Annotated in this window: 52 protein-coding genes and 1 tRNA gene (2 of these 53 running past the window's edge); 25 read left to right on the top strand and 28 right to left on the bottom strand. The window is 52.8% G+C overall.

What is annotated here, in order from left to right:
* Window positions 1-1,008: the 5' portion of a ferrochelatase gene (gene hemH, locus QOY30_RS11690; protein WP_283744799.1), read on the bottom strand. Its footprint begins 81 nt before the window's first position; only the first 1,008 of its 1,089 coding nucleotides appear in the window; its start codon is at window positions 1,006-1,008; its stop codon lies off the left edge, out of view.
* A 7-nt stretch (window positions 1,009-1,015) separates the two neighbouring features.
* The gene (gene hrcA, locus QOY30_RS11685) at window positions 1,016-2,035 is read right to left on the bottom strand and encodes a heat-inducible transcriptional repressor HrcA (protein WP_283744798.1); all 1,020 of its coding nucleotides are present in this window, start codon (window positions 2,033-2,035) and stop codon (window positions 1,016-1,018) included.
* A 61-nt stretch (window positions 2,036-2,096) separates the two neighbouring features.
* Between hrcA and QOY30_RS11680 the strand changes: the two genes are divergently transcribed.
* Genes QOY30_RS11680 through QOY30_RS11660 form a run of 5 tightly spaced genes read left to right on the top strand, consistent with a single transcriptional unit; the run spans window position 2,097 to window position 6,407 of the window.
* Window positions 2,097-2,969, top strand: a complete 873-nt coding sequence (locus QOY30_RS11680; protein WP_283744797.1) for an NAD kinase — start codon at window positions 2,097-2,099, stop codon at window positions 2,967-2,969.
* A complete protein-coding gene (recN, locus tag QOY30_RS11675; RefSeq protein ID WP_283744796.1) occupies window positions 2,970-4,631 on the top strand; it encodes a DNA repair protein RecN in 1,662 nt (553 codons plus the stop codon).
* A 49-nt stretch (window positions 4,632-4,680) separates the two neighbouring features.
* A complete protein-coding gene (locus QOY30_RS11670) occupies window positions 4,681-5,049 on the top strand; it encodes an outer membrane protein assembly factor BamE (RefSeq protein ID WP_283744795.1) in 369 nt (122 codons plus the stop codon).
* The gene (gene dapB, locus QOY30_RS11665; protein ID WP_283744794.1) at window positions 5,042-5,830 is read left to right on the top strand and encodes a 4-hydroxy-tetrahydrodipicolinate reductase; all 789 of its coding nucleotides are present in this window, start codon (window positions 5,042-5,044) and stop codon (window positions 5,828-5,830) included. The genes QOY30_RS11670 and dapB overlap by 8 nt, the downstream gene beginning before the upstream one ends.
* A gap of 10 nt (window positions 5,831-5,840) precedes the next feature.
* A complete protein-coding gene (locus QOY30_RS11660; protein WP_283744793.1) occupies window positions 5,841-6,407 on the top strand; it encodes a hypothetical protein in 567 nt (188 codons plus the stop codon).
* Window positions 6,408-6,421: 14 nt separating this feature from the next.
* Here the strand turns inward: QOY30_RS11660 and QOY30_RS11655 are convergent, their stop codons facing one another.
* Window positions 6,422-6,790 carry a manganese efflux pump MntP gene (locus QOY30_RS11655; RefSeq protein WP_283744792.1) on the bottom strand — a complete coding sequence of 123 codons (369 nt, stop codon included), beginning with the start codon at window positions 6,788-6,790 and terminating at the stop codon, window positions 6,422-6,424.
* 216 nt (window positions 6,791-7,006) lie between these two features.
* On the opposite strand from QOY30_RS11655, the gene carA reads away from it, so the two are divergent.
* The 3 genes from carA to greA all read left to right on the top strand — a co-directional run bounded on the left by carA (window position 7,007) and on the right by greA (window position 11,996).
* A complete protein-coding gene (carA, locus tag QOY30_RS11650) occupies window positions 7,007-8,188 on the top strand; it encodes a glutamine-hydrolyzing carbamoyl-phosphate synthase small subunit (RefSeq protein ID WP_283744791.1) in 1,182 nt (393 codons plus the stop codon).
* 82 nt (window positions 8,189-8,270) lie between these two features.
* Window positions 8,271-11,492 carry a carbamoyl-phosphate synthase large subunit gene (gene carB, locus QOY30_RS11645; protein ID WP_283744790.1) on the top strand — a complete coding sequence of 1,074 codons (3,222 nt, stop codon included), beginning with the start codon at window positions 8,271-8,273 and terminating at the stop codon, window positions 11,490-11,492.
* A 27-nt stretch (window positions 11,493-11,519) separates the two neighbouring features.
* A complete protein-coding gene (gene greA / locus QOY30_RS11640) occupies window positions 11,520-11,996 on the top strand; it encodes a transcription elongation factor GreA (protein ID WP_283744789.1) in 477 nt (158 codons plus the stop codon).
* 32 nt (window positions 11,997-12,028) lie between these two features.
* Here greA and QOY30_RS11635 read toward each other — a convergent pair whose 3' ends face one another.
* Window positions 12,029-12,376: a YhbY family RNA-binding protein gene (locus tag QOY30_RS11635; RefSeq protein ID WP_283744788.1), complete on the bottom strand. Its 348-nt coding sequence runs from the start codon at window positions 12,374-12,376 to the stop codon at window positions 12,029-12,031.
* Between the two features lie 40 nt (window positions 12,377-12,416).
* On the opposite strand from QOY30_RS11635, the gene rlmE reads away from it, so the two are divergent.
* The 4 genes from rlmE (at window position 12,417) to glmM (ending at window position 17,362) form a co-directional block, all read left to right on the top strand.
* The gene (gene rlmE / locus QOY30_RS11630; protein WP_283744787.1) at window positions 12,417-13,037 is read left to right on the top strand and encodes a 23S rRNA (uridine(2552)-2'-O)-methyltransferase RlmE; all 621 of its coding nucleotides are present in this window, start codon (window positions 12,417-12,419) and stop codon (window positions 13,035-13,037) included.
* Window positions 13,038-13,091: 54 nt separating this feature from the next.
* Window positions 13,092-14,993, top strand: a complete 1,902-nt coding sequence (gene ftsH, locus QOY30_RS11625) for an ATP-dependent zinc metalloprotease FtsH (RefSeq protein ID WP_283744786.1) — start codon at window positions 13,092-13,094, stop codon at window positions 14,991-14,993.
* Window positions 14,994-15,183: 190 nt separating this feature from the next.
* Complete coding sequence (folP, locus tag QOY30_RS11620) at window positions 15,184-16,005, top strand: dihydropteroate synthase (RefSeq protein ID WP_283744785.1); 822 nt, start codon at window positions 15,184-15,186, stop codon at window positions 16,003-16,005.
* Between the two features lies 1 nt (window position 16,006).
* Window positions 16,007-17,362, top strand: coding sequence for a phosphoglucosamine mutase (glmM, locus tag QOY30_RS11615; RefSeq protein WP_283744784.1), 1,356 nt, complete (start codon window positions 16,007-16,009; stop codon window positions 17,360-17,362).
* A gap of 538 nt (window positions 17,363-17,900) precedes the next feature.
* Here the strand turns inward: glmM and QOY30_RS11610 are convergent.
* Together QOY30_RS11610 and QOY30_RS11605 are read right to left on the bottom strand one after the other, a co-directional pair.
* Window positions 17,901-18,536, bottom strand: coding sequence for a DUF2971 domain-containing protein (locus QOY30_RS11610; protein ID WP_283744783.1), 636 nt, complete (start codon window positions 18,534-18,536; stop codon window positions 17,901-17,903).
* 126 nt (window positions 18,537-18,662) lie between these two features.
* Complete coding sequence (locus QOY30_RS11605) at window positions 18,663-19,787, bottom strand: TIR domain-containing protein (protein WP_283744782.1); 1,125 nt, start codon at window positions 19,785-19,787, stop codon at window positions 18,663-18,665.
* Between the two features lie 193 nt (window positions 19,788-19,980).
* Here QOY30_RS11605 and QOY30_RS11600 point away from each other — a divergent pair, with 193 nt between their 5' ends.
* The 4 genes from QOY30_RS11600 (at window position 19,981) to QOY30_RS11585 (ending at window position 23,316) form a co-directional block, all read left to right on the top strand.
* Entirely contained in the window at window positions 19,981-20,790 is an 810-nt protein-coding gene (locus tag QOY30_RS11600) for a hypothetical protein (RefSeq protein ID WP_283744781.1), read from the top strand.
* A 388-nt stretch (window positions 20,791-21,178) separates the two neighbouring features.
* Window positions 21,179-22,462, top strand: a complete 1,284-nt coding sequence (locus QOY30_RS11595) for an AAA family ATPase (RefSeq protein WP_283744780.1) — start codon at window positions 21,179-21,181, stop codon at window positions 22,460-22,462.
* Window positions 22,459-23,040 (top strand): HNH endonuclease signature motif containing protein, encoded by a 582-nt coding sequence (locus tag QOY30_RS11590; RefSeq protein ID WP_283744779.1) that lies wholly within the window; start codon window positions 22,459-22,461, stop codon window positions 23,038-23,040. The genes QOY30_RS11595 and QOY30_RS11590 overlap by 4 nt, the downstream gene beginning before the upstream one ends.
* 24 nt (window positions 23,041-23,064) lie before the next feature.
* Entirely contained in the window at window positions 23,065-23,316 is a 252-nt protein-coding gene (locus tag QOY30_RS11585) for a hypothetical protein (protein ID WP_283744778.1), read from the top strand.
* 722 nt (window positions 23,317-24,038) lie between these two features.
* Here the strand turns inward: QOY30_RS11585 and pstB are convergent.
* From pstB to pstS, 4 genes are all read right to left on the bottom strand, one after another.
* A complete protein-coding gene (gene pstB / locus QOY30_RS11580; RefSeq protein WP_502958712.1) occupies window positions 24,039-24,815 on the bottom strand; it encodes a phosphate ABC transporter ATP-binding protein PstB in 777 nt (258 codons plus the stop codon).
* 11 nt (window positions 24,816-24,826) lie between these two features.
* Window positions 24,827-25,672, bottom strand: a complete 846-nt coding sequence (pstA, locus tag QOY30_RS11575; protein WP_283744776.1) for a phosphate ABC transporter permease PstA — start codon at window positions 25,670-25,672, stop codon at window positions 24,827-24,829.
* Window position 25,673: 1 nt separating this feature from the next.
* Window positions 25,674-26,636, bottom strand: a complete 963-nt coding sequence (pstC, locus tag QOY30_RS11570) for a phosphate ABC transporter permease subunit PstC (protein ID WP_283744775.1) — start codon at window positions 26,634-26,636, stop codon at window positions 25,674-25,676.
* 74 nt (window positions 26,637-26,710) lie between these two features.
* Window positions 26,711-27,757, bottom strand: coding sequence for a phosphate ABC transporter substrate-binding protein PstS (gene pstS / locus QOY30_RS11565; RefSeq protein ID WP_283744774.1), 1,047 nt, complete (start codon window positions 27,755-27,757; stop codon window positions 26,711-26,713).
* 228 nt (window positions 27,758-27,985) lie between these two features.
* On the opposite strand from pstS, the gene tpiA reads away from it, so the two are divergent.
* The 4 genes from tpiA (at window position 27,986) to QOY30_RS11545 (ending at window position 30,963) form a co-directional block, all read left to right on the top strand.
* A complete protein-coding gene (tpiA, locus tag QOY30_RS11560) occupies window positions 27,986-28,738 on the top strand; it encodes a triose-phosphate isomerase (protein ID WP_283744773.1) in 753 nt (250 codons plus the stop codon).
* A 30-nt stretch (window positions 28,739-28,768) separates the two neighbouring features.
* Window positions 28,769-29,116 (top strand): preprotein translocase subunit SecG, encoded by a 348-nt coding sequence (gene secG, locus QOY30_RS11555; protein WP_283744772.1) that lies wholly within the window; start codon window positions 28,769-28,771, stop codon window positions 29,114-29,116.
* 19 nt (window positions 29,117-29,135) lie between these two features.
* Window positions 29,136-29,222: transfer RNA gene (locus QOY30_RS11550), tRNA-Leu, on the top strand.
* A gap of 532 nt (window positions 29,223-29,754) precedes the next feature.
* Window positions 29,755-30,963, top strand: a complete 1,209-nt coding sequence (locus tag QOY30_RS11545) for a tyrosine-type recombinase/integrase (protein ID WP_283744771.1) — start codon at window positions 29,755-29,757, stop codon at window positions 30,961-30,963.
* Window positions 30,964-31,528: 565 nt separating this feature from the next.
* Here the strand turns inward: QOY30_RS11545 and QOY30_RS11540 are convergent.
* The 7 genes from QOY30_RS11540 to QOY30_RS11510 all read right to left on the bottom strand — a co-directional run bounded on the left by QOY30_RS11540 (window position 31,529) and on the right by QOY30_RS11510 (window position 39,004).
* Complete coding sequence (locus QOY30_RS11540) at window positions 31,529-31,849, bottom strand: hypothetical protein (protein WP_283744770.1); 321 nt, start codon at window positions 31,847-31,849, stop codon at window positions 31,529-31,531.
* Window positions 31,850-31,859: 10 nt separating this feature from the next.
* Window positions 31,860-33,116: a magnesium transporter MgtE N-terminal domain-containing protein gene (locus tag QOY30_RS11535; protein WP_283744769.1), complete on the bottom strand. Its 1,257-nt coding sequence runs from the start codon at window positions 33,114-33,116 to the stop codon at window positions 31,860-31,862.
* Window positions 33,117-33,315: 199 nt separating this feature from the next.
* Window positions 33,316-34,584 carry an NRAMP family divalent metal transporter gene (locus QOY30_RS11530; RefSeq protein ID WP_283744768.1) on the bottom strand — a complete coding sequence of 423 codons (1,269 nt, stop codon included), beginning with the start codon at window positions 34,582-34,584 and terminating at the stop codon, window positions 33,316-33,318.
* A 318-nt stretch (window positions 34,585-34,902) separates the two neighbouring features.
* Complete coding sequence (locus QOY30_RS11525) at window positions 34,903-35,394, bottom strand: hypothetical protein (protein ID WP_283744767.1); 492 nt, start codon at window positions 35,392-35,394, stop codon at window positions 34,903-34,905.
* Window positions 35,395-35,441: 47 nt separating this feature from the next.
* Window positions 35,442-37,073, bottom strand: coding sequence for a carbohydrate porin (locus QOY30_RS11520; RefSeq protein WP_283744766.1), 1,632 nt, complete (start codon window positions 37,071-37,073; stop codon window positions 35,442-35,444).
* Window positions 37,074-37,083: 10 nt separating this feature from the next.
* Window positions 37,084-38,745, bottom strand: a complete 1,662-nt coding sequence (locus tag QOY30_RS11515) for an NRAMP family divalent metal transporter (RefSeq protein WP_283744765.1) — start codon at window positions 38,743-38,745, stop codon at window positions 37,084-37,086.
* 64 nt (window positions 38,746-38,809) lie between these two features.
* A complete protein-coding gene (locus QOY30_RS11510) occupies window positions 38,810-39,004 on the bottom strand; it encodes a hypothetical protein (protein WP_283744764.1) in 195 nt (64 codons plus the stop codon).
* A gap of 449 nt (window positions 39,005-39,453) precedes the next feature.
* Here QOY30_RS11510 and QOY30_RS11505 point away from each other — a divergent pair, with 449 nt between their 5' ends.
* Both QOY30_RS11505 and dmeF read left to right on the top strand, forming a co-directional pair.
* Window positions 39,454-39,723 (top strand): metal-sensing transcriptional repressor, encoded by a 270-nt coding sequence (locus QOY30_RS11505; RefSeq protein WP_283744763.1) that lies wholly within the window; start codon window positions 39,454-39,456, stop codon window positions 39,721-39,723.
* Window positions 39,724-39,777: 54 nt separating this feature from the next.
* On the top strand, window positions 39,778-41,040 hold the full coding sequence (gene dmeF, locus QOY30_RS11500; protein ID WP_283744762.1) for a CDF family Co(II)/Ni(II) efflux transporter DmeF: 1,263 nt from the start codon (window positions 39,778-39,780) through the stop codon (window positions 41,038-41,040).
* Between the two features lie 56 nt (window positions 41,041-41,096).
* On the opposite strand, the gene QOY30_RS11495 is transcribed toward dmeF, so the two are convergent.
* From QOY30_RS11495 to QOY30_RS11470, 7 genes are all read right to left on the bottom strand, one after another.
* A complete protein-coding gene (locus QOY30_RS11495; protein WP_283744761.1) occupies window positions 41,097-41,381 on the bottom strand; it encodes a hypothetical protein in 285 nt (94 codons plus the stop codon).
* A 59-nt stretch (window positions 41,382-41,440) separates the two neighbouring features.
* Complete coding sequence (locus QOY30_RS18135; protein WP_502958690.1) at window positions 41,441-41,698, bottom strand: sensor histidine kinase; 258 nt, start codon at window positions 41,696-41,698, stop codon at window positions 41,441-41,443.
* A gap of 22 nt (window positions 41,699-41,720) precedes the next feature.
* Entirely contained in the window at window positions 41,721-42,377 is a 657-nt protein-coding gene (locus QOY30_RS11490; RefSeq protein ID WP_283744760.1) for an energy transducer TonB, read from the bottom strand.
* Window positions 42,367-42,771, bottom strand: a complete 405-nt coding sequence (locus QOY30_RS11485; protein ID WP_283744759.1) for an ExbD/TolR family protein — start codon at window positions 42,769-42,771, stop codon at window positions 42,367-42,369. Before QOY30_RS11485 ends, QOY30_RS11490 begins: the two co-directional genes overlap by 11 nt.
* A complete protein-coding gene (locus tag QOY30_RS11480; protein WP_283744758.1) occupies window positions 42,768-43,412 on the bottom strand; it encodes a MotA/TolQ/ExbB proton channel family protein in 645 nt (214 codons plus the stop codon). Before QOY30_RS11480 ends, QOY30_RS11485 begins: the two co-directional genes overlap by 4 nt.
* A gap of 54 nt (window positions 43,413-43,466) precedes the next feature.
* The gene (locus QOY30_RS11475; RefSeq protein WP_283744757.1) at window positions 43,467-45,866 is read right to left on the bottom strand and encodes a TonB-dependent receptor; all 2,400 of its coding nucleotides are present in this window, start codon (window positions 45,864-45,866) and stop codon (window positions 43,467-43,469) included.
* A 63-nt stretch (window positions 45,867-45,929) separates the two neighbouring features.
* A complete protein-coding gene (locus QOY30_RS11470; RefSeq protein WP_283744756.1) occupies window positions 45,930-46,250 on the bottom strand; it encodes a hypothetical protein in 321 nt (106 codons plus the stop codon).
* 486 nt (window positions 46,251-46,736) lie between these two features.
* On the opposite strand from QOY30_RS11470, the gene QOY30_RS11465 reads away from it, so the two are divergent.
* Both QOY30_RS11465 and QOY30_RS11460 read left to right on the top strand, forming a co-directional pair.
* Window positions 46,737-47,570 carry a hypothetical protein gene (locus QOY30_RS11465; RefSeq protein WP_283744755.1) on the top strand — a complete coding sequence of 278 codons (834 nt, stop codon included), beginning with the start codon at window positions 46,737-46,739 and terminating at the stop codon, window positions 47,568-47,570.
* Between the two features lie 728 nt (window positions 47,571-48,298).
* On the top strand, window positions 48,299-50,386 hold the full coding sequence (locus tag QOY30_RS11460) for a TonB-dependent receptor (RefSeq protein ID WP_283744754.1): 2,088 nt from the start codon (window positions 48,299-48,301) through the stop codon (window positions 50,384-50,386).
* A gap of 838 nt (window positions 50,387-51,224) precedes the next feature.
* Here the strand turns inward: QOY30_RS11460 and QOY30_RS11455 are convergent.
* The 4 genes from QOY30_RS11455 to QOY30_RS11440 form a co-directional block, all read right to left on the bottom strand.
* Window positions 51,225-51,476, bottom strand: a complete 252-nt coding sequence (locus tag QOY30_RS11455; protein WP_283744753.1) for a hypothetical protein — start codon at window positions 51,474-51,476, stop codon at window positions 51,225-51,227.
* 87 nt (window positions 51,477-51,563) lie between these two features.
* Complete coding sequence (locus tag QOY30_RS11450; RefSeq protein WP_283744752.1) at window positions 51,564-51,878, bottom strand: hypothetical protein; 315 nt, start codon at window positions 51,876-51,878, stop codon at window positions 51,564-51,566.
* Between the two features lie 9 nt (window positions 51,879-51,887).
* Entirely contained in the window at window positions 51,888-53,144 is a 1,257-nt protein-coding gene (locus tag QOY30_RS11445) for an RHS repeat-associated core domain-containing protein (protein WP_283744751.1), read from the bottom strand.
* Window positions 53,141-56,425, bottom strand: a complete 3,285-nt coding sequence (locus tag QOY30_RS11440) for a DUF6531 domain-containing protein (RefSeq protein WP_283744750.1) — start codon at window positions 56,423-56,425, stop codon at window positions 53,141-53,143. Before QOY30_RS11440 ends, QOY30_RS11445 begins: the two co-directional genes overlap by 4 nt.
* Before the next feature lie 1,106 nt (window positions 56,426-57,531).
* Between QOY30_RS11440 and QOY30_RS11435 the strand changes: the two genes are divergently transcribed.
* Window positions 57,532-57,671, top strand: partial view of an NADH-quinone oxidoreductase subunit A gene (locus QOY30_RS11435; protein ID WP_283744749.1) — the 5' portion only. The gene runs 217 nt beyond the window's last position; the window shows 140 of its 357 coding nt (coding positions 1-140); the start codon lies at window positions 57,532-57,534; its stop codon lies beyond the right edge, outside the window.

Here is a 57,671-nt window from a genome sequence, read left to right as displayed (position 1 = left end):
CAGGTTTTCCATCACCAAGTCGGTCAGTGCGTGTATCCAGTCGTTGCGCTCGTTGAGGCAAGGGATGTAGTGGTATTCGCCCCCGCCCGCATGCTGGAAATCTTCCTTGCCTTCCATGGCGATCTCTTCAAGCGTCTCCAGGCAGTCGGCCACGAAACCGGGGCACACCACATCCACCCGCATGGTCTGCAGGGCGCCCCATTCCTTCAGCGTCGCCGTGGTGTAGGGCTTTAGCCATTCCGCCTTGCCGAAACGGGACTGGAAGCTGATGGCGTACTGATCCGGCTTTAAACCCAGTTCCTGCGCGAGCAGGCGGCCGGTTTTCCGGCACTCGCAGTGGTAAGGGTCGCCTTTGTCCAGCGTGAATTGAGGCAGTCCGTGGAAGCTCATCAGCAGTTTCTCCGGTGTGCCGTTTTTCGCCCAATAGTCTTGTATGTTGTTTGCCAATGTCCTGATGTAGCCGACGTTGTCGTGGAAATGCTTGATGGTGCGCAGGGCGGGGGTATTGCGCATATGCTGCAATTCATCGAATACGATGTCGTTGGCGGTTGCGGTGGTGCTGGCGGCGTATTGCGGATACATCGGCACGACGAGGATGCGCTGGCAGTTCTGCTCTTTCAATTTGCGCAGCACTGAGGGTATCGAAGGGTTGCCGTAGCGCATCGCGAACTCCACCACGAGCGGTGCCTTTGTGCGCTGGCTCAGATAGCCCTGCAGCAGCACAGTTTGCTTTTCGGTATGGACGCGCAGCGGCGAGCCTTCCTTCATCCAGACAGCGGCATATTTGGCCGCAGACTTTCTGGGGCGGGTGTTGAGGATGATGCCGTTGAGGATGAGCCACCAGATCGCTTTGGGGATTTCCACCACGCGCGGGTCGCTGAGAAATTCCTTGAGATAGGTACGGACAGCCTGCGGTGTGGGCGCATCGGGCGTGCCGAGATTGACCAGCAGGATGCCGGTTTTTTGGGGTGTATCGTGGGTATAGCTTGGTTCAGTCAGATAGGCCATCGTGGGTTCAATGTTGTGAGAGCGCGTTGCTCAATAGTTTGGCGGTGATGTCAACGATGGGAATCACGCGCTCATAGTTCATGCGCTTGGGTCCCACCACGGCGAGCGTGCCGATGATCTGTCCATCGGCCGTATAGGGCGCGCTGATCACGCTGCATTCATCCAGCCCGATCAGCCCTGATTCGTTGCCCACAAAAATATGTACGCCCGGAGCGTGGCGGCCTGCATCCAGCAGTTGCAGCAACTCGGTCTTCTGCTCGAACACGTTGAACAGATTACGAAGCTGGTTCATGTTTGTGGCCAGGTCGTTGATATGCAGCAGGTTGCGCTCGCCACTGATGACGTAATCCTCGCTTTTGCGTGAGATTGCCTCGTCGCTGGCAGCCATTGCCGCACTCATCAGGGCGGTCATGTCGTGCTGCAGCTGGCGCAGTTCATTTTGTACGCGCTGGTGGATGTCGCCGAATGGGAGGTTGGCATAGTGCTGGCTCAGGAAGTTGCCTGCCTCGGTCAGCTGGGTCTGGCCGTAATCCTTGTGCGTCACCAGCACGCGATTCTCGACCTCGCCGTCCGGCATCACAATGATCAGCAGCACGCGCTTCTCCGACAAACGCAGGAATTCGATCTGGCGCACGGTGATGCTGGCACGCCTGGGCGTGGCAACCACTCCGGCGAACTGGGTGAGTTCGGACAACAGATTGGATGCCTGGGTCAGCAGCCGGGTAGGGTTGGCTGGCTGCAACTGGCTTTCCAGTTGCAAGACGCGCGCTTCGGAGAGTGGCTGTACCACCATGAGCGTATCGATGAACAAACGGTAGCCCAGCGCGGTTGGGACGCGCCCGGCAGACGTGTGAGGACTGGAGACCAATCCCATCGTTTCCAGGTCGACCATCACGTTGCGGATGGTGGCGGGGCTGACTTCCAGGCCGGAAAACTGTTGCAGGGCACGCGAACCCACGGGCTGGCCGTCGCTGATATAGCGTTCCACCAGGGTCTTGAGCAGGACTTGTGCACGGTCGTTTAACATGGCTTGTATTCTATCATTGCCGCTTTGTCATTGAATCCCGCCTATGGTTTAATCCGCCATCATGAAATCCCACTTCCAAACTGTTGCACTGATCGGCAAATACAAATCGCCAGAGATCGCCGAGCCTTTGCTCAAGCTGGCCGACTTCCTGACGAACATGGGGCTGAAGGTGGTCGTGGACAATCTCACCGCCGAACACATCCTGGCTCATCCCTATGGCGTGACAGCGTTGGCACAGATGCGCGGCAAAGTCGATCTGGCCATCGTGCTGGGAGGCGACGGTACCCTGCTCGACGTGGCAAGGACGCTGGCGCCATTCGGTATCCCTCTGGTCGGCGTCAATCAGGGGCGTTTGGGATTCCTGACCGACATCTCCATCGACACCATGCAGCGGACCATATCCGGCATGCTGCGCGGGGAATTCGTGACCGAGAAGCGCATGTTGTTGAGCGCTACTGTACTGAGGGAAGGGAAACACGTATTCGATTCCCTGGCTTTCAACGATGTGGTGATGCATCGTGGTAACAGCAGCAGCATGCTTGAATTCGAAGTGCGGATCGACGGCGAATATCTTTACAATCAGCGCGCGGATGGATTGATCGTCACCACCCCTACCGGTTCCACCGCCTACGCGCTGTCCGCCGGCGGTCCCATCCTGCACCCGGCGCTCGATCTTATCGCGCTGGTGCCGGTCGCGCCGCATACATTGAGCAACCGGCCTATCGTATTGAAGAGCGAATCCGTACTGGAGATCGCCATGCATCGCGCCATCGATGCGCGCGTGCGCTTCGACGGACATACCCATTTCGATCTGAACGGACAGGACCGGGTGGTGATTTCGCGTTACAGCGCCCCGGTCTGCCTGCTGCACCCGGTAGGCCACAGTTACTACCGGACCCTGCGAGAAAAACTGCTCTGGAACCAGACCCTGTAAATGCTCAAGAACCTCATCATTCGCGACTTTGTCATCGTTGACACCCTCGAGCTCGACTTCTCGGCCGGCTTCACTGCGCTGACCGGTGAAACCGGGGCGGGCAAGTCCATACTCATAGACGCCTTATCCCTGGCGCTGGGCGAACGCGGCGATGCGGGCATGGTGCGCGCCGGTTGCGAGAAGGCAGACATCACCGCCGAGTTCGACATCTCCGGTATGCCGCAACTGCAGGCCTGGTTGCGCGAACAGGAGATGGAGGGCGACGAGGGTGTGTGTCTGCTGCGCCGCACGCTGGAAGCCAGCGGTCGTTCGCGCGGCTTCATCAACGGCCGCAGCGCCACGGTACAACAGTTGCGCGAAGCGGGCGAACACCTGATCGACATCCACGGCCAGCATGCCCATCAGTCGCTGCTGCGCACCGATGCACAGCGCGATCTGCTGGATAGCCAGGCAGGGCTGAACAGGGAAGTGGAAACGGTTGCGTCGAGTTTCAAGGCATGGCAGATGTTGCACCGCCGCCGCGTGCAGTTGGAACTGAACGCCGGAACGGTGGCGGCCGAACGCGAGCTGTTGTCGTTCCAGCGCCGCGAGTTGGAGTCGCTTAATTTTGTCGGCGCCGAGTGGGATAGCTTGCAAGCCGATCATGCACGCCTGTCGCATGCCGCCAACCTGCTGGAAACGGCCCAGTTCGGAGTGGAGGTGTTGGCCGATGCCGATACCGCCTGCCTTGCCCAGTTGAACGCGCTGACGGCGCGCCTGCGCAACGGGCTGGAGTTCGATGCCGGACTGCAGGATACCCTGACCATGCTGGACAGCGCACAGAATGAATTGCAGGAGGCCGTTTACGCCTTGCGCCATTACCAGCAAAAACTGGATGCCGATCCGCAGCGCCTGCGCGAACAGGAACGGCGCATGGCGGACGTGGTCGAGGCTGCACGCAAATATCGCGTGGCGCCTGAGCAGTTGCCGCAAACATTGGCAGACATCGTCGCGCGCCTGGATGAACTGGGCGGCAATGCCGATCTGGCGGAATTGGTGCAACAGGATGAAGCCGCCCGCAACTCCTATCTGGAAGCGGCAAGAAAATTGAGCGAAGCGCGCATCACGGCGGCACAAGCCATGTCCGCGGAAATCACGGCTGCCATGCAGACGCTGGCGATGCAGGGAGGGCAGTTTTCCGTGGCCTTGTTGCCGTTGAACGAGGGCAATGAGCACGGGCTGGAAATAGTGGAGTTCCAGGTTGCCGCCAACACGGGCTCGCCATTACGCAGCCTGGCCAAAGTCGCTTCAGGCGGCGAGCTGTCGCGCATCAGCCTGGCGATCCAGGTTGCGGCCAGCCGCGCCGCCGCTGTTCCAACGCTGATCTTCGACGAAGTGGACAGCGGCATCGGCGGGCGCGTGGCGGAGATCGTCGGCAGCCTTCTCAAGCAGCTGGGCAAGCGACATCAGGTGATGTGCGTTACACATCTGCCGCAAGTGGCTGCGCAGGCCGATGCGCAATGGCAGGTCAGCAAAGCTGCGCATGCGGGCAAGACTTTGAGCAGTATCCGCGTCCTGAACGATGACGAGCGCATCGAGGAGATCGCGCGCATGCTGGGCGGGGTGAAGATCACCGAGACGACGCGCAAGCATGCTGCAGAGCTTCTGGGTGCTCCTGCTTGAGGTATCATGCTGCCTCTTTTGTGAACGTCAGACAGAAATAGAACCCCAAATGCGCATTTTTATCGTCCTCATTTCCGCCCTGCTCGCCTCGTGCAGCAACTTTTCCAGCTATTTCCCCACGTTTGCCCTATACAAGCTCGAGATACGTCAGGGCAATCTCGTCACTCAGGATATGCGCGCCAAGATCAAGCTCGGCATGACACAGTCGCAAGTCAAGGCGGCGCTGGGGGCGCCGCTGATCAGCGATCCCTATCATGCCAACCGCTGGGATTATTTTTATAGTCTGGAGCAGATGGGCAAGCTTATGGGGAGCCAGCGGCTCACCCTGTATTTCGATAAAGACCTGCTGAGCCGTATCGACGATGCCACTCCGTTGATACCCGCAGAACCTGCCAAACAGGAGCAGAGCCATGGATAAGATCAGAGTCGCCATCGCCGGCAGCGGCGGACGCATGGGCAAGGTGCTGCTGGAATGCGTGGCACAGGCCGACGATCTGATATTGCATGCCGCGCTGGAGCACGGCAGCAGTCCGTCCCTCGGCAATGTCGTTGCCGAGGGAGTGAAAATCAGTGCCGATATCGAATCGGCTCTGAAGGGCGCGGATGTGCTGATCGACTTCACCCGGCCCGAAGGCACTCTGCACCATCTGGAGATCTGCCGCAGGCTCGGTGTGAACATGGTGATCGGGACGACCGGTCTCAATGCGCAACAGAAGGCGCAACTGGGAGAGGGAGCGCAGGATATCGGCATCATGTTCGCACCCAACATGAGCGTGGGCGTGAACCTGGTGTTCAAGTTGCTGGAAACTGCATCGCGCGTGCTGGACAAGGGTTACGACATCGAGATCATCGAAGCGCATCACCGCCACAAGGTGGATGCACCTTCAGGCACAGCCTTGGGTATGGGGGAGGTCATCGCCAGGACTCTGGGACGCGATCTGGAAAAGTGCGCGGTATATGGTCGCGAAGGCATCACCGGCGAGCGCGATCCCTCCACCATCGGTTTTGCCACCGTGCGCGGTGGCGATATCGTTGGCGACCACACCGTGCTTTATGCGGGCATAGGAGAGCGTATCGAGATTACACACAAGGCCAGCAGCCGAGCCACTTTCGCTTTGGGAGCGCTACGTGCGGCGCGTTTCCTTAAAGCGAACAAGGCGGGGCTGTATGACATGCAGGATGTGCTGGACTTAAAATAAGGGTATTAAAATGGAACAGAATAATCAGAAAAGTGCAGGTTTGGACTGGATCGGGCGCTATGTGGCAGTCATCCTGCTGTCACTTGTTCTGGCGACCGCTATCGGCAACATGGACTTGTTCGTCAAAACCACGATAGGCGGCAAGCTCAATGCCTCGCATATCGTACAGTTCCTGGGTTATGGCGCGGCACTGGTTGCGTTCTGGGTGCTCGGTCAGCGTGCCACCATGGCTTTGCAGCAATATGCCGGAAAATGGTCGTTCCTGCAGCACTTGATACTTCCGGCTGTAAGTTTGATCGTTGTTTCAGTGGCCTACTCGGTTTTGCTGTTGCTGCTGAAGCCGGTGATGGATGCTGCACTGCACAATATCTACAACTGGGTATTCATTATGGGCATCCTGGCCTGTGCTGGCTGGCTGGTTATGGCGGTGTTGAACCAGTCGGCTTCGCTGACTGCATTGTTCACAGATCGCAAGTCTGTCGGTCAAGGTCGCCTTTGCGCCAGCTGTGGCGCGAACTGCGGGGCAGCGGACAAGTTTTGCAAGCAATGCGGCAAGGAACTTGGCGACAATGCTTGATCAGCCGGTGCTGTTCAATAAACAAGCAGTTTGATCCCGATCAAAATCAGTACCACCCCACCGAAAATCTCGGCTTTACTTTCAAGCCAGGTCCCGCTGCTTTTGCCAATTACGACACCCATCCAGCTGAATATAAAAGTGGTCACGCCGATAATCAGGCATGCCCGCAAACCAAAGGCGATCCAGTGGGCGTAGGCCTCGACCCAGCCAAGCACGCCTTTACCGCCCAGATAGCCGATGAAGGGCATCAGGGCCTGAAAGCTGCCGAAGAACAAACCTGCCTTCAAACCCAGTCCGCGGGTATTTCCTTTGGAACCGAGACCGATGGAAACGGCAAAGGCATCCATGCTGAGCGCGACTGCCAAAACGATGACTTCAAACATATGACTTAATTTTCATGCAGTTGGCTGGGATGGATTCGGGTGCGACAGAGGCGCTGACGCCGCAAATTATAAGGTGCCGACCGTACTCGGCAGTCGCAAGGTCCATGCTTCCGTTTGATGCCGCCCCGCTAATCCGCTATAATGCACGACAATCCAAAAGCGGGATGGACGCAATGTTCTTCCCGCTTCTTTATGTCCAGTTCAAGGGAGCATCCGGTGTCGCAAACAAGTCCTGCCATTCTAGTTTTAGCCGATGGGACAGTGTTTCGCGGAACCGCCATCGGTGCCTCCGGCAGTAGCGTCGGCGAGGTGGTGTTCAACACTGCCATTACCGGCTACCAGGAAATCCTCACCGACCCGTCCTATTGCAAGCAGATCGTCACGTTGACCTACCCGCATATCGGCAATGTAGGCTGTAACCCCGAGGATGTCGAATCGCGCCAGGTATTTGCCAGCGGTCTCATCATTCGCGACCTGTCCATGACGGTCAGTAACTTTCGCAGTACACAGTCCCTGCCTGAATACCTCAAGGCCAACAATGTGGTCGCCATCGCGGGTATCGATACGCGCAAGCTGACGCGCATCCTGCGCAGCAAGGGTGCGCAGAACGGCTGCATCGCAACAGGCAATGATGTGGAGGCCGCGTTGAAAGCGGCGCGCAACTTTGCCGGATTGGCAGGAATGGACTTGGCGCAAGTGGTGAGTTGCGACAAATCCTACGAATGGACGCAGCGCGAGTGGGAATTGGGCGTTGGGTATCAGGATTTGGGAGCTGGGATTTCGGATTTGGGGAAAGGCGATGCAGCCAAATCCCAAATCCTAAATCCCAAATCCTTCCACGTAGTGGCCTACGACTTCGGCGTGAAGCGCAATATCCTGCGCATGCTGGCCGAGCGCGGTTGCCGCGTCACCGTAGTGCCCGCCAAAACCAGCGCCGCCGAGGTGCTGGAAATGAAGCCGGATGGCGTGTTCCTGTCTAACGGCCCCGGCGATCCGGAGCCCTGCGATTACGCGATTGTGGCGACGCAGAAATTCCTCGAAGTCGGCATCCCGCTGTTTGGCATCTGTCTGGGACATCAGATCATGGGGCTGGCGGTGGGAGCGAAGACCGTGAAGATGAAGTTCGGCCATCGCGGTGCCAATCATCCGGTGCAGGATACCCGGACCAAGCGCGTCATGATCACCAGCCAAAACCACGGTTTTGCCGTGGATGGAACTACGCTGCCCAAGAGCGCGCGCGTCACCCATATCTCGCTGTTCGACGGAACGCTGCAGGGTTTCGAATTGGCCGATAAGCCCGCGTTCTGTTTTCAGGGACACCCCGAGGCGAGTCCAGGTCCGCATGACGTGGATGGGTTGTTCGATAAATTTATTGGATTGATGGAATTGAGGAGGTGAAGGGAGAAGGGGGAAGGGAGAAGGGTGGCGCACTCGACGCTTTTTACCCTTCCCCCTTTACCCTTTACCCTTCCCAAAAAGAATGGCAAAACGTACTGACATAAAAAGCATTCTGATCATCGGCGCCGGCCCCATCGTCATCGGGCAGGCGTGCGAATTCGACTATTCCGGCGCGCAGGCTTGCAAGGCGCTGAAGGAAGAAGGTTACCGCGTCATCCTGGTGAACTCGAATCCGGCCACCATCATGACCGATCCGAACATGGCGGATGCGACCTACATCGAGCCGATCACCTGGCAGATGGTGGAGAAGATCATCGCCAAGGAAAAGCCGGATGCGATCCTGCCGACCATGGGCGGACAGACCGCGCTGAACTGCGCGCTGGATCTGGCCAAGCACGGCGTACTGGAAAAGTACAAGGTCGAGATGATCGGCGCTTCGCGCGATGCCATCGACATGGCGGAAGACCGCGAGAAATTCAAACAGGCGATGACCCGTATTGGTCTGGCTTCTGCCCGTTCCAACATCGCGCACAGCATGGAAGAAGCCTTGCAGGTGCAGCAGGCATTGGGCTTCCCGACCATCATCCGCCCTTCCTTCACCATGGGCGGCAGCGGCGGCGGTATCGCCTACAACCGCGAGGAGTTCGTCGAGATATGCGAGCGCGGCCTGGAAGCGTCGCCCACACGAGAACTGCTGATCGAAGAATCGCTGCTCGGCTGGAAAGAATACGAGATGGAAGTCGTGCGCGACCGCAACGACAACTGCATCATCATTTGTTCCATTGAAAACCTCGACCCGATGGGCGTGCATACCGGCGACTCCATCACGGTCGCCCCGGCGCAGACGCTGACCGACAAGGAATACCAGATCATGCGCGATGCCTCGCTGGCGGTGCTGCGCGAGATCGGCGTGGAGACGGGCGGTTCCAACGTGCAGTTCTCCATCAACCCGAAAGACGGGCGCATGGTGGTGATTGAGATGAACCCGCGCGTGTCGCGTTCGTCGGCGCTGGCCTCCAAGGCGACCGGTTTCCCCATTGCGAAAGTTGCGGCCAAGCTGGCCGTCGGCTACACGCTGGACGAACTCAAGAACGACATCACCGGCGGTGCGACCCCGGCTTCGTTCGAACCGACCATCGACTATGTTGTGACCAAAATCCCGCGTTTCGCCTTCGAAAAATTCCCGCAAGCCAATGACCGCCTGACCACGCAGATGAAGTCGGTGGGCGAGGTGATGGCCATCGGCCGCACTTTCCAGGAGTCGTTCCAGAAAGCCCTGCGCGGGTTGGAAGTCGGCGTAAATGGTCTGGACACAAAATACAGCGACCGTGAAGCGATCGTGTCGGAGATGGGCACACCCGGCCCGGACCGTATCTGGGCGGTGGGCGACGCCTTCCGCCTCGGCATGAGCGTGGAAGAAGTGTTCAACGTCAGCAAGATAGACCCTTGGTTCCTGGTGCAGATCGAAGACCTGATCCGTCAGGAGAAGTCGCTGGACGGCCATACGCTGGAAAGCCTGAGCGCGGATCATCTGCGCACGCTAAAACGCAGCGGTTTCGCCGATGCGCGACTGGCTAAATTGCTGGGTATCGACGATGAATCGGTGCGCGCATACCGCCATGCGCTGGGTGTGCGCCCGGTGTTCAAGCGCGTGGATACCTGTGCTGCCGAGTTCGCCACCAACACCGCCTATATGTATTCGACCTATGAGGAAGAATGCGAGTCTCAGCCTACCGGCAACAAAAAGATCATGGTGCTGGGTGGCGGACCGAATCGCATCGGCCAGGGCATCGAATTTGACTATTGCTGTGTGCATGCCGCGCTGGCGATGCGTGAAGACGGCTACGAGACCATCATGGTCAACTGCAACCCCGAGACGGTATCAACCGACTACGACACTTCCGATCGCCTGTATTTCGAGCCGCTGACGCTGGAAGACGTGCTGGAAGTGGTGGCGGTGGAGAAACCCATCGGCGTGATCGTGCAATACGGCGGCCAGACTCCGCTCAAGCTGGCGCGCGGCCTGGAGAAGAATGGCGTGCCCATCATCGGCACCACACCGGACATGATCGACTGTGCGGAAGACCGCGCACGTTTTCAGGCGATGTTGCGCAACTTGAATCTGAAGCAGCCTCCGAATCGTACGGCAAGCAACGTGGCCGATGCAGTGGCCGGTGCCGCCGAGATCGGTTATCCGCTGGTGATGCGCCCATCCAACGTGCTGGGCGGTCGCGCCATGGAAATTATCCATGCGCAGTCCGATCTCGAACGTTATATGCGCGATGCCGAGGAGATGTCCAAGACCTATCCGGAGCGTATGCCCATCCTGCTCGACCGGTTCCTGAACGATGCGATCGAAGTGGATGTGGACGCTGTGTCTGATGGCGTGCAAGTCATTATCGGCGGCATCATGGAGCATATCGAGCAGGCGGGCGTGCATTCCGGCGATTCGGCTTGTTCGCTGCCGCCTTACTCATTGTCAGTCAAGCTGCAGGACGAATTGCGCCGCCAGACAGTCGCGATGGCGAAGTCGCTGAACGTGGTCGGTTTGATGAACGTGCAGTTCGCCATCCAGGGCGAGACCGTGTTCGTGCTGGAGGTGAATCCGCGGGCTTCGCGTACCGTGCCTTTTGTATCCAAGGCTACCGGCGTGCCGCTGGCGAAGATCGCCGCGCGCTGCATGGCAGGTCAGACATTGGCGGAACAGGGTGTGAGCAAAGAAATCATTCCTCCTTATTACTCGGTGAAAGAAGCGGTGTTCCCCTTCATCAAATTCCCCGGCGTTGATACCATTCTCGGCCCGGAGATGAAGTCCACGGGCGAAGTGATGGGCGTGGGCGAATCTTTTGCCGAAGCTTTCGTCAAGTCCCAGCTCGCAGCCAGCGTGAAGTTGCCGAAGGGCGGCAAGGTGTTCATCAGCGTGCGCGAAGAAGACAAGGCGGGCACAGTGGAGGTTGCGCGTACATTGAAGCAACTGGGCTTCACCATACTTGCCACACGCGGTACCGGGTCGGTCATCACTGCGGCGGGAGTCGATGTGACCGTGGTGAACAAAGTTGCCGAAGGGCGTCCGCATATCGTGGACATGATCAAGAACGGCGATGTCAGCCTCATCGTCAATACGGTGGATAGCAGACCTTCCGTGATGCGCGATTCGTATTCGATCCGCCATGCCGCTCTGCAGGGGCGTGTGACATACTACACTACGCTTGCCGGTGCGCGCGCTGCCTGCCTCGGCATGCAGCATCTGGCCGAGTTGCAGGTCTATGACGTGCAGTCCCTGCACCGTCGTCTGGATAAATAGAAAAAATAGAAAGAAGGGGAAAGCGGCATGAGTAAAGTTCCTTTGACTGTGAACGGCGCCGAATTATTGCGCCAGGAGTTGCACCGCCTGAAGACGGTGGACAGGCCTTGGGTCATCAACGCTATCTCGGAAGCGCGTGCACAGGGCGACTTGTCGGAGAACGCCGAATACGAAGCAGCCAAGGAGCGCCAGTCGTTTGTGGAAGGACGCATCGTCGAGTTGGAATTCAAGCTGGGCAGCGCGCAGGTCATCGACCCGAAAACGCTTAATGCGGATGGACGCTGCGTGTTCGGTTCGACCGTGATACTGGAAGATGCCAACAACGGCGATGTTGTGACCTACCAGATCGTCGGCGACGATGAAGCCGACATCAAGAAACGCAAGATTTCCATCAGCTCACCGATTGCGCGGGCATTGATAGGCAAGGTGGTTGGAGATATCGCGGAAGTGCGGGCGCCGGGTGGTATCCGCGAATACGAAGTGGTGGAAGTTCAGTACGTTTAGTCAGGTGTTTCCTTCCCGTGTATCGGGAAGGATCAGGTGCGGCTGCCGAGTTGTTTTTTGCTTTGAACGGCTTTGCCCTGGCGACGTTTGGGGGGCTTGGCGATTGGAACCTCCAGCGGGCGAAACACGACCAGTATCTTGCCTATGTGCTGTACCGGGCCTGCCTTCAGTTGTTCGCATATCTCCTGCAACATGGCTGCACGCGCTTCCCGGTCGTCGTTCATCACGCGTATCTTCAGCAGATCATGGCTTTTCAGGCTACGCTCGATTTCATCCAGAACGGCAGGCGTCAGGCCGGCATTGCCGATGATGACAACAGGATTGAGTGCATGCGCGCGCGCCTTGAGGTCGCGGCGCTGTAAAACGGAGAGAGTTAACATAATGAGTGGTTTCCCAGATTTAAGGCGCGGATTCTAAACGATGAAGGCTTCTAAAACCAGCAAACAATGGATGCGCGAGCATGTAAACGATCCTTATGTGCAGCAGGCACAGAAGGACGGCTATCGCTCCCGTGCCGCCTACAAGCTGCTGGAAATCGACGAACGCGATCACCTCATCAAGCCCGGCATGGTGGTAGTGGATCTGGGAGCGACACCCGGCGGGTGGTGCCAGGTGGTCGCAGGCAAGCTTGGCCAGCAGGGGCGAATAATCGCGCTGGACTTGCTCCCGTTGAATCCGTTGCCGCGGGTGGAGTTCATTCAGGGCGACTTCCGCGAAGAAAGTGTACTGGCTCTACTTGAGGAAAAGCTGGAAGGACGCCAGATTGGCCTTGTAATTTCGGATATGGCGCCCAATATCAGCGGTGTGAGTTCGGCAGATCAGGCGCGAGCCATGCATCTGGCTGAACTGGCGCTGGATTTCGCTGTCCACCATTTGGCGCCTGGCGGATCGTTTCTGGTGAAGGTGTTTCAAGGCGTCGGGTTTGAGGATTATCTGAAGCTTGCGCGTAACCACTTTTCAAAAGTGGTTACGCGCAAGCCGAAAGCATCGCGCGACCGCAGTAGCGAGCAGTATTTGGTGGGGCTGGGCAAGCTTGAGTAATAGCCCCGGACAGTGTCTAATGCAACTTCGTATTACCGCTCATAAGGAGCATGTGTGAACAATTTATTCAAAAGTGTCGGAATCTGGCTGGTTGTCGCATTGGTGCTGATGACCGTCTTCAATCAATTCAACGCGCGCCAGCAATCGACGGCGCAAGCGCAGTTGGATTATTCGCAATTTCTCGATGAAGTGAAATCGGGCCATATCGAGAAGGTGACTATCGAAGGCCGTACCCTGAAAGCGACGACCACCGACGGCAAGCGCATTACTACCTATGCGCCCAGCGACCTGTGGCTGGTTTCCGACCTGCTCAAGAACGGAGTGAAGATCGAAGCCAAGCCGGAAGAGGAGCAGTCCTTCCTGATGAGCATCTTTGTATCGTGGTTCCCGATGCTGTTGCTGATCGGCGTGTGGATATTCTTCATGCGCCAGATGCAGGGCGGCAAGGGCGGTGGCGCATTTTCGTTCGGCAAGAGCAAGGCGCGCATGCTGGACGATGCCAAGGAACGAGTGACTTTCGCCGATGTGGCAGGTTGCGACGAGGCCAAGGAAGAGGTTTCCGAACTGGTCGATTTTCTGCGAGACCCGACCAAATTCCAGAACCTCGGTGGGCGTATTCCGCGCGGCGTACTGATGGTGGGCAGCCCCGGTACGGGTAAGACGCTGTTGGCCAAGGCCATCGCTGGGGAAGCCAAGGTGCCGTTCTTCTCCATTTCCGGTTCCGATTTCGTCGAGATGTTCGTCGGCGTCGGTGCCGCGCGCGTGCGCGACATGTTCGAGCAGGCCAAGAAGCAGTCGCCGTGCATCGTGTTCATCGACGAAATCGACGCAGTCGGACGCCAGCGTGGCGCGGGACTGGGCGGAGGCAATGATGAACGCGAGCAGACGCTGAACGCATTGCTGGTTGAGATGGACGGTTTCGAAGGCGCTTCCGGCGTGATCGTTATTGCCGCGACCAACCGTCCCGATGTGCTCGACCCAGCGCTGCTTCGCCCGGGCCGTTTCGACCGTCAGGTCGTGGTGCCGCTGCCTGACATCCGCGGTCGCGAGCAGATACTCATGGTGCATATGCGCAAGGTGCCGGTGGCGCCGGATGTGAAGGCAGATATTCTGGCACGCGGTACTCCCGGCATGTCCGGCGCCGATCTGGCCAATCTGGTGAACGAGTCGGCCTTGTTTGCCGCGCGGCGCGGCAAACGCTTCGTCGATATGGAAGATTTCGAGGCGGCCAAGGACAAGATCATGATGGGCGCAGAGCGCAGGTCCATGATCATGCCGGAAGAGGAGCGCCGCAATACGGCGTATCACGAGTCCGGCCATGCTGTGGTTGCAAAGCTGATGCCCAAGACAGATCCTGTGCACAAGGTCACCATCATCCCGCGCGGTCGCGCGCTGGGGCTGACCATGCAATTGCCTTCTGAAGATCGTTACAGCATGGACAAGGATCGCATCCTGTCCACGATCGCTGTGCTGTTCGGCGGTCGTATCGCCGAAGAGATATTCATGCACCAGATGACCACCGGCGCTTCCAACGATTTCGAACGCGCTACTGACATGACTCGCAAGATGGTCACGCAGTGGGGTATGTCGGATGCGCTCGGCCCGATGGTGTACGCCGAAAACGAAGGCGAAGTGTTCCTTGGACGCTCGGTGACTTCGCACAAGAACATCTCCGAAGCGACCATGCAGAAAGTGGATACCGAGATTCGTCGCATCATCGACCAGCAATACGCGTTGGCGCGCAGCCTGATCGAAGCGAATCGCGACAAGATCGAAGCAATGACCAAAGCATTGCTGGAATGGGAAACCATTGACGCCGATCAGATCAACGACATCATGGCGGGCAATCCGCCGCGTCCGCCCAAGCCAAGCCTGAGCAGCAACAAGGCACCTGAGCCGCCGAAGGATGAAGCACCGACGGCAACAGCGACCAACAAGCCTGCTGAAGGCGTCTAACTTACACACGGGGGCTTGGCCCCCGTTTTCTATGGCAACCCTTATAAACTCATATTATGGGCGCATAGTTGTGTTGCGCGGTGCTCGCGTTCTCGCCTGTCCAAACTTGGCTTCGGAAAGGTATGTCTCAGCCGCTGTGTTTCGCGCGCCTTGCGCTGCATCCCGATAAATGAGTTTCTAGAGATTTCCAATGTTCCATTGCGGAAAATTCCAGTTCGATCTTTCGCGCCCTCTTGTGATGGGCATCGTCAACGTCACGCCGGATTCGTTCTCAGACGGCGGACATCACATGACCACTGCTGATGCCGTTGCCCATGCGCGGCAACTGATTGATGACGGTGCGGACATCCTGGATATCGGGGGCGAATCCACCCGGCCCGGTGCGGCTACAGTGAACGAGCAAGAAGAACTGGATCGCGTGCTGCACGTGATTGAAGGTTTGCGCGGCATTTCCGTACCGATCTCTATCGACACATACAAACCCGGAGTGATGCGCGCCGCCTTGGCGGCAGGCGCAAGCATGGTCAACGACATCAACGCATTGCAGGCGGAGGGCGCACTGGCAGTGGTCGCCGGGAGCGATGCGGCAGTGTGCCTGATGCACAAACAAGGCAAGCCAGAGACCATGCAGCAACGACCGGAGTATCAGAATGTCACGGATGAGGTGAGCGCCTTTTTGCGTGAACGCATGGCTGTCGCCGAAGCGGCAGGCATCGCGCGCAAGCGCATCGTGATCGATCCGGGTTTTGGGTTTGGCAAGACACTGGGGCATAATCTCGACCTGTTGCGCGGCCTGGCAGCATTCGGCGCTTTGGGTGTGCCGGTCCTGTCCGGGGTGTCGCGCAAGTCCATGCTGGGCGCGATCACCGGACGCGAAGTGAGCGACCGAATGGCTGCGAGTGTGGCAGCGGCTTTATTGGCGGTGCAGCGCGGCGCATCCATCGTGCGTGTGCACGATGTGCGCGAGACTGTCGATGCATTGAAGATTTGGAATGCGTTAAGCGAGGGATGAGATGAGCAGAAAATATTTCGGCACCGACGGTGTGCGCGGGCGAGTGGGAGAGCATCCCATCACACCGCAATTCGTGATGCTGCTGGGCTACGCTGCAGGCAAAGTGCTGGCAAAAACCGAGCATGTGCAGAGCGAGCGTCCGGGAGTGCTTATAGGCAAGGACACTCGCATCTCCGGCTACATGCTGGAATCCGCACTTGAAGCAGGACTCATTGCAGCCGGCATCGATGTCTATCTGGCCGGTCCGATACCGACTCCCGCAGTGGCTTATCTGACTCGGGCGCTGCGCTTGCAGGCAGGTGTGGTCATCTCCGCATCCCACAATCCATTCGATGACAACGGCATCAAGTTTTTCTCGGGCAGCGGCATGAAATTGCCGGACGAAGTCGAGCAGGCCATCGAAGCCGAGTTGGATAACCCGATGCAGACCAATCCTTCGGGCAGCCTCGGCAAGGCCAAGCGTATCGACGACGCTGTCGGGCGCTATATCGAATTCTGCAAGAGCACTTTTCCGGCCGACATGAATCTGCGCGGCATGAAGATCGTGGTGGATAGCGCGCATGGTGCAACTTATCATATCGCTCGGCACGTCTTCCACGAACTCGGTGCGGATGTCATCGCCATCGGCGCGGAACCGAACGGCAAGAACATCAATGAAGGCTACGGCGCGACATCCCCCAAGAACCTGCAACAAGCGGTGAAAGAACAACACGCCAATATTGGCCTTGCGCTCGACGGCGACGGTGACCGTCTCATTATGGTGGACGCCGAAGGCAAGCTCTACGACGGCGACCAATTGCTCTACATCATCGCCAAGCACCGCCAGGCACTGGGCACACTGCACGGCGGTGTGGTCGGCACCCTGATGACCAATCTTGCTTTCGAACATGCCATGCAGAAACTGGCCATTCCGTTCGCTCGCGCCAAAGTGGGCGACCGTTACGTGATGGAGGTCTTGCAGGAAAAGAAATGGCAACTCGGAGGCGAAAATTCCGGCCACATCATCTGCCTGGACAAGCATAGTACCGGCGACGGCATCGTGTCTGCATTGCAGGTGCTATGCGCCCTGCGCATGAAGCAACAGACCCTGGCACAGGCCACGAGCGATCTGCAAATGTATCCGCAGATACTCATCAACGTGAAAGTGAAAGGCAAGGCGGCCGAATTGCTGGAGATGACGCCGGTCAAGGCAGAAGTGGCCAAAGCCGAACGTGACTTGAATGGCAAAGGGCGGGTGCTGTTGCGTCCGTCCGGGACGGAACCATTGTTGCGGGTGATGGTGGAGGGGGAAGATGGGGTGCAGGTCAAGATGTGGGCGGAGAGGATTGCGGGGGTGGTGAGGGAAGTGGCGGGGTAAGGTTTTATTAGTCGGCATCCTGCAGAGCCAAAATCGTCGGGGGTAGCCCGACAGCCAGTCACTTTTTCTTCCTTCGCCAAAGAAAAAGTAACCAAAAAAAAGGCGACCCTGGTTTGCCGCCCCTTCGGGGTTCTCTCGATATTTCATCAACAAGCGGGGCTGCGCAACTCGCCCTGGTGGGGTACAAAAAACGTACCCAGCCGCGGAACTCAAACAGTGCTCGCATAAACCTCCGCTTGTTTGCGAACTATCGAGGCGGCGCACAGGGGAAAGAAAAGCGAAGATCAAAACCGTATGGTGAGCAATAAGTTGCTCACCATAGTCAATCAATTCGACTCCATTACATTGGAGTCGTGCCTAGCTGCCGTCACCTCGGATGATACGCAAGGGCGGCTTTGGCTGACTTCCAGGCCGTCTTCAATTCGGCCATAGCGGCCAAATCAGAGTGCTCTGAAATTTGACTGCTTAGCTGATCAGAGCGGACATCAACTGAGGTAAGGGGCTGCGCGCTTTTGCACAGTCTCGCTTGAGGGTAGGTCTAGGTTGCTTTTGCTGCAATGGATTTCCATTCTTCATTGGCAATGAGAGTTGATTTGGAAACCTTGAGTTTTTTGCAACCATCTACTGCGCGAATTGCTGTGGTTGTTGTTTGAGCAAGGCTCTTATGAAGCCAAGGACTCAGCGAGATGCTACGAATGCAACTGAGATCAATAGGGATGTTGATACTAGGAAGCTCTTCGGTAGCTGATTCGAAGACCGCACGAAACTCGCTTTCAGGCTTGAAAGCGGCACGCTTAATAAATGGGAGTTCGTTGGTACGAAAGCTGCGTTTTCTTGCGTTGACGAGTGTAAGGTATTCGACATCTTGTGTTTTGACTTTATGGAGCTTGAATGAAGCAAGCAGAGGTGCGCGATTGAACACAATACACACGCCAGAAGGGCCAGGGGAAAACACGCGCCAGTGATGGTATGTTTCCGCCGTTTGAGAAAAGCAGAGCGCCAAAACGGACTTGAGTTTTTTCTTTTCCTTGTACTGCGACAAGTAGTGGGAATCGTTACTGTCATCCCACGATTTTGGATCAAGAAGTGTGATTTTTTGTTCGTGAAGCAAATATAGCAGCGCTGGTAGGTCAGTGTACCTGCGGAGGTAACTCGTGGGTTTTGTTGTCGCCATGTGTAATAGCCTTTAGAAGTTGAGACAGGTTTAAAGCAACCTAACGCAAAGGCAACTGGCGCGTTGCGGAAGCAGGCCGCAAGGCGTCCGTGTTGACCACGATATTATGTGAGAGCCGCGAGTTCTTCATTCGATCAATCCCTCGCGCTCCAACACACGTCTGATTTCCTCAAACACCGCAGAGATATTGCCGCACGGAAAGCGAATTTGCCCTAATCCCTGAATATTGCTGAACTCCTGGCACCCTTCTTCGAGAAGCACAATAGCCTTTGTAAATCCCAGCCGCCCCTGAAACAAACCTGCCTCGTGCACCACGTTCAATCTGGCTTGAAGAGCGCCGTCGGCCATCTCGTCTTCCGCAGTCATGACGAGGAAAGCAACAGCGGCGGCGTCCAGCATTTCCGACAGCCGAGCTATGTTGGTAATTCCCGCGATCGGCACCCGGTTGAATTCGTCCCAAGGTAACTTAAGCCTGTCCTGGACAAAATCCTTCAAGTCACGCCAGACATGGGATTGACCATGTCCGATGAAAACATTCGTCCCGATTCGTTCTGCCACTTTGCGTTTTCGCGATTTACGTTCCAGATGAGAGGCTGCCTTTGCGGCTATCTCTGCTGCGGCGCTGCAAATGCCGAAGGATTGCCGAATTGACTGAACGTCGGCAAGGACAACTATGTGCGGGGGTATCTTTGTTCCTTGCCCCAATACAACCGTGTCCCTCGTCATTATTTGTCCCTTTGGAGCTTTTATTTGGGCAATTTCGAAAGGGGACATGGGAAGCAGCTTGTTCAACTGCGCTATCAAGTCCTCTAGAAAGGAATCGTCGCGATCATCCAACTCGCTCTGGAGAATGGAAACGAGTTCGGACTTGGAAAACTCAAACACTTCCGCGGCCTTCTCAGCTTTCGAGCGCGCATCCGTCAAGTCTGGATCTCCGGCCTTGCGTCGGATGTGCTCCTTAACGACTTCGGGGTCGCACTCGCACCAATCTCCCCGTGACCCATGACTGGACATGTAAGTATCCATGAGGCCCCATTCTTGGCTGAAATGCGCGCCCGGAGGTGGTGGTGAGAAATTGGCGTAGTAGACGCGAGAGTGATAGCCCTGCCAAGACCCGGAAAATGACCTTCCGACCGCATTCGCTGCATCTTCCAAGGCCGCCAACATATCTCTGATGTCGCCGCTCTCACCGGAAGCTGAGGCTGCCTTCAATTTCTTGGAAAGAGTGAATAATTCTTCATGCGGAGTCAAACTGTGTCCTCCATTAATTGCACACCACAGAACAGCTATTATACGGGCTGGCCAGTCCGCAGAATAATTAACGGCAATAGCGGACGCAACCAACGTTATGTAAGGTTTGCTATGTATGAATAGTCGAAGAATTTCAGGTCACCGAGAAATGCCAGCTATGGCTGACATATAGACTACAGAAGGGTGGATTTTCATGACATGGGTAATCGGATCTTCATTTGTGCTGGGCGGCTACGGAATAATGGTTTCTGACATTCAAGTCACCGTCGAAAACAGACGGTTTGATATATTGCGAAAGGCTTATCCCGTCGGGCCTTCATTAGTTGGGGGGTTTGCCGGCTCTGTTCAAATCGGCTTCGCGTTACTCAGAAGCATTAGCGAATTTCTACGCCTTCCGCATGGCGCTCCCCCGAATTCAGCATGGCATCCACCTTATGTTGCCGAAAACTGGGCACCGATCGCAAAGAGCGTATTCGAGTCGTTTTCGCCTGAGCTGCAGGAGCATGGATCGCAATTCATTATTGTTGGCCCCGATCCGGCCGAGGACGTAATACCAGGCAGGGCAATGATTTATGTCTGCAAGTTTTCCTGGCCAACATTTGAACCGCAAGTCTTTCGAGGCGGCAATACTGCAGTCAGTATAGGTAGTGGGTCCATGGTAGGAACCTATGCCGAAGGCATAACTCATGCAATGGGAATAAACAGCGGACTCATGCAAGCAGAGGTCGGAAACACGGGTGGGTGGGGCTCAGCTATGAACATAGTGATATCCCAAATAATTGAAGATCATCCGGTAGAAGGCATTTCATCCCATATACATTTACACCGCATTGAGCGTGACCGCTTCTGGTTGCATAACAATGACAGAACGATTTTCCCGCGGCAAGACTTCCCAGACGAGGAACCAACTATTATAAGAATGCCACCGGTAGCGCAAAGTCTTGATGAATTGTCGCGAATGCTGAATAACCTTGAAGCTGACGCCTCTAAGGCCTGCTGCTAAATTCCATGTCTGCACCGAAATGGCCGCTTTTGAAGGGTGAACCGTCTTTGGAAGCTGCGATCGCAAATGTCCGCAATGGCCGATGACTGGACCTCGGCCTAAGTCGCCGCTTCGGTTGCCTGGATCTTCGTCTGCTGTTGTATCAATTGCGGAAGTTCTAGTCTCTTTGGGCGAGCCATACAAAGGGCTCAATTAAATCGCCTGCGATCAGTTATCAGCAGCTGAGCTGCGACTGGCATCTCGTCTCCAAGTCATAAGCGGCCCAAAGGACTCATGAGCCGTCTTCTTCAGAAGCGGTATATATTGTTTCTTATGGAAGCCAAGGAGAAATACTGATAGATTCCTAATACTACATTATTTAAGCCCCCCAAAGCTTTATGAACGGGGGATGGTAATTTCGATTTTCCACATCATTTGGGTTGCTAAAACAATGCACTTTAAAAATATCGAGATTAGTAAGTGGCAACAATTCGAAAAGATTTCCATTCATTTTCATGATCGCCTCACGATATTAACTGGTGCGAACGGATGCGGCAAAACAACTATTTTGAATATCTTGGCAAAACATTTTGGTTGGGAGCAGCCTCTCCTTGCCACACCTCGAGCAGAAAAACTCACTGGCGTTATTAAGTATGTGCAGCGCTTCTTTATGGGGGAAGACACAAATAAGGAGAGTGTCATAGGCAGAATTCTGTACTCAAATGATCACAGCGCACCTCTAACAATCCCGCAAAATGACGCAGCAACATATTCAATACAAATATCTGGTCAACAAGGAGTCAAGTGTTTTTTCATACCATCACACCGATCAGTATTTCGATACCAACAAGTTACGAGTATTCCAACGATAAAGAAAGATCGCACAAACGCATTCCATGAGGTATCCAACACAAATCGGAATAGATATTTTGGCAGCAATGACCAGCCAAGTAGCTTTTACATAAAAAATACGCTCATTGGTTGGATGATTCACGGATATGGTGTTAAGCGAGGTGGCGTTGATGTTATGCCCCCAGATGCTGAACAGGTGCGACATTTTGAGGGGTTTGAGCAAGTATTAAGGAAAATACTACCGACTACGCTAGGCTTTCAAAAAATTGAAATCAGAAATATGGAGATCGTTTTCGTATGTAACAACAGCAACGACCAATTTATTCTTGAAACCTGTTCTGGTGGAATAAGTTCACTAATAGATATTGCATGGCAAATCTATATGTTCTCGACCAAAGAAAATGGCGAATTTACTGTCCTGATTGACGAGATAGAAAATCATTTACACCCGTCTCTTCAACGTCGCCTGCTACAAGATCTTATTGATGCATTCCCTAGCGCTAGATTTATTGTGTCAACCCATAGCCCACTAATTGTTGGCTCTGTTAAAGGTTCTGCTGTCTATGCGCTTAAACACAATGCTGTCGGTAAGATAGAATCAGTTGGACTTGATTTTCAAGGAGAGCCTAAAACTGCCACTGAGATATTAGATGAAGTCTTGGGCGTATCGTTCACGATGCCTGTGTGGGTAGAAGAGCATTTGCGTAAAATAACGAATGAATACGCATCCAAGCCTATCACGGAAAACTATTTCGAAGACCTTCGCAGGGACCTCAAAGCTATTGGTATGGAAAAATTACTTCTGACCAGTATGTCGACGCTTTTGGAATCACGTAAATGATTAAACTATCAAGACCAGCTTGCCCTAATCCTGCGGCATTGGCGGCAGGTAACTATAAACACTCAGACAATAAATTGGCCTTGAAAAATGCATCCAGTGACAAGTGCATGTACTGCGAAAGCAAGATAACGCACATTGACTTCGGTGATGTTGAGCACATCAAGCCTAAAGCCGACGACAAATTTCCAGAACTAGCATATGAATGGTCAAATCTTGGGCTTGTATGCGGAAAATGCAACAATATAAAGACTGACAAATTTTTCCCGGATGCTCCATTCATAGATCCCTACGCGGAGGATCCAAAGGATCACTTGATGGCATTAGGAGCGGTGGTTGTACAACGGAATGGAAGCGCTCGGGGTGAGATTACAATACAAGAAATTGACCTGAATCGCCCCGAATTGCTTGAGAGAAGATATACACGCGTAAAAGAGGTTCTCGTGGCTCTAAATGCGGCATACAGAACCCATGTCGATGTTCTTAAAGTTGCGGCCTTGGCTCAGATCAATCTTGAAGCGGGACCAGACAAGGAATATTCCATGATTGTTAAGGCACTTCTAAAAGCAAATGCCGACTAGAACAATATCCAAGACGGGGCGACTATGATTTCCAAGGAAGAAGCTCTAAAAATAACAACCGACGAAAAAATGCGGCAAGCCGACCCACGCCTACTCCGACTCAATCCTTTTCTTGAAGAGGCTGAGAAGAAAATTCGCGACGCGGCTGAACATGGAAAAAACAACGCAGGATGGACGGTCGGTACTGAAGAATTTGTGGAAGACATTCTTCGTATTCTACGCGCGCAGGGATTTACCGTATCCTGCGATAAATTCCATATTACTGTTAAATGGTGATAGTTTACCCTTCACAATATCTGAATATTAGTTGGCATGAGCCACTGCCCAGATTTGCATCTTTGGTCGCACCCGGAGAGATTATAACTTCCGCTATAGCTTTAGAAGCGGACCCAAAATTGGGATAATCAGAACGACCGCTATGGCCGAAAAGGAGGCGGTCGGAGGATACGGCCTTAACTTCCAATTCAGGTCTATCGCCGAAACACCGCCCCAACTAAAGCTAGCGCCCAAAGTTAGCTTACACCGGACAGCGGTCATCACTACACGTTGTGTATAGGAAGCATTTCTGTAATCGGGCTTTAAATCGATTTTTGGATGCAACTGCCTCGTTGAAAAATAATATGGGTCTTAAAGAGATTTTGCGAGTGTCGAAGCTTTAAAGACAATCTGATTTTGGTTCTTTTTCCATAGTTGGTGCCCTTGGAAGAGATTCAAGCGTGTACCTGTTATGAGCTAATCGAAACTAGGTTTACGAAACTTATTGCTTCCTGTAGCTCCCTATAAAACAGCGCTGGTGTTGTAAGGAGCTGATTATATTAAATGCACATCAAACGCCATTACCCCGACGGTGTTGGTTTTGAATTAGAAAACCAGAGGGCTTCGTCCATCCTTTGATACACCGGCTGCGCGCGGCACCGATGTGAATACTAGCCATTCGACCTGGCTGCCAAAAGACACCAGCAAAGTTGCTGGTTATCAGGACAAATGGAATGGAATGATTAGCCGAAACGCCCAGTAATATAATCTTCCGTCTCTTTCCGTTTGGGATTGGTAAATACCGTACTGGTATCCCCAAACTCGATGAGATCTCCCAGATACATATAAGCCGTAAAGTCCGAAACGCGAGCGGCCTGTTGCATGTTGTGGGTGACGATGACGATGGTGAAGTCTTTCTTCAGTTCATCGATCAACTTCTCGATGTGCGCGGTAGAGATCGGGTCGAGCGCCGAGGTGGGTTCGTCCAGCAGCAACACTTGCGGTTTGACGGCGATGGCGCGGGCGATGCACAGGCGCTGTTGCTGGCCGCCGGAGAGACCGGTGCCGCTCTGGTTCAGCTTGTCTTTGACTTCATTCCACAGTGCGGCTTTTTTCAACGCCCATTCCACGCGGTCATCCATTTCGTGGCTGCTGAGTCTCTCATACAGCTTCACGCCGAAGGTGATGTTGTCGTAGATGGACATCGGGAACGGGGTGGGTTTCTGGAACACCATGCCGATCTTGGCGCGCAGGGTGTTGAGGTCCTGCTTTTTGTCCAGCAGGTTCTCTCCATCCAGCAGTATTTCTCCTGTGGCGCGCTGCTTGGGATATAGCTCATACATCCGATTGAAAGTGCGCAGCAGGGTGGATTTGCCGCAGCCGGAGGGGCCGATGAAGGCGGTGACCATTTTTTCCGGAATGACCAGATTGATGTCTTTCAGCGCGCGATCGGCCCCGTAATAAAAGTTCAGGTCGCGCACGATCACTTTTGGCGCGGAGATGATTTGCTCGGCTGTCATTTCTTCGATCCTCATTGGGAATTCGCTTTCTGGCGGAACAATACCCGCGCCAGAATGTTCAGGGTGAGTACGCTCAGGGTGATGATCAATGCACCGGCCCAGGCGAGTTTTTGCCAGTCTTCGTATGGGCTCATCGCGAATTGGAAGATGACCACAGGCAGATTGGATAATGGCTTGTTCATGTCGCTAGACCAGAACTGGTTGTTGAGCGCGGTGAACAACAGTGGTGCCGTTTCGCCGCTGATGCGCGCGACGGCAAGCAGTATGCCGGTCAATATTCCGGCGCGTGCGGCACGCAGGGTGACGAAGCTGATCACTTTCCATTGTGGTGCGCCCAGTGCCGCCGCCGCTTCGCGCAGGCTGTTGGGGACGAGGCGCAGCATGTTCTCGGTAGTACGAAGGACAACCGGAATAACCAGAATGGCGAGCGCGAATGCACCACCCCAGCCGGCGAAATGCCCGACCTTGGCAACATAGACCGCATACACAAAGATGCCGATGACAATGGAGGGTGCGGATAGCAGGATGTCGTTGATGAAGCGGGTGAGTGGAGCGAGCCAGCCGCGCTGGCCGAATTCTGCAAGGTAGGTGCCGGCAAGAATGCCTATCGGGGTGCCTATCAGGACTCCGACAGTGACCATCATGAGGCTGCCGACGATGGCGTTTATCAGTCCGCCATTGCTGCCCGGTGGCGGCGTGCTCTGCGTGAATACATGCAGGCTGAGGCCGGGCAAACCATTTACCAGCAGCGTCCACAATATCCAGCCCAGCCAGAACAGCCCGAACAGCATGGTGAACACCGAAATGCTCAGGCTGACCATGTTGATTAAGCGACGACGGGCGTATAGATACGACATGTCAGGCTCCGTGTCCTTCGCGTTGCGCCATCTTGACCAGCAGGAGGCGAGCGAGCGAAAGGACGATAAATGTAATGAAGAACAGGATCAGACCGAGCTCGATGAGGGAAGAGGTATATAGTGTTCCCACGGCTTCGTTGAATTCGTTGGCCAGGGCCGATGCGATGCTATTGCCCGGCATGAACAAGGATTTGTTCAGCTGGTTTGCGTTGCCGATGACGAAAGTGACGGCCATCGTTTCGCCCAGCGCACGTCCGAGGCCGAGCATGATGCCGCCAACCACACCTATCCTGGTATATGGCAGCACCACATTCCACATTACTTCCCATGTCGTTGAGCCCAGACCATAGGCGGATTCCTTGAGCATGGCGGGTACGACATCAAACACGTCGCGCATCACCGAAGCGATAAAAGGGATAACCATGATTGCCAGAATGATGCCGGCAGTGAGCATGCCGATGCCCATGGGCGGGCCGGAGAAAAATGGCCCGATAAAAGGCATTTTTCCGATATGGTTGTTGATCCACGGTTCAACGTAATCGCCAAACAAAGGGGCAAAGACAAACAGTCCCCACATGCCGTAGATGATGCTGGGAATGCCGGCCAGCAATTCGACAGCGATGCCCAGCGGACGGCGCAGCCAGTTTGGCGAGAGTTCAGTCAAAAAGATGGCAATGCCGAAACTGACAGGGATAGCGATCAACAGCGCGATGCCCGAAGTAACCAGAGTACCGACGATGGGAATCAGGGCCCCATATTCGTCTTTGACCGGGTCCCACACGGAACTGGTCAGAAATCCAAAGCCAAAGGCGTGAATGGCAGGCATGCTGCCCACGACCAGCGAAGCGATGATCGCTGCAAGCAGGGCCAATACGGCGAATGCTGCGAGACGTGTCAGATTGCGGAACAACATGTCTTGCACGACTTGTTGTTTAAGGCGCGCTTCTTGTAGGAACGTCGGCATAATTCGATTTTCAGGAGTTTGAAAAATTGCGGGGGCGTTTAGAGCCCCCGCAATTATAACTTAGAACGTATTGCTTACTTCCACAGTGCTTTGCCTGAAGCATCCTTGATTTGAGCTTTCCATGCATCGCGGATCATCTTTTTCAGATTGGCCGGGAGCGGTACGTAGTCCAGATCCGAAGCCAGCTTGTCGCCGTTGGTAAATGCCCAATCGAAGAACTTCAGCACTTCCTTGGCATTGTCTGCTTTTTCCGCAGTCTTGTAGACGAGGATGAAGGTGGCGCCAGTGATGGGCCAGCTGTCCTTGCCCGGTTCGTTGGTCAGGATTTCATAGAAACCTTTGTTGGCATCCCACTTTGCATTGGCTGCAGCGGCTTTGAAGCTGCTGTCGTCGGGTTTGACAAACTGGCCATCGCGGTTCTTCATTTGCGTAAAGGCCATCTTGTTTTGCAGGGCGTAGGCGTATTCCACATAACCGATGGAATTCTTGATGCGCTGGACGTAAGAAGCGACGCCTTCGTTGCCCTTGCCGCCGGTACCAACAGGCCATGCCACAGCTTTATCCGCACCTATGCTTTTATTCCAGTCTGCACTGACTTGCGAAAGGTAAGTGGTGAAGATGAAAGTGGTGCCGGAACCATCGGCACGGTGTACCACGGTGATGTCCTCATTCGGCAAGGCAATACCTGCGTTATCTGCTGCAATGCGCGGATCACTCCATTTTGTGATCTTGCCCTGGAAGATATCGGCCAATACTTTACCGTCCAGTTTCAGCTTGCCTGCCTCGATACCATTGATGTTGACGACTGGCACCACGCCACCCATCACGGCGGGGAACTGGGTCAAACCGGAAGCAGCCAATTCAGTTTCATTTAACGGCGCATCGGTTGCGCCAAAGTCCACTGTCTTGGCTTGGATCTGCTTGATGCCGCCACCGGAACCGATAGACTGATAGTTCATGCCCACGTCGGTTTGAGCCTTGTAGGCTTCAGCCCATTTGGCGTAGATCGGGTAGGGGAAAGTGGCGCCCGCGCCAGTGATGTCGCCAGCGTAAGCCGCACCAGCAGACAGCAATGCAGCGGACAGCCCGATGCTGCTTAGAAGACGGTTCAGTTTGCTCATTTCAGTTTTTCTCCCAATTATAAGGATTACTCGTTGCGCTTGTTGTTTGTAGCGGGATGCATCTTAAGGTGAGTTTGTTACACAATTATTACACAGTGTAACAATCAGCGAGGGGTTGATGCTGGAGGAGGATATGCGGGTTTTGGCGGTTGGGATGCGCTTGGATTGACCATTTTTGTTTTCATCGGTACTATCGCCGCCTTCAGTCAAAGGCGGAAATTGATCCTGATGCGTCGTAAACTGGTTGTTGGAAATTGGAAAATGCATGGGTCACTGGCTCAGAACGAGTCGCTGCTGTCCGCCATCAAGAGCGGTGCCGTACAATTGTCACGTGTGGATATTGCGGTCTGCGCTCCTTTCCCCTATCTGGCGCAACTTAAGCAGGAATTGGCTGCTTCGGCGGTGAAGTGGGGTGCGCAAGATGTGCACCAACTCGAAAAGGGCGCATTTACCGGCGAAGTGTCCGCTTCCATGCTCGCGGATTTTGGATGCACTTATGTAATAGTAGGGCATTCAGAGCGACGCAACATTTACGGCGAGACTAGTCGACTGGTGGCGGAAAAGTTCGCGGCAGCGCAAAGCGCAGGCCTGATTCCCATACTTTGCATGGGCGAAACACTGGAACAGCGCGAGGGTGGCGAGACAGAATCAGTTGTCGCTGAACAGTTGGATGCGGTGATTGCATTGGTCGGAGTGCAGGCTTTTGGCAAGGCGGTTGTAGCGTACGAGCCGGTGTGGGCGATTGGTACCGGAAAGACGGCATCGCAGGAACAAGCGCAGGCTGTGCATGCCTTCATTCGTCAGCGTGTTGCCGGACATGATGCGCATGTGGCTGAAGGATTGGTTATACTGTACGGCGGTAGCGTCAAGGCGGCTAATGCGCCGGCGTTGTTTGCCATGGCAGATATAGATGGCGGATTGATCGGTGGAGCAGCATTGGTCGCCGAAGAGTTTTTGGGGATCTGCCGCGCAGGTCAGTAGGTAAGTGATTGATTCGTTTCGGAGTGGTTTGTGGAAAATTTAGTTTGGGTAGTGCATGTGATAACCGCAGTTGTGTTGATCGGTTTGGTATTGATCCAGCACGGCAAGGGGGCGGATATGGGAGCGGCGTTCGGCTCCGGGTCCGCAGGGAGTTTGTTCGGGTCTAGTGGTTCAGCCAATTTTCTGAGTCGTAGCACGGCGATAGCGGCGACGATATTCTTCATCACCAGTCTTTCGTTGACTTATATATATTCGCGTCCTTCCAAAGAGCAGAGCGTGCTGGATAAAGTTGACGTGCAAAAGCTGCAGCAGCAGTCTATGCCTGCGTCGGCAGCTGCTGAAACAAGCGATTCAAAATCGCAACAAATACCAAAATAATAAAAATAATAAGCAACATGCGGAGTTGGCGGAATTGGTAGACGCGCAGCCTTGAGGTGGCTGTGTCCGTAAGGACGTGAGGGTTCGAGTCCCTTGCCCCGCACCATAATTTGTAAGTATTTGATTATAAAGAGATTTAAAAGTCTCTGGAAAATGCGTGTCAACGATATCAGTAAATATTACTATATCAAAAAAATCAAATAATATCAGTTAGTTAATGTAATTTTTATTTCTTCTTATCTGGCATCGTTTGTCTCCAGCCAGACGCTTTATGGTAACACTGATGGTAGTACGATCAGCCGTGTTACCATAAAAGTACAAAAAACAATAAATCCATAAAAGTTATTGATTGCAAGCCATTTTTATCAGGCATGCACTATTCATTTTTATAAAAATAAATCCCATTGCGTAATCGTGCAAAAGTGGAACCATAAGACGAATGCGCAATCCGTACGTCCGGTGTTGTGAGAGGGCGGCGGGGGTGACCCGTCTCCTACTCGATCTATGGAAAGTTTGTAATAAATATAATCAATAAGTTGCGTTGACATAAAATGACTTGAGTTGTCACCTCCAGAATTGACATGCCAATGGTTTTTTTGCAACACTGATGGTAATAGGTTAATCCGTATTACCAAAAAATGCCCAAAATTATTCCCATTTTGTCAGACGTCAAGATTCGAAACGCATCACCCAAGGTTGCCGCAGATGGGAAAGTCACGTCAAAAGCGCTCTTTGATGGAAAAGTGACCGGACTGCATTTATTGGTTCAGCCAAACGGAGCGAAACTTTGGCGGATGAAATATTTGTTCAATGGCAAAGATACCCGGGCAGCATTACCAGGTGCTTCTCCATACCCCAAAACAACTCTGGGTGAGGCGAGAGAAATTGCCGCAAGAATGGCTGCCAAGATTCGCCAAGGTATAAATCCAGTGTCTCCTGAGGTCGTACCTGAGGTTAATACCTTCAAAATGGTTGCTGAGAATTTCGTTTCATGGAAAAAGTCTGTGATTGCTGAAGCGACTGTCAAGAAATATCTGGAGTGCCTTAAGAACGATCTTTACCCCGCTCTTGGGCATCGAGACATCAAAGACATTCACGCTCCCGAGGTCGTTCCGCTCCTGCGCAAGATTGATAAGCGATCAAACAGCTTGGCGAAGAAGTGCATGGATCTTGTCACCATGATCATCAGATATGCGATCCAAGGTGGTAAGCGTCCGCCGTACACGATGATCGATATGCAGGGCGTGCTTCACAAGGTTGCTCCAAAACCAAAGCAGATCCCGGACAGCATACAAGCCTCTTTCCAATCTATTGAAACCTACGAAAAGTTTATCATGCGCTCGGCGATGAAGCTTCAATTCCTTGTCTGGCTACGTGGCTCTGAGACCATGGGTGCGCGATGGGATGAGTTCGATTTTGAAAAAAAAGAATGGGAAGTTCCGGCAGTACGAATGAAAATGAAAAGGTTGCATATCGTTCCGTTGGCAAGCCAGGCAATCGAGCTCCTTATAGAGCTGAAGGAAGTGACTGGAAACACTCCATGGCTGTTTCCATCAAACCAGAGAGAAGATGCATTCTGTCGCGATGCACTCTCTTTAGCCTTTCGCGTACACAAGTTAGGTATCGTGCCCCACGGTGTACGTACGGTCGCATCAACATGGCTAAAAGACAAGGGCAAGTTCCCGCCCCATATCATCGAAGTGCAACTTAGTCATATCGAAAAAGACAAGATCGAAGCCGCTTACCTCGATAAACCTCATTTGATGTATCTCGAAGAACGACACAAAGCCATGCAACTTTGGGCTGATTATCTACATTTTGAGTCAAAAGAACCAAAGAGTGCATAACTGATCGCACATGCTATCAATTAAAACCCGCATCCAGCATCCACGGGACTTGCTGAAAAAGATACCTGTTTGGGCTGCAGGGATGTCCGGTTCACCACCGAAAGCCGTCATATAAATTCAGTGCTTTGCGGGTGCTTGAAGGTCTCTTCCTAACCCAAACCGGAAATAGCGCTTAAAGAATTCGTTGCCGCAAAGCGGACATAGGCGAACTCACACATTCGACCCACTCCGGACCCTCAACGTGGAACCTCTGAGCGACTGCTCTACGCCATTAGGAAACGTTCAATTCGATGAAAATTTGTGAGCCTGAAGGTCCGTTGACCCAATGCAGTCAGTGACGCCCCTACTATCTGGTAGTGAATGTGCAATGCTGATATTCTCTTCTGCAACCGAACCCTTCCTAGGTCAGAAGCGACTTGATCTCATCATTGTGATGCTCGATGGCACAAATTCGCAGAACTCTTTGGCATTCTTCTGATACAGAGAACCGATTGATGCTGAATGGGCGGAGACTAATTTTGCATCTACAATTTGCGAGTAACTTTTCCAATCAAAGGCTCTTGTCTTAAGATGGTTTCGCGCATCTAACATGATGTCGAGGATGCATTTCATCTCGATTGATCCAAGCATCTACCCAACTAGCAATCTGTCGCAGGGTTAGATCCTTCAGATTTTGTGCTGGCATATCGATGTCTACTTCGTGGTGTTCTTCTTCAACTACGGACATATCAATTGTGTAGTTTTCTTCAATGAAAATTCGCAATTCTTCCAGATTGGAAGCATCCATTCCAACATATTGCAAAGGAATGTCCAATTCGATTTCTGTTAGCCGTATTCCAAATAGCTCGACAATCATAAGTTGAAGCTTTTCAAGCGTACTCGACATCACCTAGCTCCTAACTCAATCGTGGCTCTATACCGCGAATATCTCTAAAAGAAGTTACAGCCAATAGTTTGTCTTGATCGTCTGTGACAGGAATGGCACGAAAACTATAGCGGTCGAACATTTCTATCGCATCGCGTAATGTATCGTTGGGGTTCAAGCTGATGATGTTGTCGGTCATGATCTCGCCGATTGACTGGTCAGGTTCGGCGGCAATCAGTTCCCGCAAATCGACAACTCCCTTTAATCTGTCCAGCTCATCTGTGGCATACACATACATGATCACATCCATATCGCGAGCGATCTTCCGAAAGTCCGTCATTACCTCTTCGACCTGTGTAGTCTCAGGCATTTTTATGAATTTCTGTGTGGAGAATAGAAGGATATTTTCATCATGGTGGTCGATGATATTCTGCACCTTGGTGGCGCGATCCTTATCGATCAATTGAAGCAGTTCATCGGCTTCGGCCGAAGGTAGTGCTGCCAGAATGGCGGCTGCTTGCGCCGGACTCCTGGCATTGATCAATGTTGCCGCCTGGCGTTTACTCATCGCTCGGATCAGTTCTCGTAGAACCCTAGGCTCCACTTCTTCCAAAGTTTCGGAGGCTTGTTCCGGCTCAATCTCATTAAATACCGCAATGCGTTGATCACCATCCAACTCTTCGAGAATGTCTGCCAAATCGACCGGATGAATATCGCTGATATTTTCCTTGAGAATGCTGAGTTTGACATGACCTTTGAAAGCATCAATTCCCTCCGGCAACTGCTGGACATACAGCCAGGAGATCATCGTATCTTCTTTCCTTTGCTCGGATAACCAGTCAGCCAGCCATCCCAGACCCATCCTGCGTAATACACGTCGTCTGCTGATATCGACTTCGCTGACATACAACTTGCTTCCCTGAAAATCGAGGCTGATGTCATAGATAACCTCAACCTCGTGTTCGTCCATGTCAAGAATCTTCTTGTCGAGGATATGCGCGCGAAGCAGGATTGAGCCCTCAGGCGGCTCGCGTGTACACTCGATAAGGCCGCTAACGTCAAATACGATCTCAGTTTTTGAAATCAGCGTCAGCTTGTTCAGCGGCATTAACAATGAAGGATAGCCAAATGGCCGACTGACGACGAAATGACTAACTTCGGGAAGCTTGCCTGTTTCAATCATCACCATGTCTGTCAAACGTCCGATCTGCTCTAACGTTGATTTCAGATAGACCTTGCGTCCGATAATTTCACTCAGAAAGAATTTGTGCTCCAGTACAGCGGCCATTTGGTTATTCCTCAGTTCAGCATCAGGATAAATTTATAAAGGATTAAACCTACCAGGACAAAAAGGTAAATCCGCAGAGCCATCAGCGATATCTTGACGCCAAGTGACATTTCGATATGCGGCTTGCTGTATCGGTGATTGATTTCGCGTATTTTTGCTGAGAAGCGGCGAATACTTAATAACATACTCGATTCTCCGTTTAATGGAACAGGTTAGGGAACATCACGCTGACACCATATAGTGTGGACAGAATCACAATGGAGATGACGATAAAGCCGCCAATCAAATTCTGACTCAATGTATTGGCATACTCTCCCATGTGTTTTTTGTCATTCAGCAGCAGAATCAGGAACACCAGGGCGGCAGGGAGCAAAGTCACGGCTACCACTTGAACGAATAGTGTAATCAATACCAGAGGTGCTCCGGGAATCAGTACTACCAGTCCCGCAGTTGCCAAAGTAAAAAAGTAACTGGCATAGAACCAAGGGGACTCCTTGATTTTTGTGTTTAAGGTATGCGCCCAACCGAAGATTTCGCCGAAAGCCCATGAACTTGCCAGCGAAATGCAGAGCGCACCGAGCAAACCCGCGTCAAACAGGCCGATGGCCATGAAAGCGCCAACATAGTGATTGGTGTGCATCAATTGCTGGGCAGCTTGGGATGCGTCATCGATATCGATGCCTTTTAAGACGGTTCCAGTGACAATGACGATGAATATCGCCACCACGACCGTTAATATTGCTCCCAATAAGGTATCGAATTTGCCCCAGGGAATATCTTTTTCCTGCATGCCTTTATCGACCACGGCACTTTGCTGGAAGAACAGCATCCAGGGCGCGATGGTGGTACCGATATTGGCCATCAGTATGAAAAACAGCTCGCCGTTGAATCCTCCCGGAAAGTTGGGAATCAGGCCGTTGCCGAGGATGTCCGAAACCGACGGGTTGACCATGAATGCACCCGGAATGTAAATCAGGTTCAGGGCGCAGAACCCCATGGTAATTTTTTCCCATGTCCAGTAACGACCATTCAGCATGATCATTCCCATCAAGGCTACAACACCGATCACCGTCAGCCAGGCTGGCACTCCGAAGATGTGCAGGGCCGAAGTCATTCCGACAAATTCGGTGACCAAGGTCAACCAATCCAGAATCATCAGGTCGATCAGCGAGAACCAACCCCAAAAAGCACCGAAGCCGTCAAAAATCGCTTCAGCATGCCCCCGCTTGGTGACCACACCCAAGCGCACCGTCATTTCCTGAACGTAGTAGGCGACCGGGATCAGGATCAACAAAAACCAGATCAGGTTGTAGCCATACTTTGCACCGGTGGCCGCATAGGTCGTAATTCCTCCGGCATCATTGTCGGCAATCATGACCACAAGCCCCGGTCCAGCGATGACCAGATAGATCTGAATCGCTTTCAGGTACTTTCGGAACAAGTAGTAAAGTTTGGAAAATATGTCCATATTGGTCCCAATGTGAGGGTGCTTGTATCGATCCTTAATTAGAAGGGTATAACACTTCCGAGCACAAATGCGGTCGTCATGCTGACAAGTGTGTCGAGTTATGAGGCATTGATTTGATTTATCGCTTCCATGCTTAAGTCACTGAATTATTGCCAGTCACAACGGCATGAATGGGTAATGTTTTCGCCAGAATTACGGAAAGTTTGGCTCATTTAGTATCTCTAATTGCTTAAGCTCTACGCGGAAGTGCACGGCATAAATGTCTACCAAATCTGGTTGCATCAATATTTGGCTCCCGTTGTAGCGAAAGCGGCATCTTCATTGAATATCTGGTTTGTTTTCGACGAACATGGCATGGGCTGCGTTGTGTGCCATTTCTGATAAAAACTGATAGTCGTCACTACTGACCGAGGGGTGCGTATCCATGGTCATCTGGTAGACTCCCATAAAATATAGTTTTGCCTCTGCCCTGAGATAAGTCTCCGAATGTGCGGGCGACTGAAACCCTTTATGGGATCCTCCCTTCCAGACTACTTTTCGCAATGTCTTGAAAGTCCAAACCACACGGTTGGGTGAATCTGCCTCTCCCGGTTTCACCGCAACAGAATGCCAATGAGTATCGGTTGCAGCTTGCATTTTCTTGATCAAATAGCTGACCAATTGTTCCTGAGTTAAGCCCGGAACCTCTCCCAATACTTCAATCACAATAGTATTGAAATCAAGTGAAGTTGAAGAGGGTGTGGATTCTTCTGCAACGGCGAACCTAATGAATGAAAGAATGATCGCCGTAGCCAAAATTATTTTAGCCATATGCATAGGGAATGCCCTTCAGACTCATAACGATTAACATTTCGAAGTTAAAACTCCATATGCACACGGGCACCAATAATCGATACCGGACCCCGGTCTTGGTTATAGGCTGGATTAACAACGTACTGGTAGTTCAATGTGAGCATCAGGTGCTCAAACGCATGCACGGCATAGGAATAATAAGTTTCCATGATCTTCTCCGAGCCGTAATGCGGAAGCCGTCCATCACCAATCAATATCCCCATACCCCCGGCTGCAAAATAACTGCGCGCATCGCTTGAAATTCCATTGACTACGGCGGCCCAGCCGAACGTATCGTCGTGACGCCCCCATTGGTCACCTTTCAAGGATAGCCCTGCAGTGACTGACTGGTTGATCTCGGAGAATTCATCAGCTTCCTTGCTGCCGTCATTCATGCTTGCTCTGGCAAACAATCCCATATTGGCAGAGACTTCCTGTTCCAGATTGACAGCGCCTCCAGGGCGCGAACTGTAGCGCCGGACTAGGGAAGTATTCGGCGTGCTGCCTGTTCTTTGTGCGAGTTGCACTGCATCTGCATAATTTCCAAAGTCCCCTTGGTTGACAAAGTACAATAGCTTCAGTTTGCCCGGATGCTCCCACAGTTGATGTCTCTCCTCGGCTTCGCCGACCCATTCATGTTGCCTGAATGATTGATCCAAAATCGTTGTATTCGGGATCGTGGACAGATCGAAGAATCCGCTACGCAAAGTCCACCAGGATTGCGTCCATTCGAGGGAAACACCTTTGGCAAAGCCCCAAGCATCGGCCGCATAGTCGAAAGCGCCCGACTCCACGATCGACCAGTTCATAAAATCGGCTCGTGGGTCATGTGCATAGGAATTGGTATCGAAAATGTCTACCACGGAAAACTTGCCGAGCGTCATGATAATGTTGTCAGCAGTTTGGGTTCCACCTATCTGGTTGGCCCCTGGCGCGACGGTTTGCTCTTTTCCACCCAGATTGACGGTCTGCCGGTAAAACAGCCGAGGCAGGCGAAGGTAGGGGGTATTTGCCCCAACCTTGTATGACTCACCACTTGGAAAACCGGCCATTCCAAGGGTATTGTTGAAGCCAAACCCCTGGTCGACTTCCGGATTCATCCAAAGCTCCCCACCATTCCAGAGACGCATCCCCGCAAATACCGTCACATCGGTCGTTTCAGTACTCGCGGCACCCGAACTCAAACTGTTTTGGCCTTGATAAGGCGACGAGAATCCCGGGTGCGTTTGGCTGACTCCGGTGAATTGGCCATAAACCCCCCATCCTTTTGGTGCCAGTGGCAGGTTATCTGTCAAATTTTTAGCGGGCGGAGAGACTTCGATTGCAGCTAAATCGATATTCGATGAGGTTGTGTCTTGCGCCCCTGTTTCAGCAATCACCGTATGGGGAACACAGAAAAAAGCTCCAGACAGCAAAACGAATATGAATTGCTTTGCCAAGGAAGTATTACGGTGCCCGGGGAGTCGCTGCCTGGCAGGCACCATTTTCGAATCAAACATAGCCAAGATAATATGAAAATAATGTTGCGTTAATATTGCAACATTCACTATTGTTGCTTGAACTTTATTTGCAACGATTCGCTGAATAGCCACGTCGCTTTTCTTCCTCTCGCCTGCGATGCAGGCACGAGGATTAAGATTCCAGCGGATTTTGCTCATGGTGAATTCTCTAATATTTATAAATTTGAGCGTGTCCAAATGCCAGTTGGATGACCTTGTAGGCGACCATGACAGTAGCTATCACCAGATAAGCGCGCAATATTCCCAGCCAGACTCGCGTCGTGAACGATAATTGAGGCGGTTTCAGTTCATTCAGCGGCGGCATCCGCCAGTTGATGGCATCCTTGGCAGCATAAGTCACTGAAGGTTCAGCTTCGAATTCTCGGCGTTCAGCCGCCTTGTATATGCGCAGAGCCCACATGCCGATCGCGATCAGCAGGCCAGTAATGCCGCCGCCGGCGAGAATCAGCATGATCGAATCGCCAGAAATATCCGGGAACACCATGGAAGCCGTCAGAATTAACGACAGGAGCACGAGAATACCGCACACAATGGCAGTGAAGAGGTTGGTGCTTTTGCTATTGACCCAAGGGCCAAGCACTTCTTTGTCGTTGCACAGCAGGAGTAAAAATACCGACGCACTTGGCAACAATATTCCAGCCAGCGTTTGCACAGCGTTGGTCAGGAGGCCAAGGGGTACACCCGGCATAACCACCAATGCCACTGCAACCACGATCAGCGCCACATAGACCGCGTAGAAACCCTTGGCCTCGGACGGCTTGCGATGGAGAGAATGCTTCAGCGACAGTACGTCGCCGATGGCATAGGCTGTTGACAGCGAAACCGCCGCGGCGCCAATAATACAGGCATCAATCAGTGCAACGGCGAACAAGGTTCCCATCAGTTTGCTGTGGTAAGTGGCAAGACCCGTCGCAATACCGCCGGCATCCGTGAAATTGCCGAACTCCGGACGACCGGCAAAAATCTCCGCAGTAAACGCGATCATGGCTGCCGCGCCAACGATCACGATAATGATGCCTAACCACAGGTCAATGCGGCCGTATTTGATGAAACGTGGCGTGATTCGCTTGTCGATCACATAGCTTTGCTGGAAGAAAAGTTGCCAGGGCGCGACCGTCGTTCCGATAATGGCAATGATCAGCAGCATGATGTCACTGAGTTTGGCCTCCTTCGGCATTTGAGGTATCACGAAGTCATGGACAACCTGGGGCATTGCCGGGTGCACCATGATGAAGATCGGCACCAACAACAGGCTACCAACTACCAAAATCAGTGAAATGCGTTCGAAGCGACGAAAGTCACCCGTTCCTGCTGCAATGATGATCAGCACGGCCGCGATGGCGATCCCGGCGAACTTAGAGACACCGAGAAACCCTAGGCCAAGACTGATACCTATAAACTCGGTGACGATGGTCAGTGCGTTAAGGATGAATAAGTCGATGACGCTGAACGCACCCCAGAATTTGCCAAAACGTTCGAGAATAAGCCGGGCGTGGCCGACGCCGGTGACCGCACCGAGGCGCAAGACCATTTCCTGATTCACGTAAAGAACCGGAATCAGCAAGGCGAGCACCCAGAGCAGGCTCGTGCCGTAGTTCTGTCCAGCCTGGGAATAAGTACCGAAGGCGCCGGCATCGTTGTCGCCGACCATCACGATGATGCCCGGTCCAATAATCGCCAGCAGTGTCTTGATGCGATGCCACAGTCCGTTCCTGGGGCCTACATCACCGTGGCGAATCGTGCCCAAGGCGCCCCGGATGTCGCCAATATGTGCGCTATCAAGCACGGCAGTTTGTTTAACTATTGTCATGAGTGTATTCCTAAAGATTGCGCTATTCCCAAGAGGCGGCCAATGGCCGCCTCCGATTGCGTTGTCACAGCCATTGCCGAGCGGTATCGCTGGATATCAACACGCCATATATGCTGCTGCCCGCAGGCGTAGCCAAGTGGCTGTTGCAGGCAAAGACAACCTTGCCGACGTTGTACACGTGGACAAGCCGGGCAGAAGCCCGACGGATACCATTGATGAAATGAAGCATTACTTTAGTAAAGAAAGTTTTGATGATCATGATTGCACCTCGCATAAATGCGTTTGCCACGCAAAGCGGACAAACAATGCATTATCGATATGCCGTGTTGATGCCTGATCGGAATCAGTGCACAAGCCAAACATCGCTACGCAGCAACGCTGCGACGACACAAGACAACACGGCGGATTACAACAATCCGGTGGAGGTGCTCAGAGCAACCCGCATGTGCGGGTTATAGGGATTTGCTGCTGGGGCACCGTCCCGCTAAATCAGCGAGACGGCGGCGGGAGTCAAAGACAGGGCCTGCGAATTTGCTGATTAGCTAACGCGGTTTAAGCTACTAGGGCCACTATCCATGATGCCTCCCTGAGGAAATGAGATGGGCCGCATTTTATGGCATTTGAAATCATTGTCAACAATTTTCCACATATTTTTTCAGCATTTACTGTATTGCCATATCCCCCCCCGTAGGATAGGATACAAAAACTATGACAACACACGCCACCCACCCCGAAGTAATCAAACGGCTCAAACGAGCCCAAGGCCACCTGAACAGTATTCTTACAATGCTGGAGGAAGATCGCGGCTGTCTTGACATTGCACAACAGCTGCAAGCCGTCGAAAAAGCGATCAGCAGCGCCAAGAAAACCCTGGTTCATGACCACATCGATCACTGCCTTGAAAACTCCGTTCGCAAAGGGACTCGCGGCGCAAACAACACCATTCGCGAGTTCAAGGAAATCACCAAGTACCTTTAGAAGACAGTCAGCGAAGCTGGTCGACATTGTTTGGTCATTTCAAGTGAGTTCACAATGAATAGATTTTATGATGCCCCGTTTGGTATTGGTCATGACCACGTCTTTTTAGGGGAAGGCCATGACAAGAACGAACGCAAGACCTGGGCGGTAATAGCTCTTTGTAGTTTGATGATGATCGTTGAGATTGTCGGGGGCAAACTATTTGGTTCACTTGCCTTGGTGGCAGACGGTTTGCATATGTCCACCCATGCCGGTGCGATGTTGATTGCAGCACTTGCCTATACCTATGCCAGAAAGCACGCCAACGATCCACGCTTTGTCTTTGGAACCGGCAAGTTGGGCGATCTGGCAGGATTCACTAGCGCGATCATCCTGGCGATGATCGCGTTGCTGATTGGGTATGAAGCTATTGCTCGCTTTCTGTCACCTGTGCCCATTCACTTCGGCGAGGCGATTCCTATTGCGGCGGTCGGTTTGCTGGTCAATATTGCCAGTGCATGGTTGTTAAACGGCGGCGATCACCATGGGCATGGTCACAGCCATGGGCACAATGAACTTGTCGGCCATGAGCACAAGGAAGAAGTGCAGCACATCAAAGCAGGCTCTGGGGTTTACGCGCTGTCTATTTTCGAAGATGGCGTACCACCTGTTTTTCGGATACGCGCGCTTTTTGAAGGTGTGGAATTGTCGGCACAAGATGTGACAGTCACAACTATTCGACCAAACGGAAAATTCCAGGTGTTCAAGTTTGCCAGGTCAACGGACTTCCTGGAATCAACAACGGCAATACCCGAGCCGCACGCGTTCAGGGCGGTGGTAATGCTTCCGGTTGGAGAACATAGCTTAACTTTTGAAGAACATGGCCATGTGCATGACGACTATGGTATTGACGCTCGCGACCATAATATGCGCGCTGCTTACTTTCACGTTATCGCCGATGCGGCAGTTTCGGTACTGGTAATTATCGGTTTGATCTCGGCAAAGACTTTTGGCTGGGTATGGATGGATCCACTCGCTGGTATCATTGGTGCATTCGTGATCGCAAACTGGTCTTTTGGGTTGATTCGCGATACCGGCGCGATTCTGGTCGACATCAGTCCTGGCGACTCGATGGCAAACAAGGTGCGGGGCGCAGTCGAAACGGCTGGCGACAAATTGGTTGATTTGCATGTGTGGCGGCTTGGCCCAGGGCACCTTGGTGCTGTAGTTTCCGTAATCACACACGAACCTCAGCGTGGGGCATCTTTCTACCATACTATGCTAAGGCAATTCAAAGGTCTGTCCCACATCTCCGTAGAGGTTCACTTGCAGCCATGAGCTCATACAACCGTTTCAATTTGAATAGATCGGCCCCACTTTCTTATTCCAAATACCTATTCAGAAAAATAGAAAGAACAACCACTAAATGAACTTCGAGAAATTATTCCCGCACCATCCACGGTAAACGACTTGCGACAAATATTTGTTGTTCGCCTTGGATTGGCAAACTCCCATGTGATAACTCGCAGACCATCACCACTATCAGAGCTCGATGTTGGCACACCAAATTCTGATTCAACTTCAGAAATTTTGTGACCTACCCACGGATCCACATTGGATCTATTCGTTGTGCAACCAGAAAGTACTAATGCTATAGCAGCTATAAGTAAATATTTCATGTGCGCCTCCCATATCATTCAGGGAACACCAATTCAAAATATCCTTACTATGTAATTGTTTACGTTTCAAACGGCAACCGCACGGTAAATTCTGATCCCCGTCCTTCTGTGCTGCTAACTGATACATCCCCACCATGAAGTGATATCACCATTTTGACCAAGTATAGCCCGATACCGGTCCCAGTAATTCCCTTTACATTACTTCCACGATGATAGCGCTCAAAAATCTGAGCGCAATCCTGCATTGGAATCCCGATCCCTTTGTCTCGCACCTTAACAACGTTAGAAAAGGCAGTCGTAAGATATGTGTTTTTCATTACGAAGTAGACAACTTATCAGCTAGTTAACTTGAACCCTAACTACGATGACCTCTACCGAAGCCACAGGTTTTCCATCAATAGTTGCCGGATTGAATTTCCAGAATTTCAGTGTCCCCAAAAGCAATCTGTTCAGACGCGGATTTTGCGTCGGCTTAACAAGTTCAACAGTTACGCTGCCGTCGACGGCAATGTGAAACCGAGCAGTAGCTACTTCATTCATGGCATCTTGCCGCAAGTCATCTGGGATGGCCGGTAATGGTTTGGCTATTGCCTGAGCACTACGATTTCTATCTGTCTCGGGTGTGTTGTTAATTGCCGGGGATGTTGTGGCTGGTGCGGCAGGTGGTGGTGCAGTCGGTGCAGGGTTCACGCTTGGCTGATCTTGCTGAACAGGTGAAATGGCCTGCTGAATTTGTTTTGGCGGCAAAGCTTGTTTAGGTGCAGGTGCATTCTGACGGGATAGGGGCTTCAGAAGTACAGAAGCGGGAAGCTCTATCAATTCGGCATCAACAGGTACCGGTTCCGGTGTGCGGCTAACCGAATGCACCATAGAGTAAACAAACAAGATGGATGCGATTATGCAGGCCAGCAGCGAAATTGGGAGTGTCCAGTACAGTCGATGCCATGGAGAACCGACATCCACCTGCGCCAACCATGTCGATGCATCAGTCGACATGTTTAACCGCAATCAGGAAATGTTGCGCTCCGGCTTCGCGGGCCTTGAGCATCGCCTGCACGGTGATGCCATTGGGTGCACTACTGTCCGCAGCGACAATAATACTGGCATCCGTGTTGGGCAGCATCGTCTTCAGTGTGGTTGCCAAGTTATCCAGTGTAACCTGTGTTTTATCCAAAAATATCTGGCTATCGGATCGAATAGTCAAAGTAACCGGCGTTTTTGCCTGTATTGGCGAAGCATGTCCTTGAGGCAGATTGACCGGCAGCGAATGGAGATTTTGCATGGACAACGAGGCCAGCATGAAAGTGGCCAACAGGAAGAACATCACGTCGATCATCGGGATGATTTCGATGCGTCCGCGTTTGTATTCGCGAGATTTTCTGATCTTCATTTTTCGGCCCCTCCCTCGTGCTGACTCAGCCGGATATTGTCTATCATGCGCGTACCGAGACGCTCCATTTCTTCAAGCACCTGCACTTGGCGGCGTGACAAAAAGTTGAAGCCGAACAGCGCGAAGATGGCGATGAAGATACCGAATGCGGTGGCAATCAGCGCTTGCGCAACACCACCGGTGACCCCGGTGGGATCGACGAGGCCAGCGCCGCCAATCAGATTGAATGAATGCATCATGCCGGTGATGGTTCCCAGCAGCCCCAGCAGCGGCGCGCCGGTAACAATGGTTTCCAGAACCCATAGACCGCGCCCCATCCCTTTTTCGATGAGTTGCGCTTCATCGCTGGCGCGCGATTCCAGCCACCAGATCGGCTTGTCGCGGTTGTCTATGATGATACGGGAGAACCTTGAGTAGTAATTTCCAGGCGTCAATGCAGATAGTTCCTGATCCAGCTTTTCCCAAGTGAACCCGAATGTTTCGATCAGGTTGAACAGCGACGACGGCAGTCTGATGTAGCGCCAATGCAGATAGAACTTGTCAATGATGATCACCAGTGCCAAAACTGCCAAAGCCAACAAAGGGTAGATGATTACACCGCCGAATTTGATGGCTTGTAGTGTTTCTTGTATTTCCTGCATGAGAGACTCCTTTATATGGTTATGCCCTGCATAACCCGTGCTTGATTGCAAAAATTAGAGCTGCTTGGTCAGGCCGAGAAACAGGCCGAGCCGTGGCCCATACTGCGGAGCGAATACCCCTATGCCGGAGCCGTCGCGAATTTCGTAGATCTTGTCGAACAAATTGTTGATGACGAGTCTTATTTCCACCGGACCTGTTGCGTCGAGACTGATCTTGCGGCTTGCACCGAGATTGACAATTGCATAGGAAGGCAGATTCGTCGTGTTGGCAAAGCCGTTGCGCAAACCGCTCTGGAATATCACATCACTGCTCAGGCGCGTGCCCGACAAAAGATAGGAGCCGCCGGTCGAGATGGTCAATGCTTGCTCATGATCAACATTTACCCAGTTGCTTGCCGCGTAATTGAGCGTGGCCTGATCAAACAGGTACTGGCTTGAGATAATGTCTTTGGCCTGGCTGACAGTGCGAGCCAGATTGGCATAGCCGGAAAGATTGTCTGACTTGTAATTGCCGGTCAACTCAACACCGTATATTCTGCCTTGCGCATAATTGTACGGTGTCATGATCAAGGCCGGGCCGAACTGCCCTTCGTCTATGGTGTTCCGGGTCTGCTTGTAGAAGCTGTCCAATCCCAAACTGGTGGTTACGGTCAACTGGTGCGTGACACCGGCATCGAAGTAATTGGCCCTTTCCGATTTTACCGATGAGTTCAATCCGGGTGCCGCATTCGTCGTGTTCTGGAACAAAGCCTGCGTGCTGGTGGAAACCAGCTCGGTCGGCGGTGGTGTGAAATAGCGCGAATATCCGGTATGCAAAGTGGTTTGATCGCTGTATTTGTAAACAAGGCCCAGTCTCGGACTCAGTTGATGCTCATTGACGTAGGCGTTGACCTGGTCAAATCGAGCGCCGTAGTTCACGGTCAATTTTTTGGTTGCCGACCATTCGTCCTGCAGATAGGCGCCAAACAGTGTGTTGCCGTTTTTGGGATTGTTGTCGACGATGTTGTAAGCTGACCCGGAAACCAATCCGGTCGAGGGGTCGACCGGGAATACCGCGGACGTGTTGTTGCTCTGGATATTTTCATTGCTGCCGAACAAGCCCATGCGCAGCGTGTGCGTCTCGTTCAAGCGATCGCTGGCATCGGCCTGAATGCCGGTGCTGGAGCTGCTGCGAAAAGCGTCCGATGCCACACCATTAAAGGCTAAATTGCCGACGACATCGGGCATGTAGTGGGTGCTGGAATAACGCGTAAACAGCGAGACCTGGTAATCGATATTGTCATTCAGCGAGCTTTGCACCGATGATACGAGGAAACGATTTACTTCGCGTTGTTGATCATTGAGCAAGGCGGAGTTGTATCCCGTCAAACCGAGTCGCGGCAAAATGCCCAGATTGTTCGGATCCGGCTGTTGTCCGGGATTGTTGGGTATCTGGAAATTTCCATCATAACTGCCGAACATGACACTCATTTTGGTGTCCGGATTCAGCAGGTAGGAAAAATAGCCGAATTCTTTGCTTTGCTTCGTTGTATCGTGTATCGGATTGCGACTCGACGTCGGATTTTCAATACCAACGTTGTCTGTCAGATAGGAGCCGCTGACGAAATAGGAAAGATTGCCTTTGGTACCGCCATATTCCACGCTGGGATTGAAGGTATTGTTGCTACCGCCGTACATATCGAATTGCCCACCACTCTCGAAGTTGGTCTTGGTATTGATTTCGACGACCCCTGCCGTGCGATAGCCGTATTGTGCGGGTAACGCGCCAGTGAGCAGATTGATGTTCTGCGCAAAGCGCGTATCGAGTGCCTGGCCGAAACCGCTGATACCTTCGGGAAGTATCACACCGTTGATGCGATACTGCATGTTGCCGTGATCGCCGCGCACATGTAATTGTCCATATGAATCATTGACCACGCCGGGAGCCTGAAGAAGAACCTGGTTCAGTGGCGTACTGTCTCCCTGCGGCAAATTTTGGATGTCCTTTTGTGCGAAGCGATAGATGCTGCCGCCAGTTTCAGGCGACAGTCCGTTGCGGGCATTGTCCAAACGCGCCACTGTAATGTTGATCTCCGGTGTTTGCGATGCTGCCAGTGTAATGATGGTGCTTACCACCCCAGCTTGAAGCGTGACATTTGACGTGTTGTATTCGTAACCGGCTTTATCTGACAAAACGACATATGTGCCAGGTGCAATGGCGGAAAAGTTGAAATTTCCTTCATCATTGCTGGTGGTATTCCCAATGACCTCTCCGGTGGCAGACTTGAGCGTGATATTTGCCCCTGCTATAGGCTGCCCACCGGTATTACGCAACTGTCCCTTGATGGCATTTAACTTGTCGGCTTTAGTCGTTTGTTCAGCTTGCCCGGCTGCAGAGCCCGGCACTTGTTCATTTGCGGCATAGGCACATAGCGGCGCAGATAGCGCCGCACACAATAGAGTGCGCTTAAACATGGTGTTTCTCCAAAAATATTGCTAGAAGCAGTCTGTCATCCGCAAGGGATGAGGGACCGGCGATTAGGCGAAATATTGGAGAGGAGCAGGCGGGCCGCGCGCATCGGCGACCAGATTGTTGAAGTGGTGGAAGGTGGATGTGTAATGCAGTACAACTTCATCAGATACCTGTGGCAAAGAAAAATCATAATGGCCAACACTGAGAGCGCTGCCAAGCTGTGCATAGGTTGCACATTTTTCACAGGTATTAGAATGCGGTGCTTGCTTGTCTTTCTGCGACTGTTCTTCGAACGCATGGCTCAATGCATGCTCTGCACCGACCTGCTGCGCGGACAGCAAGGCGAATGCAAACAATACGGGAAGAAAGAATCGGGAGAGCCTCATAGCGGCCATCACCTTACCAAAGGGAAGAAGTAATCGCAAGAAAGAGTTTCAAAAAGCAGTAAGAAGGCCAATATCTTTAATTTGTGAATTTTTATGCGGAGAATTTCTGACAATCATTAAAGTTATCATTCAATTCAGAGTCGTATAGCTTCTATCCATCGATAAATGAGAATTCCCCTGCGACAATATGTCGCAGGGCTAGCAACACAAGCGTCCCTATAATGCCTATGCCTCAAAGAATTGGCACAGCAGCAACAATTTTCAAATAAATAAAAAGGGGACCAAACAATGCAACAATTTCGCGTGACCGCAAAAACAAAATCATTACATAAAATATTTCGTTCGGCACTGTCTATAGCGCTTGGGCTCTCCAAATTTCGTTCCATGGCTTTCCTTGGAGCTGCGCTCGTACCCGCTCCAGTCTTTGCATGCGCTTGCGGATGCGGAATTTTTGATGTCGGCCTGCCAGGCTTGCCGGTGTCCGGCATGAACGACCAGGTTTCTTTGCAATACGCATACATGAATCAGAACCAGAACCACAGCGGCTCAAGCAATGCGGCAGGCGCACTTAACCCGGATCAGCAGATAAAAACCGAATACTACAATCTGTACGGGCAGCATATGTTCAACAGGGATTGGGGAATCATGGCCATGGTGCCTTTCTGGCAAAGATCCTTTACCACCGACACCAATGGCACGCCGGGCGTCACCGATGCGGCTGCAGGCGTGACCCCCGGCATCGAGAACGCGAATGTCCGCAGACTTTCCGATATCCGCGTGATGGGAATGTACACCGGGTTTGATGCAGACATGTCCAGCGGGCTCACCTTCGGCTTGAAATTGCCGACGGGTACCACTACCGCATCGCCTTTGCTGGATCGCGATACAGAGCCGGGAACCGGGACCACTGATTTACTGCTCGGCGGCTACAAGATGGGATATATCGGCAAGGAGTTTGGCTGGTTTTCACAGGGAACTTATCGGCACGCGCTGAACACCTACCAGTCATACAAACCCGGAGACAGCCTCAATGTTACTGCAGGAGTGACCTATAACGGATTGACGGGTACAACCAAGGTGATTCCCATGTTGCAGGTGAACGCCCAGTGGCGAGGAAGCGACCAAGGCGGGGGCGACGCCATTTATGGTAACGTGAATAGCGGCTACAGGAATTTGTACATTGCACCCGGTGTGATGGTGAACTTGACCAGACACTTGCAGGCCAACGCTTCAATTTATATTCCGGCATACCGATTTTCTAACGGTAACCAGTTGGTGCCTCAGTGGCTGGGCAATGCAGGCATTACCTACATGTTCTGACGAGTGTAATGACCGAATTTAAGTTCACTCAAGATGACATCATCTCACTATCGTAAATACACACCCGCATCGTTGTCACCTACCGGAATGGTTTTGCGGCGGAGTGAAGATTGTACTTATTTTATCTGGCACTTCGAATGGCGGTTCCCCACAGTTGCATTTCAAATAAAGTACCCCGCAGCAAGCTGCGGGGTATTCTGCGCTCTTTAATCTGCTGGCTCTCGGCCAGCCTATGCCTCTAGGAAAGGGGAAATTGTACCCGCAGAGATTAAATAAATTTGTTGAAAACAAACACTCACCAAACTTGGCTTATGCCTGGTATCGCAGATCGGAAATGTTCTTTAAAGTGGTTAGTTCTTTTCCACTGAATGTTCTTTAAATTAGAGCCATTTTTACTTTTTCGTCATGGCGACATGGACTAGCAAACTTCGTTGCACTTAAATTAACTATTGATATTTAGCAGGTTACTGGATATTCCATCATAACGTTCGGTCATGACGTAAGCTTTTTTGCTTCTGGCACAGTTCTTGTAAGAGGAATGTAGGAAACTTCTTACATCCTGGAATTGCTAATTAATTCGATAGTTGTAATTCGCCAAACTAAATCGTGATGGTATTTGCATTAATGTGTCCATGAAATTTAAAGCATATCAATTAATTTCGGTTGCAGTAATAGCGACTATTTTTACAGCTGGCTTGCATGTCAACGTAGCATTGGCTGATACAGCAGTGAATGCGCAGTCAGATAACGAGCAGTCGTTATCCAATTCTGAAACGATAAACACATTGCCCGAGGTGACGGTCACCGGGCATTACGACAATGCAGTCGGAACCTCCGATGCAGCTTCCCAAGGGGTCGTCCGCGGTAAGTTATTGCAGGACATCCCTCTGCTCAGGCCGGGCGAGGTGCTGGAGACCGTGCCCGGTATGGTGGTCACCCAGCACTCCGGCGACGGCAAGGCCAATCAGTATTTTTTGCGCGGATATAACCTGGACCATGGCTCCGATTTCGCCACCAACGTGGACGGTGTGCCGACGAACATGCCCACCAATGCCCATGGTCAGGGCTATTCCGACGTGAATTTCCTGATCCCGGAGCTGGTGGAACGCATCGATTACCGCAAAGGCCCGTATTTCGCCGACAACAGCGATTTTTCGTCAGCCGGTTCCGCAGACATCAAATACCGGAACAGTCTTGATCACAATTTTGCGGACATGACTCTCGGAGCCTATGGCTACCGGCGCGTGCTTATGGCGGGGTCGACGGTGTTGGCGCCACAAGGTCAGTATTCCCAGAATACATCTTCACTCAACAAAACCGGCCCGACCCTGCTCGGCGCAGTGGAGCTCATGAGCAACAACGGTCCGTGGGCGGTCAACGAGGATCTGCACAAGACCAATGCTCTGTTGCGTCTCAGCGATGGCGGTGCCACAAACGGATGGTCGCTCGATGCGATCCATTACGATGCGAAGTGGAATTCGACAGACCAGGTGCCGCTGGAGTTGATCGCTTCGGGGCAGCTGGGACGCTTTTCGGCATTGGATCCCACCGACGGCGGAAATTCCAGCCGGGATATCGTTTCCGGGGAATGGCGCAGCAGCGATTCCGCGGGGTATACGAAGTTGTCCACTTTCATCGAACATTACCATCTGCAGCTTTGGTCGAACTTCACTTTCTTCGAATTGCGTCCGGCGACCGGCGACCAGTTCGAACAGGCGGAAGACCGGAACATCGTTGGCGGGCAGGCGGTCAGGGGATGGAACCATGGTCTGCTGGAACACGATTCGTTTACAGAGCTGGGCCTGCAGTTGCGCCACGACAACATAAACGTCAGCCTGCAGAACACGCAGGCGCGCATACCTTTTGCAGCAGTAAGCAACAACCGGGTTGGAGAGACCCTGACCGGCCTGTATCTGCAAAACACGACCTATTGGGCCAGCTGGATACGCACCCTGGTTGGATTTCGCGAAGATACCGTTTCCATGGACATGACTTCGTATGTGCAACCGCAGAATTCGGGCTCAGCCGGGGGCACCCGTCCTTCGCCCAAGTTCTCGGCGATCTTTGGCCCCTGGCAGCGGACGGAATTGTTCCTCAATGCTGGCAAGGGATTTCATAGCAACGATGCGCGTGGCGTGATCGACAGGGTAGACCCGACTACCGGCGTGCCCGCGACTGCGGTGCCGGCTCTGGTTGGAAGCGCAGGTAGGGAGATCGGGATGCGTACCGAAATGTTCGATGGCTTGCAGAGCTCGGTTGCGTTCTGGAGTCTGGATAGCGATTCGGAGATCGTCTATGCGGCCGACTCTGCGATCGGCAGCACGACACCGAACGGCGCAAGCAAGCGCACCGGGGTGGAGTGGAATAACCACTGGATTGCAAATTCCTGGCTGCTGGTCGATGCCGATCTTGCCTGGACCCATGCGCGCTATGCAATCATGAATGACAACGGCGCCGCCGGGGACCTGATTCCGAATGCGGTGAGCAAGGTTGCGCTGCTCAGGGCCGCGATCCGCGATGCTGGCCCCTGGATGGTGGGAGTCGAAACCCGATACATCGGGCAATATCCGCTCGCCCAGGATGGCAGTCTGACGGCGCCCTCGGCGATCGTGACCAATGTGCGGGTGCGGCGCGAGATTTCTCCGCGCATGGCAGTCTCGCTGGACGCACTCAATCTGTTCAACCGCCAGTATTACGATATCGCCTATCAGCAGGATTACCGGGTATCACCGACGAGTCCAGTGGTGCCGAGCGGGATCACGGTGCATCCGGGAGAGCCGCGTCAATTGCGGGTGACTTTGGGGATCAAGTTCTGATATTGAATGCCTATTCGAATATATTTCGATTTAGGCAGAGAAGTTAGATGGGCTTACTACTAATTGTAGTGATAACGAACTCGATTGACGGTTCTGCAGTGCCCGCGATCGGGTAACTTGTATGACTATACTCGGGTTAGAAGTGTGAAATCGAAATAGTCAGGAGGTTCCCGCAGACTAAAACAAAATCATATTCAGAAAACCACGAGGGTCCGCAGCGGTGCGGGGAACGGACACTGAATTTTCCAATTCGTAGTTCCGCTGATGGCACAAGGCGGAATTCTATTTTAGGTATTCATCGCCGCAAAGCAGACAGTCGCGACTGTCCCGAATTGGCCGACTTGAGTCCTTCGGACATCCCATCGGCACATGTCTGCTTTGCTCCGCATAAGGGACGCACGCTACATGACTGCACATCAAAGGACAATATGCCATTCGGCCTATATATTCTTTTTAGTTGTACTGTCGGTACTTATATAGCAGGATTCGGACTTCGGGATGACCGCTTCCGTGCGTAGAAGAGACATACAGGTGAGTAAAGACAAACAGTCGCAAGTCGGCCATAAGCCGTCTTTCACGACCGGCAGCTTTCCGGCAAGCAATTTCATAACTTCTAGTTCGGTTTCGTGCCACAAGGGGACGTTCACACATGTCCGCTTAGCGGCGAGCAATTTGGCAAAATGCAGTTCAACGGCATGCCAAGAGGACGGTCGATGCCGCCACTGCCAATGAGTACTTCCTCGTCCATTACAGACGGTGGCAATTTTATGAATTGGATAGTGGTTCAGTCTGGGGGAGCGTCCGCTTCTTACTTTTTCGGAATTTAAGAACGAACATCTTATAGCTGCCAATCAGGCGCGTTTATGTGATCCGTGTTAATCGAATTGATATCGACGGTTTCGAACGTCAATGAACTGGAGTCCTTTTCCAACGCTTCAATCCCCTTCAACATCACCGCGTTAAACACTTCGTCAGACAACATCTGATGAAGTTGACGATACCGATAGAACAACTCACTAAGACGCTGGCTAATCGCAGAATGCACCACGCCGGAAACAGGAACGAAAACAGGTCGCGTATCTTTTGCCATATAACTCCCTTATCTCTTTTCGTTACACCATCGCAAAGATGCAATAAAAAAACGTCAACAAGGACAGGGATGGGTATAGATGCGAATTCATCTTTTACGGAATAGGGTAATCAACACTGAAATTTGTACCAGAACACAAATCAGTAAAGTAGTTGCGATAGTTGACAGCAAAGTAGCTGTTGCCCGTTCAGACTGTAGCGTATCCACCATAAATGATCGAACCAAATTAGTGCCAGCCGATGGCAAATTTGGTGATGCATTATATTGTTGAAGCATCTCTGTTCCAGTTGATATTAACTCAGGGATTGGTTTGACGTAGACCAATAAATAAAGCCCAACGGTGATCGCAAGTTGAAAAATGATCGATATGATGAAAAATACTACTAAACTTTTTTTTGCCATTTTGCACTCCTATTTCGGCATTGTTGTTGCTGGAAATTTTGGCGATGTTAGCGTGCCTGGTATATTTGCCCCAGCTTTAATAGAGTTCGCAGTACATTGATTAGCCTGTTGCTGTAAATTTGGAAGATCGCCACATGCTCCACCAGCTGGATAACTATCACACGCGGATCGAGCCAAACTTAAAGCCTTCTGCGATGTGGCCTGTGAACTCAAATCAGCGTAGAAATTGTATGCGGAATTGAGCAGATGCATTAGGCCATTGAAAGTGGCTGCTGCTCCCAACGCTGGCAAGCACCATGGACATTCTCCGTTTGGATCAGACCACCTCAACGGATTTCCGCCGGCATAGGTATAGGTGGAGAAACTTCCCCCCGCCAGCCCGATCAGATCGGGCTGCGTGTACTGCCCCATGCCCGGATCATAGTAACGCTGCCCATTGTAGAACAGTCCCGTTTCCTGATCATAGTATTGTCCGGGGAATCTCAGATTCACCGTGACGACTCCAGCACCCGAGGGGTTCTGGTTGGGTTGAATTGCACCAAAGGCATCGCTCACCCATGTCCACACCACCACACCCGACTGATCCCGCGCCACCCGTGGCGTATTCAGATGATCCACCTCGAAGTAGATGACCCGGCGTGCCGGGATATGCTCGATCTGTGCCAATGGCGTGTCGTCGCGCCAGACGTAGGTGCGGATGGCTGCACCCGTGGCAGTGAGTTCTTCGAGCAGGTGTCCGGCTTCGTCGTAAACATAGAGTATGGTCTGCGCGCCCTGGGGTGCCGTAGCGGTGGTTACCTTGCGGTTACGCAGCCCCCGATAGTCGTAGTCGTAACTTGCCAGCAGCACCCCGTTCAGCCTGGCCTCGGACATCCTGCCGGCCTGGTTGTAGGCATAGGTGTGACCCAGTCCGTCTGACGTGATGTTGCCTGCAGCGTCGGTGATGACCGCCCTGCCGTGGCGGGCCGTCAGGCGGTTGGAAGTCGTGCTGTAGGTGTAGCTGCCACCTGAATCGGAGAGGCGGACGCTGTTGGCATCGTAGCTGTAGTTGAAATTACCGGCAGGACCAGATTCGGCAATGAGACGGTCGGCTGCATCGTAAGTGTAGGTGGTGGTGCCCTGTGCCGTGGTGCGGCTGGCTACATTGCCTGCCGGGTCGTACACCAGCGACGCGGTGTCGGCAAAGGCGAATGGAGTCGTCAGTCCGGCCAGCAGCGCCACAGCCAGCAGGCGCAGTGCGAAACGCATGGTGAACGTAAGCCTCATGCTGTTCTCCCCGTCCCGCGTTGCACCCGTCGCTGTGTGCGCACCACCTGCAGCAGGAGCAAGCTGCCAAGAAGGTAGCTGCCCCATTCCGGCAATGTCGGCACATCGTTATCGGTACTGGCTGCGGCAGCGGCAACCGGGGGTGCGGGTTCGATATTGGCCTGTCCGGACAGGTCGTAAGTCATGGACTGTGTTATTCCGTTGCCGAGCAATTCGGAGGTAGCCTGACCGGTGCCGTCGTACTGCACGTTGGCCGTGATCGAGGTGGTGCCGCTGGCGCTGGTGTCGTCCACTTTCTGGACGTAGCCAGCGCTGTCCCGTGTCAAGCTCAATGTCTCGGCGCCGGGGGAAATGACGGTGATCTGGCGGTTGGCGGCATCGTAAGCGTAATGGGTGACGATGTTCACACCGAACTCGGTGCGGGTTCGTTGGGTCAGGTTGCCCTGGTTGTCATAGGCGAAGGTGGTTGTTCTGTTGTTTTCCGTGAGTTGGCACAGACGTCCGATGCCATAGGTGCACCCCGTGGCGGCATCCCATGTGTAGGTGACGTTTTCACCCGTGGTGGGGAAGCTGACGCTCAAGGGCCGGTTCAGTGCATCGTACGTGTAGGTGGCAGCGATGCCGCGCGCATCGGTGGCACCTAGAACGTTGCCCGCGCTGTCGAAGCTGCGGTTCGTGGTTCCGCTGTCGGGGCTCGCCAGTTGCGTCTCTTCCCCCAGCGTGTTTACCGCATAGTGGGTGTTGAGGTTCATGGGATCGTTCACGTTATTGAGCTGATCCACGGCGTCATACGCATAATTACCGATGTCGAGTGCGGCATCGGTAGTTTGATTGATGCGGTTCAGGGCATCGTAGCCGACGAGGGTGGCATGGTTCTTCGCATCCACCACCTGCTTGAGGTTGCCGTTGGCATCGTAACTTGAGGTTGCAGTGTAGCTGGTGGTGGCGTTATAGACGCTGATGTCCTGCGCCAGATGGTTCAGGGCGTCGAACACGCGGCTGTGGGTTTTGGACAGCTTGCCGGTGGCGTCGTATGCATCCTCTTTGGTGCGGTTGCCCATGTTGTCCAGGGTGTAGTGGATATGATCCAGCTTGATATCGGCGATGTCGGTCAGCCTGTGCGCGGCATCGTAGGTGTAATCCAGGTGGCTGGCATCCGGCAGGGTCACGCGCGTGAGCTGGCCGACGCCGTCATAGGTGTAGTTGGTCGTCAGGGCACCGACGGTGCGAGTCTTGAGCCAGCCGCGCGGCCAATAGGTGAGGACGGTGATAACGCCGTTGGCATCGGTGATGGATAGCGGTCGTCCGGCACCATCCACGCTGTTGATCGTGGTGACGTGCCCCAGCGCGTCGGTGATGGTCTTGAGGTCGCCGTTGGGGTAGTAGCCGAAGGACGTAATGCTCGCCACATCGGTACGCGGGCCTTTGATGTTCTTGAGCAGATTGGACAGGGTAGTATCGGCTGCCGTAGTGTAGGTGTAAGCCCAACTGCGGCTCCTGCTGCTGGCGCTATCGGTCACCGTCTTGGTGAGCAGGTTACGGGTGGTTGCATCGTAGGTATAGACGGTGGTTCTGCCCGGCTCGGATATCTGGGTGGGCAGGCGCAATGTGGGGTGCCATTGGGTGGTGATGGTTCGGGCTACCGCTGATCCTGATGCTTCGGTGCGGCTGGTCTCCAGATTGCGCGTCAGGTCGTACACATAGGTCGTCTTGTTGCCGTTGAAGTCGGTACGCGAGGCGACGTTACCGTTCACATCATAGGTAAAGGATGCGGAGCAGCCATCGCAGGGCGATCCGGTGATGCCGGTGTTCTTGACCACACCCAATAAGGTGCTGAAGCCATAGCTGCGCACATTGCCCCTGGGGTCGGTCACGCTGGTGGTGGAATTGCCGTTGGCATCCGGTGTGCCATAGCTCAGCCCAACATGATCGATGCCGCTGCCGAATGCGCCGTGCTCAGAGGATGTTGCAAGGCCGTTGGCGTCGTACGTCCAAGACGCAAAACGGGTGCCGTTCTCGTCCAGGATGCCGGTCAGACTGTGGGCATAGCTGACACCGGCTGCCGGGGTGGCGGAGACGTTCGCAACTTCGCCGTACAGGTACGTGCGCACCTTGCCGTCCGGGTACTTAACGCCGGTGAGGTTGTCGGTCAAGGCGGAACCGCTATAGGCATAGAGGTACACGCCGCCCGAGGGATCGGTCATCTTCACCACGCGACCGCTACCGTCGTAACCATACTGCAGGCTGCGACCTGTCGGATCGGTGACGCGGATCAGGAATCCGGCAGACAGGATGGCAGTGGTGGGAGCACCTGTTGCAATCAGCACATAACTGCCGTTGGGGCCCGCTGTTCCATCGCTGTACGTCAGCGTCTGGGTGAGGCCGATACGGTTGGTGATCGTTACCAGCTTGCCCGTTGCATCGTACGTCTCAACCTCGTCGTTCTCGTTGGTGTAGGCCCAACTGGTCGGATTTCCGGAAGCATCAACTCCTATTTCGACAAGGCTGCCTACGACGTCGGCATCGGGCGTCCATGTAGTGGTGGTCAGCGGTGGTGTTGCGGTGCCGATCGCCTGATTGAAGTAATACTGTTTGCCTCCGTCTCGTTTGAGCATGGCGGTTTTTAAGGTGGTACCGTTACTGGAATACACAATGCTGTGATCATAGTATCCACGCCATTGGCTACCCCATACCGTCATGCCTACTGCTGATGGCATTGTTCCGCCGCTATTGTATGTCCGCACAATTTGCAACGGATATGGCCCAACACCCACATAGTCTGATTCACGCTGATACTTGTTGCCTGTGCCCGCGTTGCAGGGGTTTGTGCCTGCGCATGTGTCAGGTTTGTCGGTGTTTTTAGCAGGATCGGGGGTGTTGGGAGAAATAACGCATTGCTGGGGATTGGCTGGATCAGGATTGAATCCAGATGGACAGAAGGCTTGACTGGTATAGAGAATTGGGGTGTTCCCCCAACCATACACGTAGCATGTCTGTCCAGTTGCTGTAGGTGCTGGAGAGCAATTTGTATAAGACCCTGGCCAAGTATTAGGTGGCGGTGTGGTCAGAAAATAGTTAACCAATGCCCACGGATTATGTATGTACTGAGGTTGACTCGATCCACAACATGAACCTGTCCAAATATAATTATCGGGCACTATGGTAGACGCACTCACAGGACTAACCACCGTTATCAACGAAGCCACGATGATTAATAAAAGTGTGGCAATGCCTCGCGTTGCAAGGGCAATATTTTTATCATCGCGTGACAGAAAACCCATGGCTACCCCTCGTACAGTCAAAAGACTGCTGGTTCGATCAACATAGTTGAAGGCGGCGAATCGTTACACGCAAATTTTTAGCTGACCATATGCCGTTCGACCTAGATATAAGACCAGGCCAGACTAGTTTTTGACGTAACCAGATTGTCGTGTTGGTGTGCTAACAACCTGATCCGGGTGATGAACCGGCTGGGACGTGGCTACAGCTTCGAGACTTTGCTTCGGGTCGTTAGTGCTACTTCGCGAATGTCGGGTTTGGGGAAGCGAATATCGAAGCTCGTCTGTCCGCAGTGGGTCGAATGTGTGAGTTCGCGAGTGTCCGCTTTGCGGCAACGAATTCGTTAAGCGCTATTTCCGGTTTGGGTTAACAAGCGACCTTCGAGCCTCATCAAAATGCTGGTTTTGTAGGACCGTTTTCAGATGTATAGCGGACGGTCGCAATCAAGGCCAAACAATCACTTTGTACGGTCAGCTTGTTTGTTTATGAAACAATCCATTTTGGAAGATGATTCACAATACCAGCGATCAATGATCGTGCCTTGAGCCATCCATACCACTTCCAGCCCAACAAGCATTTCACTCAAAACTGATCGCTAATGCATTCAGATACACGACACATCCTGTATCTATGCGGATTACAGCTCGCTTTGCATCAAACTAGGCACCTTTGCGATCAGTTTCTCTAACTTCTAGCATTGGCGCGGGTTGTGGAGAAAGTGAGCGGATGGGGGTGCTGATTTAATTTGCAATCGGCTTGGGGTTTTGGTGTTGCCCTTTGGGATTAGCCTTTTGGGATTAGAGCGTTGCTCTCACATTTGCGGGAAGGTGCTCGGGTGATATACAATTGACTGGTTGAGTTGTGTTGCATTGAGTTGTCATGGAATGTCGTTTGTAGCCTGGCAGTCAAGGTCATATGGTTGGTAATACGGCCCATAAGAATTAAAATAAAAATAATAAAAACAGAGGCATGGAAATTATTTCGAGTTTCTTGCCCCGCACCAAAACGAAAAACCGAGGCTGCAAGCCGAAGGTTGATAAGAAACAAGACTAGAATAGCATTCTGTTCTGAGCTGCATCAGGAGCCAACTGAGGAGGGGACTCAAGATATGTTGGAAAATTATTTTCCGGTTCTGCTGTTCATAATTATTGCGCTTTTGATAGGCGTATTGCCTTTGGCATTGGGTGGGCTGATCGGGCCTAACCGTCCTGACGATAAAAAAAACTCTCCCTATGAATGCGGTTTCGA

It is taken from the genome of Sideroxydans sp. CL21 (genome assembly GCF_902459525.1).
Taxonomy (GTDB): Bacteria; Pseudomonadota; Gammaproteobacteria; order Burkholderiales; family Gallionellaceae; genus Sideroxyarcus.
This window is presented reverse-complemented; position numbering and strand designations above follow the sequence as displayed.

Bases quoted from the DNA above. Each gene is read 5' to 3' on its own strand.
- glmM (WP_283744784.1), top strand. From the start codon at position 16,007: ATGAGCAGAAAATATTTCGGCACCGACGGTGTGCGCGGGCGAGTGGGA.
- QOY30_RS11455 (WP_283744753.1), bottom strand. From the start codon at position 51,476: ATGGCAAAAGATACGCGACCTGTTTTCGTTCCTGTTTCCGGCGTGGTG.
- QOY30_RS11510 (WP_283744764.1), bottom strand. From the start codon at position 39,004: ATGATCATCAAAACTTTCTTTACTAAAGTAATGCTTCATTTCATCAAT.
- greA (WP_283744789.1), top strand. From the start codon at position 11,520: ATGAGTAAAGTTCCTTTGACTGTGAACGGCGCCGAATTATTGCGCCAG.
- QOY30_RS11515 (WP_283744765.1), bottom strand. From the start codon at position 38,745: ATGACAATAGTTAAACAAACTGCCGTGCTTGATAGCGCACATATTGGC.
- QOY30_RS11470 (WP_283744756.1), bottom strand. From the start codon at position 46,250: ATGAGGCTCTCCCGATTCTTTCTTCCCGTATTGTTTGCATTCGCCTTG.
- QOY30_RS11545 (WP_283744771.1), top strand. From the start codon at position 29,755: ATGCCCAAAATTATTCCCATTTTGTCAGACGTCAAGATTCGAAACGCA.
- QOY30_RS11595 (WP_283744780.1), top strand. From the start codon at position 21,179: ATGGTAATTTCGATTTTCCACATCATTTGGGTTGCTAAAACAATGCAC.
- pstC (WP_283744775.1), bottom strand. From the start codon at position 26,636: ATGCCGACGTTCCTACAAGAAGCGCGCCTTAAACAACAAGTCGTGCAA.
- QOY30_RS11660 (WP_283744793.1), top strand. From the start codon at position 5,841: ATGGAACAGAATAATCAGAAAAGTGCAGGTTTGGACTGGATCGGGCGC.
- QOY30_RS11680 (WP_283744797.1), top strand. From the start codon at position 2,097: ATGAAATCCCACTTCCAAACTGTTGCACTGATCGGCAAATACAAATCG.
- QOY30_RS11485 (WP_283744759.1), bottom strand. From the start codon at position 42,771: ATGAAGATCAGAAAATCTCGCGAATACAAACGCGGACGCATCGAAATC.
- QOY30_RS11450 (WP_283744752.1), bottom strand. From the start codon at position 51,878: ATGGCAAAAAAAAGTTTAGTAGTATTTTTCATCATATCGATCATTTTT.
- QOY30_RS18135 (WP_502958690.1), bottom strand. From the start codon at position 41,698: ATGAAAAACACATATCTTACGACTGCCTTTTCTAACGTTGTTAAGGTG.
- QOY30_RS11590 (WP_283744779.1), top strand. From the start codon at position 22,459: ATGATTAAACTATCAAGACCAGCTTGCCCTAATCCTGCGGCATTGGCG.
- carB (WP_283744790.1), top strand. From the start codon at position 8,271: ATGGCAAAACGTACTGACATAAAAAGCATTCTGATCATCGGCGCCGGC.
- rlmE (WP_283744787.1), top strand. From the start codon at position 12,417: ATGAAGGCTTCTAAAACCAGCAAACAATGGATGCGCGAGCATGTAAAC.
- QOY30_RS11585 (WP_283744778.1), top strand. From the start codon at position 23,065: ATGATTTCCAAGGAAGAAGCTCTAAAAATAACAACCGACGAAAAAATG.
- QOY30_RS11505 (WP_283744763.1), top strand. From the start codon at position 39,454: ATGACAACACACGCCACCCACCCCGAAGTAATCAAACGGCTCAAACGA.
- hrcA (WP_283744798.1), bottom strand. From the start codon at position 2,035: ATGTTAAACGACCGTGCACAAGTCCTGCTCAAGACCCTGGTGGAACGC.
- QOY30_RS11475 (WP_283744757.1), bottom strand. From the start codon at position 45,866: ATGTTTAAGCGCACTCTATTGTGTGCGGCGCTATCTGCGCCGCTATGT.
- QOY30_RS11535 (WP_283744769.1), bottom strand. From the start codon at position 33,116: ATGGCCGCTGTACTGGAGCACAAATTCTTTCTGAGTGAAATTATCGGA.
- QOY30_RS11490 (WP_283744760.1), bottom strand. From the start codon at position 42,377: ATGTCGACTGATGCATCGACATGGTTGGCGCAGGTGGATGTCGGTTCT.
- dmeF (WP_283744762.1), top strand. From the start codon at position 39,778: ATGAATAGATTTTATGATGCCCCGTTTGGTATTGGTCATGACCACGTC.
- dapB (WP_283744794.1), top strand. From the start codon at position 5,042: ATGGATAAGATCAGAGTCGCCATCGCCGGCAGCGGCGGACGCATGGGC.
- QOY30_RS11610 (WP_283744783.1), bottom strand. From the start codon at position 18,536: ATGGCGACAACAAAACCCACGAGTTACCTCCGCAGGTACACTGACCTA.
- QOY30_RS11530 (WP_283744768.1), bottom strand. From the start codon at position 34,584: ATGGACATATTTTCCAAACTTTACTACTTGTTCCGAAAGTACCTGAAA.
- pstA (WP_283744776.1), bottom strand. From the start codon at position 25,672: ATGTCGTATCTATACGCCCGTCGTCGCTTAATCAACATGGTCAGCCTG.
- QOY30_RS11670 (WP_283744795.1), top strand. From the start codon at position 4,681: ATGCGCATTTTTATCGTCCTCATTTCCGCCCTGCTCGCCTCGTGCAGC.
- pstS (WP_283744774.1), bottom strand. From the start codon at position 27,757: ATGAGCAAACTGAACCGTCTTCTAAGCAGCATCGGGCTGTCCGCTGCA.
- pstB (WP_502958712.1), bottom strand. From the start codon at position 24,815: ATGACAGCCGAGCAAATCATCTCCGCGCCAAAAGTGATCGTGCGCGAC.
- recN (WP_283744796.1), top strand. From the start codon at position 2,970: ATGCTCAAGAACCTCATCATTCGCGACTTTGTCATCGTTGACACCCTC.
- QOY30_RS11440 (WP_283744750.1), bottom strand. From the start codon at position 56,425: ATGGGTTTTCTGTCACGCGATGATAAAAATATTGCCCTTGCAACGCGA.
- QOY30_RS11600 (WP_283744781.1), top strand. From the start codon at position 19,981: ATGACATGGGTAATCGGATCTTCATTTGTGCTGGGCGGCTACGGAATA.
- QOY30_RS11465 (WP_283744755.1), top strand. From the start codon at position 46,737: ATGAACGACCAGGTTTCTTTGCAATACGCATACATGAATCAGAACCAG.
- QOY30_RS11495 (WP_283744761.1), bottom strand. From the start codon at position 41,381: ATGAAATATTTACTTATAGCTGCTATAGCATTAGTACTTTCTGGTTGC.
- QOY30_RS11445 (WP_283744751.1), bottom strand. From the start codon at position 53,144: ATGAGGCTTACGTTCACCATGCGTTTCGCACTGCGCCTGCTGGCTGTG.
- QOY30_RS11520 (WP_283744766.1), bottom strand. From the start codon at position 37,073: ATGAGCAAAATCCGCTGGAATCTTAATCCTCGTGCCTGCATCGCAGGC.
- QOY30_RS11480 (WP_283744758.1), bottom strand. From the start codon at position 43,412: ATGCAGGAAATACAAGAAACACTACAAGCCATCAAATTCGGCGGTGTA.
- QOY30_RS11525 (WP_283744767.1), bottom strand. From the start codon at position 35,394: ATGGCTAAAATAATTTTGGCTACGGCGATCATTCTTTCATTCATTAGG.
- QOY30_RS11540 (WP_283744770.1), bottom strand. From the start codon at position 31,849: ATGTCGAGTACGCTTGAAAAGCTTCAACTTATGATTGTCGAGCTATTT.
- folP (WP_283744785.1), top strand. From the start codon at position 15,184: ATGTTCCATTGCGGAAAATTCCAGTTCGATCTTTCGCGCCCTCTTGTG.
- QOY30_RS11655 (WP_283744792.1), bottom strand. From the start codon at position 6,790: ATGTTTGAAGTCATCGTTTTGGCAGTCGCGCTCAGCATGGATGCCTTT.
- QOY30_RS11635 (WP_283744788.1), bottom strand. From the start codon at position 12,376: ATGTTAACTCTCTCCGTTTTACAGCGCCGCGACCTCAAGGCGCGCGCG.
- tpiA (WP_283744773.1), top strand. From the start codon at position 27,986: ATGCGTCGTAAACTGGTTGTTGGAAATTGGAAAATGCATGGGTCACTG.